A 57,337-nucleotide genomic window follows, 5' to 3' on the forward strand; every position below is an offset into this window, starting at 1 on the left:
TTGTTTAGTTTTCCTGTTGTAAGTTCGTCTAAAATTTTCAGTTTAAAAGGTTCTGAATACCGTCTGATTACTTTGTCATTTTTGTACATAATGTTTGAAATTATGTAGCCTTTATTCAGGACGGGTCATCATTAATAGTTACGGTTGATTGTAGTGAGATAAGCGGTGAAACCCGTGAGGATTTATTCATGAATAGTCGAGATAGACTTGTAGATTCAAGTGAGTTAAGAAATGAAATTGAAAAACAATTAGAAAAAATATTAAAAGAGCATCCTGGATTAAGAGATTTAAAACATAAGAGACATAAAGAGGAGATTGAAAATAAATTAGACGATTCAAAGCCTTTAGTTGATATAGTTGAAAATATAATGAAACGCTCTCCTTCATTATCTACTCTATTTTCAAGTGGTTTTAGAATTAAAAACCCTTTTAAACTTAAAGAAACCGAAACAGAGAAGAAGTTTATTGGAAAGAAGTTTCCAACTTTTTTCAAGATAGATAAAGAATCAAGTGAGGAAAAGCCAAAGGAATGCCCTTTAAATCAAACTTCTTTTAGAGTTCAATTTAGTACAGACGTAAGTAATGATTATTTTGATAGAGAAATTGATAAAGGTGAACACAAGCTTTTAATTAATGGTGTTGAATTTGAAGGGACAAAAGCCTTAAACCTTTGGAATGGTCATGCAACACTCAATATCAATACAAATGATTTATTTCTTAATGGAAATGTTTATGAATTTACCTCAATTGTTTCTGATATTAATCATATAGAGCCATTCATTAATAAGTTCTACGTTAAGATGGTAACTCCATCAAAACCGAAAAGAGGTAAAAATGGAGGTAGAAAAAAACCTTCGAGTAATAAAAGTGGTAAAGGTGATAAAAGTTCTGACGACCTTGCATTACCAAATGTAATTGAAGTTAGTCGTGATGACAGAAATTGGAATAGTAAAGGATTTGATGAATACACAGCTCTTTATACAGAAAATAATGGTGAAGATTTGGGATGGGCTTTTTATATAAACACCGATAATATTCATTTGCTTAATGAACAAAAAAGCAATAAAAAAGTAGATGTAAATATTTTAAAAGCACAATATAAATACTCATTAGTAATTATGGGAATGTCAATGATTAAAGCATCTGAAGATAAGGTTTTAGTTGAAAGTGAAGATTTTGAGTTATCTAAAATGATATCAATGTTTACGTCCAGTATTTCACCAGTTATTCTTCCATTATTAGCAAGTTTAGGTGAGCTTGTTGAAATGGAATCTGAAACATTAATTATTTAATTATTGTATATATGAAATTTTCACAAATAATATTCAACAAAGACTTATATGATTTAACTTATAATGACATAGTAGATTTCTTTAATACAGAAAAGGAAGAAACTTTGAATTTAGAATTTAAGTCTTATCCTGTTCAGGGTAATCATAATGATAAAGAAAAAGCTGTTATTAAAGCAATTTGCGGTCTTTCTAATGCAGAAGGAGGTATTGTTATTTGGGGAGCACCAATTGAAACAACAAACCCTCAAGGCAATACGATTGCTCAAGGTGATTTAACTCCTTTTGAAACGAATTTAGATAGAGATAGAATTATTAATAAAATTTCTAACTTAATAATTCCACTAATCGTTGGAGTGAGAGTTCAAAAATTGGATGCTCCAAATGGAAATTCTATTTTCATAATAGAAGTAGAAAAAAGCAAGCATAAACCACATCAATATAAAGACAAATATTATATCCGATTGGATGGGCAAACAAAAATTGCTCCTCATTATTTAATAGAAGCAATGATGAAGAGTATTGATTTTCCTGTAATTCGAGGTCATATCAGACTTAAAAATATTGAACTTGTTGGAGGCAATGTTGTTTTAAGCTTTGTTAAAGTATTATTTAATACTTCGGAGTTTAATAATGATATAAATTTCTTTTACAGAATAGTTGCCATACCTGGAATAATTCGCATAGGACAAAATACTTTTCCAGGAGATTATACTAATGAATCGTTGAAAATAATGAGTCATGGCAGACCAAGTAGGTCTACTTTTCAATTGATTATTCCTTCAGCAGAATTAATTGCCAGAGGTCAAGAAGTTGATGTAGTTCTAAATTTTGGAGGCGAAAAGTCTCCGTCAAAGGTATCTAGATATAAGTATCTTTTAAACAATATTGTAGAAGGAGATGTGCCTAATAATGAACTACCATATTTAGTCGAGAAAAATGAAAATGAACTACCTTCTGATGTTACAAATAATAGTATAGATGAGAATATTAATAATTTATTAGATAATTAAATATTTAAAGTCATTCCACACACATTACACTTCCCTCCTACGTCGTCGTGTAAAAAGTGTTCCATTAACTTTGTAAAAGAAGCTTTGGAGAAGAAAACTTTTAAAAGAAAAATCAGCAAACGTAACTATGGCTTTTACCAAAGCAAAGTAACATAATGCTGACCATTATAGTACACTTTTTATTATGGATTATTCAGGACGGGTAAAGTGGTAAAACAACGTTTTGTTATAGAATTGATACAGGTTACCATGTATCTATAAACATCTATCAAAAGAATAAACTCTGCTTCATAAATTACTAAAAGACCGTGCTGATAAAATCTCTAGGACAAAAACACGATTCGAAATAAAGCTATTATGTTAACTTTTTCGTTTTCTTTCTTGTCTTATTAAGAGAAATACAATGAAAACCTCCGCCTTCTTTATTAATATCAGCACAATTTTGCATAATAATTTTTTTTGAAGGAAATAATGTTTTAAACTGAGCGTGTACCAAAATATCCCTTTCTTTGGCTTCAGGTGTATTAAGATACTCGCCGTATGACGGTACAACTACTTTTTTGCTTCCAATGACAAAGTTTAAATAACTCGTAGGAAATAGTATAGGGTGCTGAGTATATTCAAAATTGTTTTCTACTAAAAATGGAGCAATAGGAACCCTAACAATATGTAAAGGGTTGTTATCTTGATCCAGAGAATTTTTTAAAATTTCATAGCTTTTTTCCAAACGATCAGAAGTTGTTTGTAATATGGGATGAAGATATCGGTCTTCAAATGGTACTTGAGCAAGTAATATGGTATCTGGCGAAATAAATCGACAAAAATTATCTATATGACCAGCTCCAAAAGAATACAGTTGATTTGGTATAAGTTCAGTGCCTTCGTATTCATCTTGAGGCAGCACATCTTTAAGCCATATAACTTTTTTAATCCCCATTTTTCTTTTAAGCTCTTTCTCTATATCTTTTAAGGATAACTCTGGGTTATACATGCGTTCATGAGATTCTATTAATATGGCCAATCCATCACCATTAACTTCTCTTGCTCCTCCCACGTTAAGAATGCGTGAAGCATAAATGCGCTTGCCAATAAGCTTTTGATATTCATAAGGGAAACTACTTTTTCTTTCTTGGTAGTACTTAAAACAAAATACCCTAGAACTCCCGTATTTATTTTCTAAAAAAACGGGGCCGAAATCACGAATCCAAATTCGTTCGTTTTGAATGGGAATAAGTGTTAATTTATTAAGGTTAACGTTTGCCTTGAGTAATTTATTCTTTACAGTATCCAAAGGCGTTTTCTTTGGCACATATAAAGTTACAGAATCATCTTCTGACAGAGTTTTTATAAACTCTACATAGGTCTTTTCATGCGATGGAGACCAAATCATTAGATGAGATTCTAAATTATCGAAATCGGTTGAAGGCTGGAAATTTTGATATTCAAAATAAAAAAAAGTACAACCTACAACAGCTATGATTGAGGCAATGTACAAGCATTTTTTAAGTTTTTTCATTTTTCATTATGCGTGATAACATACTCTAAAAAAACGTTTAAACAAACTAAAAATAATTAATTTTCAACCACTTGAATCAATGCTCTTTGCAGTGATAAAATTAGAGTTGAAAAATAGCAAAATAATCTGAAAAAATTCTATTGCACCCACTATTTTTAATAATTTTAAATATAAGCTCCCTGTCTTGAAACACAAAAAACCAAAATTCAGACTACAAATGATTTTGGAAACATGTAACTGTTTAACAGAACTTTCAAATCCAAAATATAAACGGAATAATTGAAGAACATATATGACTTAACCTCTGTTTCTCCTAAAGTTTAGACCAAAACTCTATGAGTTCAAGTAAAAGTTAAAAAACATTTAGTAACTTGATTTAGAAAGTCATTAAGAACAAAAAACCTATCATGTTAATAATGATAGGTTTTTTGTTTTATTAAACAACGCAGGATAGATCAAAAATAATTAATACTCTGCATTTTCTTTACCTAAAACAATATCTTTTGTAGTTACAAAAAGCCCCTCTTTTTTGTCTAATTTTAGGATTCGCTGCGGATTGGTGGCTTCTACTTTGGTACGACACTTTTCAGTTAACATAGGGTCATTATCAAAAAGAAAACTCTCTAATTTATACTCAGGTTTGTTAGGCTCTTTTATAACAGGCAAAATTTGCTTGGGCTCACTTCCGTAAATATAACTACCAGGCACAAAGGTATATAGCGTGTATTTACCATCTGAGTCTGTTTTTACCCAGCCTCTATGATGTACATAGCGCTTTTTATTATGACGCTTTAAAACAAAATTACCTTCTTCATCGGATTGCTCTATAAAAAGTAACACATTCTTAGCTGGTGTTACACCATCACTTTCGTAAATAGTACCCGTAATTTTTAGCTTATTTTTCTTGGTTAGATAATCTGGAATAGTATCAACATTGTTTAGTTGCTTTTCTGAATAGTCATAAACAGGACTTCTCTTTTTATAATTTTCAGGTTTTTCAAGTTCTGATTCTGAGTTGGCCACATCTTGCGCAAAAGACATATTACAAGAAGCAACAAAACACACAATGCTAAATAGTAGGGCAATATTTTTCATGTTGAATTTGTTTGATTAACACGACTAAAATACCACCTGACTCCTATGGTTAAAAAAAATAATCGACTGAATAATAAAAATTTACGATGAATAGGTGAACTGCAATATCATATTTTTCATTAAAAGTGCAAATATACCTTTCTTAAAATCACCCCTACTGAAGACAGCTTACTTCTCCGCTTTTTCTTCCTTGAGCGGTAATATTTTACCCGAATAACTTATAGTTTGCCTATTATTACCAGTTAATGACATATCAGCATTCATATTGGGAAACACTTTAATAATAACTCTAAAATTTTCAGAATTACTCAAAGCGTCAAAAGAAATGATATAACTGTTATTCTTCCCTTCCGATACTTTGTAATCTTTAGTTTCGCCATCAAATTGAATTGCACTATCACCACCACCATAGGCTCCTCCCATTTGGCGCTCTCCAAAATATGGCAAATACGATTTTACCGTGTTACCTGAAACATTTAGAAAATTACTGTTTCCAATTAAATTTATAGAGCCAGCATTACTACCGGGCTGAAGCAAACCTGCTACTCGCTGCATAGAAGCCGTAGCCATGGGATACGCCCATTCTGAATCTATAGTAAACTTTTTACTCTGTACCAGATTGGTTAAGGCATCAATCTCTGCTTGCGTTACCTGATTTTTTGATGAACCACAAGACATTAATACAAAAAAAACTAATATAGCATACAAATAAGAACCCTTCATAGTGTAATAAATTAAACATTGTTCTACAAAGTTACAAAGCAATTATTGTAACTAATGGTGTACCGTTTTAAATTTAAGAATAATTTATTAATCTATTCTAAGATATTTCGGATAGCAGAAATCCAATCCTCCATTTGTGTTTTATTGGTATGAAGCGCCACACTACCATTACCATAGGGTTGATAAATTTCTGGATTAGTTACAGAAAAGAAACCAACTGTAGTCGTTAAACTGGCACTTGACAAATGCATAACACCATTATCAGCAGCTATAAAAATACTTGTGTTTTTTATAATAGCGCCCATTTCTCTAATATCCTGGCTGTAAAAATTAGGTGATTTAAAATTAATTTTTGAAATGTTTTCAATGGGAAGCATTTCAATGATATTATACGCTGGAAACTCTTGTAATAGTCTTTCATAAAAGGTTGTCCACCATGTTTCAGAATAACATTTATCTCCAGTAGCATTGGTGTAAATACAAATGGTCTTTTTGTCATTTTTCACCACATCTTTCAATATCGCTTTACCTTTTGAAAGTTCTTCCTGATCTAATTTTATATCAAGTAACGGCATTTCAGTATGATATAATACCACCCCCAAATTCTTTAAATAATCCCGAAGTAGATAAATAGGAAATTTGGATATATGCTTAAAATCAGAATGTTTTGACACAGCAGCTTCGTCTTCATTTCCAAAAATCTTAAACTTGGCTTTTGCCATAGAGGTTAAAAGTTTGCCAGAAGATGAATTTCTATCACCATTAATTACCAAATCATAGTGTTTTTGCTTTATTGAACTCCAACTTTTTATATATTGAAATACATTACTCCATGGCTTTTTAGGCAATTTTATGATGGTATTAACCGCTTCATAATTTTGAAACACAGGATGTGCCACACCACCTTTTACAAATAAATCTATAGTACAATTGGGAAACGTTTTGATAACTTCCTGAACTAATGGCGTTAAAAGTAGTTGATTACCTAGTCTGTGATTAGGCCTTATAATAAGAACTTTTTTTATGTGTTCAGGAACAAGTGATCCGTATTCTGGCTTTACATAATTACTACCTACACGTTTGGTAATATTATGCATAATGGTTCTTCTATAATGATTGACGCGTGTCTTGAAACTCATGAGCGGTTTAATTCAAAAAATAAGCGCTGCAAAATTACAAATTCTAAAAGGTTAATTTCTCAAGATGCTTAAGAATTTATAAAAGTACGATTGACAAATATAAGTTTGACAATAACATGGTTATCTCATAATTAACAAATACTATCAAAATAGCCTATGCAACGTAATTACCTAACTTATTTTTTCTTTGTAAAAGCATTTAAAATCAATGCTACTATAATCATACTAATCCCTAAAAGACTCCATAATGTATAGATTTCGGTAAATATGAATATACCTAAAAGTACAGAAAAAACAACTTCTAAATATTTAAGGGGCGCTACTTGATTTGTTGATGCTATCTGAAACGCTTTGGTCATGTATAATTGTCCGAAATATCCAAATACACCGAGTAACAGTAATAATATCCACTCTATTCCTAAGGGTGTTTTCCAATAGAATATAGAAACAACACCACCAACCAAAAAGGAGATCATCATAAAATAATGTACCACTACTACGGGGTGTTCTGTTTTTCCTATTTTACTCAATATAACATACACTAAGCCGCTAAAAATGGCCGAAATTATAATTAAAATCAACCCTAACGTATTTAGCGTTGTATCAAATCCTTTTAATACCAACACGCCTAAAAAGGCTATAAAAAAGTATAGCCACTGAACCGGTTTAATATATTCCTTTAAAAACAGTACAGCGAAAATACCAGAAAATATAGGCGCTAAATACCGTAATGAAACCGCCGTTCCAATAGGCAAATATTTTGTTGACATGAAAAATAACGACATGGACGTCACCCCAACCAAACCTCTTAAAATCAATATCTTTTTATTGTTCCCAAACATGGGAATGTTATTCTTCAACAACAGGCCAAACGTAAAGCATAGCGACCCTATTGATCTGAAAAAAACTATTTGAAAAGTATTGAATCCTGATAGATATTTCACGGTGCCATTCATACAAGCAAAAGCGAGCGCACTTATGATCATATATTTAATGGCTTGTTTAACGTCCATAAGGTCGTGGTTTAAATTTGCGTCTTGTATTAATAAAATAAACACCTGTTAAAAGAATGACCGCAGCAATTATAGATTGTAAAGAAATATACTCATCAAGCACCCACCAACCTAAAATAAGAGCTATGATAGGGTTTACATAGGTTGAAGTAGCCACTTGTTCTGGAGAAACCGTTTTTAACAGATAATTAAATGCTGTAAATGCCACAATACTTCCAAATACTATTAAACCTAGCATTGACCACTGTACCTCAACTGACCATTGCGTGGGTAAAGACCATGATTCTCCTAAACCTAAACTCACCACGGTAAGTATTATACCTCCTGTGAACATTTGGTATCCTGTATTCACAAAATGATTTTTAGGTAAATCGGCCGTTCCTACAAAAATACTGGCATAAGCCCAACTTATCATACAAGCAAAAATAGTTATCATACCCAGTACTTGCCCCTCTTGGCTTATCAATTCTTTCTGACTCACTAATAAAAAAATACCTGTAAAACCTAGGACAACACCTATGTAAGACATCAAAGCGATTTTTTTTCCTTGAAGTATGCGCATTAAAATAAGAACCACCAAAGGTTGTGCTGATATTTCTAAAGCGGTAAAACCACTATCTACATATTTCAAAGCCCAAACCACAACGCCATTGCCAAAGGTTAAAAACAAAAAACCAGCAATGGTTGCATTTTTGAGCTGCCTCAAACTAATTTTTAAACTAATACCTGAAAACTTAGCAATTAGAAAAATGAGCACACTTGCGGTAAGAAATCGCATAGACGCCAGAAAAAAAGGAGGCAACTCTGTTACTGCTATTTTATTAAGCATATAGGTAGACCCCCAAATTACATACGTTGCAAAAAAAGATAAAATGATGAGAACCGTTTTTCTAGATACACTCATATAAATATCACTATTAATCTAACCTAAATGCTTAGTTATTTTTTGAATCTCATGACATTTAAGTCATGTGTATACCATAATCTAAATTTTAATCTTCAGGAGGGTAACCAAAAATCTCTTCAAACACCTCATCAAAATTTGTACGTAAATAAGAATTTAATTTCTTTCTGTATTCACCTTTTAGCCATTCCACAAAATTATAAGTGCTTTTACTAATGCATTTGGTATAGCGCTGAATTCTGAAATCAATATCATCACCGAGCATTTTTGCTAATGCCAAAGCATCATAAACATCTTCACTGTTTTCAATACAAATTTTGGCATGATGCTCAATAGAACGTTCTAAAACCACTTTTGAAGATTCTCCAGAGCGAATAGAGTCTACATAGCATTTTTGTACATCAAAATACACATCTTTGGAGTTTTCAAACTCTTTACGCAATTCATCGGGCATCTCATATCTAAAATTACTTTCAAGTTCTTCATCACTTAAAATTGAATCCAGATAATAGGTAGGTGATTTGAAAATACGTTGCCAGTCTAAATCGTCCCCCCAAGGCCCAAACCTGTGAAAGTTATTTCCTAAATCGATAACGGTAAACGCTTTTTTATCTTTATAAATACGAGACCCACGACCAATCATTTGATAATACAAGGTAAGTGATTTGGTGGCTCTGTTGAGAATAATACTTTCCACGGAAGGCTCATCAAACCCGGTAGTTAATATACTTACTGAGGTTAAAATAGCGTCAGGCGTATTTTTAAACCATTTTAAAATCATAGCACGTTCCTTTTTGGTATTAGTATTATCTAAATGCGCTACTTTATATCCTGCTCTTCTAAATGTGTCATAAACATGTAAAGAGGTATTAATACCATTATTAAATATTAAGGTTTTCTTACCTTTTGAACGTTCTTCATAAGCATGCAGAAGTTTAGATAACATATCGTTATCTGTATATAAATCTTCTGATGATTTTACAGTATAATCGCCATTTGCTCCAACCACTAATGAGGTTAGCCCTACGTTATAAGTAAACATCTCAGCTCTGGCTAAGAAGCCATTTTCAATCAACGATTCAATGCTTTCTCCTACAATAAGCTCATCATAGTTATCCGTCATCGGTAATTCAATACTTGAACTCAATGGTGTAGCCGTTACACCTAGTATAAAACTTTGACTAAAAAACTTAAACAGCTTTGTAAACGAATTATAGTGTGCTTCATCAATAATAACCAAACCAATATCTGAAATGTCAAGTTTATCATCATTTAGTCTATTATTAAGCGTTTCAACCATAGCTACAAAACAGCTATATTCTTTTTGATCGCTCAAATCGGCTTTACTATCTACAACCTTATTGTGTACGCCAAATTCTGTAAGCATATTTGACGTTTGCTTACACAACTCAATTCGGTGGGTCATCACAAGTACTTTTTTCTTATGATGTTTTAAATACTGTCTTACTATTTCAGAAAAAATTACTGTTTTCCCCCCTCCTGTTGGTAATTGATATAATAAATGATAATCATCTGGAGATTCCTCAAAAGCTTTAAAAATCTTATTGATGGCTCCCTTTTGATAACTATATAAATTCTTACCTTCTTTCCGTTCTTCTAATTCTAGCTCGGCTTTTGCTGTAGACATACTTTAAAATTTGCGACGTGCAAAAATAACATCTTTGTAGAGTTTATTGGCTATGATATTCATAAAATTATCCAGAAATACTACAGATATATCAAAAAGAACTAAATGCTAGATCGTTTTATTATAAATGGTCAAATGTCTTGCCAACATGTGTTGATTGGTGTTTATTTTTAATTTTAAGCCCCCTTTTTATACTGGGGAATCCATTAAATTATAGCTACTTTTGTGAAGTAAACTATATATTATGCATATTAATGATAAGTCTGGTGTACAGTCATACACCGCGAATCCTTCACGATACGAATCTATGATCTACAGAAGATCTGGAAAAAGTGGAGTGCTTCTTCCTGCTATGTCAATTGGGTTATGGCATAACTTTGGATTTGTTGATGCTTTACAGAATGGTAGAGACATTTTAAGAACGGCCTTTGACTTAGGTATTACTCATTTTGATTTGGCTAATAATTACGGCCCTCCTTATGGCTCTGCTGAGGAAACCTTCGGAACTATTTTTAAAAAAGATTTTAAGCCTTACCGCGATGAATTATTTATCGCTTCAAAAGCGGGATATGATATGTGGCCTGGCCCCTATGGTAATTTTGGCTCAAGAAAGTATTTAATAGCGAGTATTGACCAAAGTTTAAAACGTATGGGATTAGATTATGTTGATATTTTTTATCACCACAGACCAGACCCCGATACGCCTCTTGAAGAAACAATGGGCGCTTTAGCCGATATTGTAAGACAAGGCAAAGCCCTCTATGTGGGTATTTCAAACTATAAACCTAAAGAAACAGCACTTGCTGCCAGCATTTTAAAGCAGCTAAATGTCCCTTTTATTTTGCATCAGGCAAGATATTCCATGTTTGATAGATGGGTTGAAGATGGTTTGTTACATACTTTAAATGAAAACGGTGTAGGTTGCATTGCTTTTTCACCATTAGCTCAAGGGTTATTAACCGATAAATATTTGAATGGAATTCCTGAAGGCTCAAGGGCAGCAAAAAATTTAACTTATTTAGACACTCAAACCGTTTCAACAAACCTTAATAAAATTAGAAAGTTAAACGAAATAGCTCAAAAAAGAGGTCAGAAATTATCTCAAATGGCTATTGCTTGGATTTTAAGACAGACTCAAGTAGCATCTGTACTTGTTGGTGCTAGTTCTTCTAAGCAATTGAAAGAAAATATTAAAACCCTTGATAATTTAAACTTTACCGAAGAGGAATTAGAACGTATTAATACAATTATTTCTTAATTTACTCTTTTACAACAATAACCGTAGCCTTAACACCGGTGGCAAGATTCCATCGGTTTTGAGTTACCACCATACCTTTGTCATCAATGACCCTAAACTCGGCGGTATTAGGCCCTGATTCTCCTTGATTTAATGCAACAAAATCTATTTTATTAAAACCAGGTTTTAAATCTAGTTTAAAACCTTTAAAGCCTCCTGATAAAAAAACTCGGGCATGCACAATATCATCATTGACTCTTACCTGCACAATATCACCATCAACATAACCATGATCTCGATAAGCTACATTCACAAATTCTGATTGACTTTTAAAATCTCCAAAATATTGATCGGTAGTACTCCCGTTGCGGCGCTCCACTTCCTCCTTACTTAATTTAACATCACGTAATTCGTCATTCAATTCTTTTTGATACAATTCTCCCGGATTACCAAATTTCTCATTGGCAAACATGGAAAATTCCTTTTTAGGCAACTCTAATTTTGCTGGAGTTTTAGGAAAATTGCTCGTTGCAGAATTGTTGGTAGCTGGAAGATTGGGTTTTGGTTTCTCAGGCTCTTTAGCCACTTCAACAGCCGGTATACTCATAGAATTACTTTTGCTATCTAGTTGAGCAAAAGCAGATATTGAAAAGAATACTAATAGATAAAAAAAAGACTTCATCAATCTTCAATATGTTTTTTAGAGCAAAATATATAGCAAAGATATTTTTTTCTTGTAAAATGCTAGTATGATGCTCCGTATTTTAATATGTGTTTAACAATAATCGTACCTAAAATACTGAAATTGACTCCTCTTCTATTTCTAAACTCAAAAATGTTAAAATTTGTTAATTAAGTACTTTGTTTTACATAGTACTGTAACAAAATATATTTTGCGTCGTCTTTCTTATATATCAATCGAAAAATAACAGTATTATTAATCAAAAAATGAACATCATGAGAACTTTAAACAACAATCAAATTTCTGGAACTTTACACGGAACAAAAAGTCACCAATGGAACACCAAAAGACGTTACAGATAGTAACGTCTTTACAAACTCGTCTTTCATCAATCAAAATTATACGGTATGAAATCTTATATTAAAATATCGAGACAATTGAATACGATAACACAAGAAAACTTAACTATCATTAAAAGAGTTATAGATTTCAAACACACCAATACCAACCTATGGCAAGGTTGTAAAAGATACGGGCACTAGATTGAATGTCATTTCGTTGTGGTATTGTTTTTGTGTACCACATTACACAAACATCAAAAACTATACTTTATGAGACTTTCTAAACGCACACCACAACTAAATGCTGGTTCCATGGCCGACATTGCTTTTTTATTGCTAATCTTCTTTTTGGTTACGGCCACAATTTCGTCAGATGAGGGCATCAATAGAAAACTTGCAACTCCTTGCCCTCCCAATGAAGATTGTAATTTGGCTTCAAATAATCGGAATATTCTTAGAATAATTATTAATAATGATGATAACATAATGCTTGGTGAAGATGTTGTTTTACTTGAAAATATTAAATACGAGATTAAAACTTTTATAGACAATAACGGGGATAATACGTGTTCTTACTGCAACGGAAAACAAGCCCCTCATGCATCCGATAACCCCAGAGAAGCTATTATTGCTTTACAACATGGAAAACAGACAAGCTACAAACGCTATATTGCAGTGCAAAATGAACTTACCAAAGCATATCATGAACTTCGCTTACAGTACTGTATGAAGGTTTTAGATAAAACGTACAACCAACTAAACGAAACAGACTTAAAGCAGATTAAAGAAGCGTATCCTTTTAGAGTCTCTGAGGCTGAAACAAAGTAGGTATTTAGGGCCTTGGTATCCCGTAATCAATGCAAACACGTCGTCTCCCCCATTGTCGTGCCTGTTTTACGTCAATACCCATATAAATATCAATACGGTTTTTCCATCGGGAATGCATTTTATCTTTTACCCAATACACACCTTCAAGGCCTTCAATCTTGACAGGTGTGTTGTGTTTTAAGCCTAATTTGAGCAAGTCTCTTGATACGGCTATGTATCTAAATCCAGGCTTTAAACTATCTCCAAAAGCGGTAATATTAGGGGTGTCACTGGTTTGATATGCTAATGAATTATAGGCTGTTGCAGTCACTATTCTTGAATTCCAATCGTAATTATCTTCAATATTTTTTTTAGATTTAGCACATCCTAGTACAGTCCAAAAAACCAAAATAAAAACACACCCCTTAAAACATTTATTTAACTGATTTAAAGCCATTTATATTTAGTAATTTAAAACGTCTATTAAAATCTTTTTAAAACGCTTTTTAGGTAGATAATTTTCCTCTAGCGGATTGGAAAATGGAATTGGCGTATCTAAACTAGCAACCCGTTTTACAGGTGCGTCTAAATATTCAAAACAATGTTCCATAATTAACGCAGAAATATCACTAGCCACTCCACCAAAAAGAGAATCTTCCTGAAAAATTATAACTTTTCCTGTTTTCTTCGCTGAATTAAATACTGTCTGAGTGTCCAATGGCTGGAGGGTTCTTAAATCAATTAAATCAACAGAGATATTTTGCAAATCATCTAACACTTCAACTGCCCAGTGAACTGCTGCGCCGTAACTCACAACAGTAACATCATTTCCTTGTCTTAAAAGCATTGCCTTTCCAAAAGGAATAGTATAATAATCTTCTGGAACATCCTGACTTACCGTTCGATACAATCCTTTATGTTCAAAAAACATAACCGGATTGGGGTCATTAATTGCAGTGTTTAACAAGCCTTTAGCATCAAAAGGAAAGGCTGGATAAACGACTTTCAGACCTGGCGTTTTAGTAAACCAGGCTTCATTTGTTTGTGAATGAAACGGACCAGCCCCCACCCCTCCTCCGCAAGGCATTCTTATAACCACATCGGCATTTTGTCCCCAACGGTAATGAGATTTTGCTAAATAATTAACAACTGGGTTAAATCCTGACGAAACAAAATCAGCGAATTGCATTTCAACCACACTCTTCATCCCTGCAATAGATAGTCCCATGGCCGTTTCTACTATTGCCGATTCACAAATGGGTGTGTTTCTAACACGTTCATATCCAAAATCTTTAATAAAACCTTCTGTGACCTTAAAAACACCGCCATAATCTGCAATATCTTGTCCCATTAAAATTAGGTGGTCATGTTTCTGCATGCTTTGATACAGTGCGCTGGAAATAGCATCAACAAATCGTATGTTTTTGATTTTTTTATCAATTATAATTCTTTCATAATCAAACATTTGAAACACATCATTTAACTCATAAGTTTCATTTGATTCAATTTCTGATTCTTCAAAAGCAACCTTTAAGTGTTCTTCTATTTCGTTAGAAACAACCTCTTTAAATTGCATTTCAAGACTTTTATTTAAAATACCTTGTTCTTTTAAAGCTTCAGAAAAACAATGAATAGGATCTTTTTTTTGCCAAAGTTCTAACAATTCTTTAGGAACATATTTTGTACCACTAGCTTCTTCATGTCCTCGCATCCTAAAGGTCTTGAATTCTAACAAAACTGGTCTGGGATTTTGCCTTACACTATGCGCTATGTCATTAACTTTAGTATACACTTCCAGAATATTATTACCATCAATAATATGCGATTCCATACCATAACCTACACCCCGATCTGCAATATCTCTACACTGATATTGTTCGGCGGTTGGTGTTGACAAACCATAACCATTGTTTTCAATACAAAAAAGTACAGGCAAACGCCATACAGAAGCCACGTTGAGAGCTTCATGAAAATCCCCTTCACTGGTGCCACCTTCACCTGAAAAAACAGCCACAACCTCCTTTTTGTTTTTTAATTTTGCAGCCAAGGCGATACCATCGGCTACCCCCATTTGAGGTCCTAAATGAGAAATCATCCCAACAATTTTATACTGCTGTGTGCCAAAATGAAAGGATCTATCCCTTCCTTTTGTAAAACCTGACGCCTTACCCTGCCATTGTGCAAAAAGTCTATACAAAGGAATACCTCGGACAGTAAAAACACCAAGGTTTCTGTGCATAGGCAAAATGTACTCATAGCTTTGCATTGCCATAGTAATTCCAACCGATATAGCCTCTTGACCAATTCCAGAAAACCATTTACTAACTTTTCCCTGACGTAGAAGAATTAGCATTTTTTCCTCAATCATTCTTGGCTTCAACATATTCTTGTATAACTGTAACAAGAGTTGATTATCTATATTTTCAAAATTAAAATCCATAAAACATTTGAGAATTAACTTTTACTCGATATGTGCGTAAATTCAAATATAGCATAAAAAGACCACAAGCTTAATCTTCGTCCTAAGTAAAACCTTGTCATGTTTTTGTACATTTGTAGATACTATCGTTTTAAATATCACCCAATGAATACTATACCCAGTGTAAATTTAAAAGACTTCTTGTCTAACAATCCTCAAACGAAACAACATTTTGTTGATGCCATAGGGAAAGCTTATGAAGATATTGGTTTTGTTGCTTTAAAAGGTCATTTCCTAGACGATCAACTGGTAACAAATTTATATAAGGAGGTAAAAAACTTTTTTGATTTACCACTTGAAACAAAGCAGAAATATGAAATCCCTGGTATTGGCGGACAAAGAGGATATGTGTCTTTTGGAAAAGAAAGCGCAAAAGGAAAGAAAGAAGGTGATTTAAAAGAGTTTTGGCATTTTGGTCAATATGTGGAGAATGATGACAAACTGAAAGCACTGTACCCTGACAATGTTATTGTTGAAGAATTACCAGAGTTCAATACCACAGGGAAACAAGCGTATAAAATGCTAGAAAAAACAGCCAAATATGTATTAAGAGCTTTGGCACTGCATTTGGGCCTAGATGAAACCTATTTTGATGATTACATACACAACGGCAACTCTATATTGCGTCCAATACACTACCCGCCTATTACAGAAGAACCTAATGATGCTGTTAGGGCTGCTGCTCATGGCGACATCAATTTAATTACTTTGTTAATGGGCGCCCAAGGTAGAGGCCTTCAGGTACAAAATCATAAAGGAGAATGGATTGATGCTATTGCCCAACCAGATGAACTTATGATTAACGTTGGAGATATGCTATCACGTCATACAAACAACAAACTTAAATCAACCATTCATCGTGTGGTAAATCCGCCTAAAGAACTTTGGGGCACCTCGCGGTATTCCATTCCGTTTTTCATGCATCCTATAAGCGACATGAAATTAGATGTTCTAAATGTTTGTGTTAATGAACAACACCCCAAACAATTTGAAGATATCACGGCGGGCGAATTTTTAAATGAACGTTTAATTGAACTAGGATTGATAAAAAAATAAATATGGATTTACAAGATCAACTCAAAAATCTCTTTCCTGATCATGTTCAAGAAGAAACCCCACCCCCCCCTTCAAATGAGTCTGGTATTTGGATTCAAGATGACCCTATAATTTGTAAATATGAAAAGCGTAAAGGCAAACCTATTACTATTCTTGAGGGATATACTGGAGCAAACGAAGATTTTAAAATTTTAGCAAAGGATATAAAAACCAAACTCAGTGTGGGCGGAAGCTTTAAAGATGATAAAATTATTATTCAGGGCGACTATAGAGATAACATCATGAAAATACTAAAAGAAAAAGGCTTTAAAGTAAAACGCGTTGGCGGATAAATCATGAATAAACAAACACTTCACATTACCAACGGAGGTAATTTAACTACTTACTTAAATGATTTAAAAATAGAGGGAGAAAAGTTGACTTGGCAGGAAATTCTTTGCGAAGGCCCCACTCAAGAAATTATTCATTGTAACGATTTCATTCAAGCTAGAAGTCAATTTTTACTAGAGTTTTATAATGTTGAACTTGATTTTAACAAAGTGGAGTTTGCATTAAAACAGTTAAGTGCCATAGATGATTATTCTGAAATTGTATTATGGTTTGAGTATGATTTATTTTGTCATATAAATATGCTTGCCGTGATAAATTTATTGCTTCAAAAAAAAATTAACCTCCCACTCTATCTGGTTTGTAGTGGCCGTGTACATGGTAGTAAAAACTTAAAAGGATTAAACGAACTAAACACAAAACAGCTTCTTGATCATTATAAAAACAAAATCAAACTAAATCAAGAGGACATAGATTTAGCAGCAACCATTTGGGGTATATATTGTGGCAAAGACCACAACCTACTCAAACCATTTATTGTAAAATCATCTTCTTTCCAATATTTAAGTAATTGCTTAAAAGCCCACTTAGAGCGCTTTCCTGATTCCATAACAGGTTTAAATGTGTTAGAAACCAATATTCTTAAAATTATTAAGGAAAATGAGGTGAAATCAAAACACCACTTGTTAGGTTATGCTCTCAATTACCAAGGTTACTATGGATTTGGTGATATGCAAATCAATAGAATCATTGAAAAACTTAATTATTTTTTTGACGAAAATGAATCTGGTTTAAAGCTAAACAGAGCTGGACATGAAGCGCTTTTAAACCAAAAGAATTTTTCAAAAATAATCCAGACTCATATGGTATACGGAGGGGTTAGCACACAAAATTTCTCATTTAGTAAGGAACAAAATAAACTTATTAAAAATATAACCAATGCCTATTAAAGAATCTGAACTTATCCTAAATCCAGATAATAGTATTTACCATCTTAATTTGAAACCAGAACACGTTGCCAAAACCATTATTTTGGTTGGCGATCAAGATAGGGTTGAAAAGGTTTCTAAATATTTTGATAGAATTGAGTTTAAAATTCAAAAACGTGAATTTAAAACCCATACAGGATATTATAAAAAAAAACGAATAACGGTAATTTCAACAGGCATTGGTCCCGATAATATTGATATTGTTTTAAACGAATTAGATGCTCTAGTGAATATAGACTTTGGTACAAGGCAAATTAAAGAAACCTTAACCAAACTCCATATTATTAGAATTGGCACTTCAGGATCTTTACAAGCGCATATACCCGTAGATACCTTTGTTTTAAGCACACACGGCTTAGACATAAACGGTATGTTACATGCCTATCAACTCAACAATATTAATACCCCTGATTTTGAACAAGCCTTTATTACTCATACTAATTGGAGTCCGAATAAAGCACGCCCCATAATTATTGAAGGAAGTCAAATATTAAGAGACCAATTGAAAAGTGAACAAACATACGAAGGCTTGACCGCTACCGCTGGAGGTTTTTATGGTCCGCAAGGGCGCGTTTTAAGACTCCCTGTTCAAGACGCACAACTCAACAGCAAAATGGATAATTTTGAATACAATAATATTAGAATCAGTAATTTTGAAATGGAAACATCAGCTATTTTTGGTCTAGCTAAATTACTGGGTCATGAAGCCCTATCGTTAAATGCTATAATAGCCAATAGAGCCACTGGGAATTTTACCAAAAAACCTGCTCTAACTATTGACAAGCTTATAAAATACACCCTAGATAAATTAGTAGAATAAATGTTTAACATATGATCAATGTAAATATTGGTGGCGTCCCAGAGCATTTCAACCTCCCTTGGTATCTTACTTTAAAAGAAGGCATCTATAAACAAGAAAATATCAATTTAAGATGGCACGACTATCATGAAGGCACCGGTGCTATGTGCAGCGCTTTACGCCATGGGGATATTGATATGGCAGTGATTTTGACAGAGGGTATTATTAAAGATATTATTGCAGGAAACCCAAGTAAAATTGTTCAAACATTTGTTCAATCCCCCTTAGTATGGGGTGTTCATGTAGCGCATCACTCTAAATATAAACATATAAATGATTTAAAAAAGAGTAAGGCAGCCATAAGTCGCTATGGATCAGGATCACATTTGATGGCTTATATAAATGCCGAAAATCATCATTGGAATTTAGAAACCGACCTTAATTTTAAGGTTATTAATAATTTAAACGGTGCTATTGAAGGCTTAACCTCTGGTGATGCTGATTATTTTTTATGGGAAAAATTCACTACAAAACCACTTGTAGATCGCGGTGTTTTTAGGCGCATAGGTAACTGTCCGTCACCTTGGCCCTGTTTCGTTATTGCAGTGAGAGAAGATTTTATATCAAAACACGACCTTGTATTAAAACGTATTCTTCATATTATTAATACTAATACTGTCGGCTTTAAAAACATACCACATATTGCAGAAACTATTTCAGAGCGCTATGAGCAACAATTAAATGATGTTAAATCTTGGTTAGATATTACCGAATGGTCTCAAAATCAAATTGATGAGGCAGCTGTTTTTAATGTTCAAAAAAAGTTGCATGCTCTAAATATTATTCCCAAAATAATACCCTATTCAGAGTTAACACACCCGATGTAATATGCTTTTAAGCATCAAAAATGTTAAGAAATTAACATTTAAATTCTAAAAACTTTTCATTTGTTTATTTTTGAAAAAATCTTAAAAATTTACAATGAAAAAGTTACTCTTATTAGCGGTTTCAATTTCCATTCTAGCATGTAAGAATGAACCCAAAATTGGATATGCCGTAATTTCTGGGAAGATCACTAACAAAGCAGTTGGTGATGTTACCATAAACAGTTTTGACAGAAGTTATAAAGAAAATCTTGAAATAGCAAGTGATGGCACTTTTAATGACACCATCGTGCCTAACACAAATGCTTATGTGCTATATGATGGTAAAAACCCCGTATTTCTTCATTTAGAACCTGGCTATAATTTAAATATTAGTTATGATGCTCAAGATTTTACCAATTCTTTAAAAATAGAAGGATCAGGGTCTGAAGTGAACAATTATTTAATCGCCAAAAGAAAAAATGAACAGACCTTGATGGGTAATAATGCAGAATTATATACCCTAGATGAAGAAGCGTTTAAAAAGAAGTTTCAGGATATAAAAGCGTCTAACGAAAAATTACTTAATGATTTTAAAGGCATTTCAAGTGATTTTATAGATAAAGAGAAACGTAATTTACATTATTTCTATTTAGCCCGAATTAATGAGTATGAAATGGCTCACAGATATTTTACTAAAGACCAAACATTTAAAGTTTCTGAAGGGTTTTTAAAAGATTTTGATGGTTTTGATTATAATAATGAAGCTGATTTTAACTTCTCTAATAATTATAAGGAGCTTGTAACGAATCACTATGTAAAACAAGCCAATGAACGTGCTACAACAGAATCTATAGAAAGGGATTTAGCATTTGTTAAAACTGTTCAAGAAGTACAATCTGCAACCATAAAAAACACCCTTCTTTTTGAATTTGCTAATCAAAATATGGGATATTCTAAGGATGTTGATACGTTCTATAATGCCTATATGGAACAGTCTACTGACGAAAAAAACAATACCTTAATTACTGAAAAATATAATAAGCTAACCGCTTTAGCAGTAGGTAAACCGTCTCCTAAATTTGTAGATTACGAAAACTACAAAGGTGGCACCACATCGCTTGATGATTTAAAAGGCAAATATGTTTACATTGATGTTTGGGCTACGTGGTGCGGACCATGTAAAAGAGAAATTCCATTTTTAAAGGAAGTTGAAAAGAAATTTCATGGTAAAAATATTGAATTTGTAAGTGTTTCAATAGACCGATTGACTGACCACGACAAATGGAAAGCAATGGTACAGGAAAAAGAACTTGGTGGTATGCAGTTATTTGCTGATAATGATTGGAATTCAAAGTTTGTTCAAGACTATCAAATTCAAGGTATTCCAAGGTTTATTTTAATTGATGATCAGGGTAATATTGTTGATGCAAACGCACCACGACCTTCAAACCCTGAATTAGAAACACTGCTAAATTCAAAGAGCATATAACCACAACTTACTCTCCGTTTTAAATCAATGTAAAAGCCGTTTCAGATGAAGCGGCTTTTTTAATTATCCGCTGCTTTAGATGGTGTTTCACTCTTATTACTTGGTTCAGGTTGTTGAAATAAATCTAAAAAGGCCGCTCCTAAATACTCAATAATATGGCTTGCTATTAAACTTTCATAACCAAAATCAGGAACCGCAATATCAGCCGATGCGCCATGTAAATAAACACCAAAAATAGCGGCAACAACTGGATGATACCCTTGCGCTATTAAACCTGTAATCACGCCAGTTAACACATCACCGCTGCCTGCTGTAGCCAAGCCTGGATTTCCAGTGGTATTAATATATAATTTGTCATCAAAAACAGTTATGGTATGAGCGCCTTTTATAACAACAATAACGTGGTGTTTTTTTGAAAACGCTTTCACTTTATTCAGTTTATCAAAATCATCACTCCAAACCCCGATTAATCGTTCTAATTCTTTTGGGTGTGGGGTTAAAACTGTTGGGATTTTCTTAGGGAGTAATTTTAACAAATGCTTATGCTCTGCTAATAAATTAAGTCCGTCTGCATCAATAACCAATGGCGTACTATTTGTTCTTAAAAAATCTTCAAAGGCATAAGTTGTAAGGTCATGGGTTCCTGCTCCAACACCAAAGGCAATAACATTAGGTTTTATATCAAAACTTATGGCTGTAAGCAAATGTTCATGTTTATCGGTAAGAACCATGGCTTCAGGAAATGATGATTGCAAAGGTATATAGCCGCATTTAGGCACAAAAGCCGTAACCAAACCCGAACCTGCCGAAAGCGTGGCTTTACTACACAAAGTTACTGCACCAATTTTTCCGTAACTTCCACCAATAATTAAAGCATGACCTAACTTCCCTTTGTGCACAAATGTATCACGGGGCATATAATTAGGTATCACCTCATGTTTGCTAATCAACTCAACATCTGTTTGGGTAGCAAGTAAAAATTCTTGATCTAATCCAATATCTAACACCTCCCATTGAGCAGTATACTTAGCTGTTTCAGGTAAGAAAAAAACTAATTTAGGTGAAGCTAAACTAAGTGTAAATCCAGCCATAACAACAGCTTCTTCATCTTCTACTGGTTTATCCATATAAAGTCCTGACGGAATGTCAACCGATAATGTAAAAGCCTTACTTAACCTAAAATGTACAAATAATGCTTTAACCCAATCATTAATGGGTCGATTTAAACCAATTCCAAAAACGGCATCAACAATAATATCTTTAGGATTGATATCAGGAAAATCTTCACTACAATTTAATAATACAGGCCATTTTTTAGTGACATTTTTTATGCGATCATAATTAACTAAAAAACCCTTTGAACGTTTATCACTGCAATTCACTATAAACGTATTTACATTATAACCATGGGTAATTAAATGACGTGCAAGTACTAAACCATCACCCCCATTATTACCAATACCACAAAATATATGAATAGGTACTTGAGATCCCTGCATCTTACTATGTATCCAATTAAAAATTTGAGTTCCCGCCCGTTCCATAAGATCGGTTGAGGATATATTTTGGCGTTCTATTGTAAGCTTATCACCTTGGTAAACCTGTTCCTTTGAGAATATTTTCATCTAGATTATTATTGTGAATTTTTCAATTCTTATATATGGTTTGTCGTTATATTTTTATCAAAATACAATCAACATAAGAATACCATAAAAAAAATATTAAAGTTTTTTTATTAACCTAAAAGTAATACTTTTGAGCTGTATTATTATAACAATAATGAATCATTTAAGCCTAAATATTAATGCATGTCATTCTTTCTTAATAGAAAGCATGCCTTCTATTTTTGGTACAACTACAAATATCACAACCCCTTGGGGTTGCTAGATATATATTCCTCGGGCTATTTTTGTGATTTTTACAATCACAGTATTTCAAGTATTTTTTTAATTATTCAACGCATTAAAACATGAAAGTTTTAAAATTTGGAGGAACTTCTGTAGGTTCTTCAAAAAACATAAATAACGTTATAAATATTCTAGAAAACTATAGCAAAACAGGGCCATTAGCCTGTGTTGTTTCTGCCGTAGGTGGTATAACAGACAAATTACTCTTAGCAGGGAAACAAGCTCAAAATAAAGACCAACAGTTTCTAGAAACCTTTCAGCTTATTAAAGACAAGCATTTTAGTATCATTCAGGAATTAAATCCTGTAAATAATCAAGAGATTTTAGGATATGTTGAACGCCAATTAGAAGCTTTAAAAAGTTTACTAGAAGGTATTTATTTGATTAATGAATTATCTCCTAAAACTTCAGATAAATTAGTGAGTTATGGCGAGTTATTGTCTTCGTTCCTTATTGCTGAAACCATAAAAAACAGAGGACTTTCTGCTGATAGAAAAAATGCTCAAGAACTAGTGGTCACAAACTCAAATTTCACAAAAGCAGAGGTTGATTATCAAATAACTAATAAGAATATTCAGGATTATTTTAGTTCGGCCAAACAAACTATAACTATTTTACCTGGGTTTATAGCCCGCTCAAAATCGGGTGAGCAAACCACATTAGGCAGAGGTGGTTCAGATTTTACCGCTGCTATAATAGCTGCCGCATTGAAAGTTGATCAGTTAGAAATATGGACAGATGTTAGTGGGATGTACACAACCAATCCTAAATTGGTTAAGCAGGCCTATCCTATTGAAAAAATATCCTATCAAGAAGCGATGGAATTATCGCATTTTGGAGCTAAAGTATTGTATCCGCCAACCGTGCAGCCTGTATTGAATTTAAATATTCCTATTCATATTAAAAACACTTTGGCCCCGAATGAAGCTGGAACTGTGATTTCAAATGAAGATAGCGATGCTAACGGTCCTGTAAAAGGAATTAGTAACATCAATAACATAGCGCTTCTTACACTTGAAGGTAGTGGAATGGTGGGTATTCCTGGTTTTTCTAAGCGTTTGTTTGAAACACTTTCTCAAGAAAAAATAAATGTTATTATGATTACTCAAGCGTCTTCTGAACATTCTATATGCTTAGGTATTGAAGAAAAAGATGCTGAAAATGCCAAAGTAGCCATTGATGCTATTTTTGAAAACGAAATTGCTTTAAATAAAATTGAGCCTCTTATCGTTGAAACAGGGTTATCTATGATTGCACTCGTTGGAGACAACATGAAAAACCATCAAGGTATTAGTGGTAAAATGTTCAGTAGCCTAGGAAAAAACAATGTTAATGTAAGAGCTATTGCGCAGGGTGCTTCTGAAAAAAATATCACGGCAGTAATTACTGAAAGTGATGTTAAAAAAGCTTTAAATACTCTTCATGAGCAATTCTTTGAATCAAAAACGAAACAGTTAAATGTTTTTATCACTGGGGTTGGTAATGTGGGTGAACGTTTAGTTGAACAAATTAAACAGCAAAAAAAATACTTGAAAGATAACCTGAAAATTAAATTACGGGTGATAGGGTTGTCTAACTCAAGAAAAATGATTTTTGGGGAGCATGGCTTAGACTTATCCAATTGGAAAGAACAACTAGAGTCAGGAGAAACAGCCAGCCTACAAGGCTTTTTTGAAAAGGCTAAAGCTTTGAATTTACGCAACAGTATATTTGTTGATGTAACTGCAAATAAGAATGTAGCCGATTTATATGCCCAATATTTACGAGAAAGCATTGCTATTGTGGCTTGTAATAAAATAGCTTGCTCTAGTGACTATGAAAATTACAAATTATTAAAACGTTTGTCTTTAAAATATAACGCTCCGTTTTTATTTGAAACAAATGTAGGAGCTGGTTTACCCGTTATAGACACGCTGAGAAATCTTGTGGCTTCTGGTGACAAAATTAAGTCTATCCAAGCCGTGTTATCAGGAAGTTTAAACTTTGTTTTCAATAATTTTAATGATACAACTAAATTTTATGACATTGTAAAACAGGCTGGTGCCGAAGGGTATACAGAGCCTGATCCCAGAATTGACTTAAGTGGTGTTGATGTTGCTAGAAAGATATTAATTTTAGCAAGAGAAAGTGGTGTGAAAATAAATTTAGAAGATATTGAGAATACCTCTTTTCTTTCTGAAGCAGGATTAAAAAGTGATTCCGTTGATGATTTTTATAACACATTAATTGCTGATGAAGCCCATTATCAAAAATTATATGCGTCTGCCAAGTCTAATCATTGTCAATTAAAATACGTAGCTAAATTTGAAGACGGAAAAGCAAGTGTTAGTCTGCAAGAAATTCCAGAAGGACATCCGTTTTATAACTTAGAAGGTAGTGATAATATTGTGATGTTTTACACAGAACGCTACCCTACCAACCCTATGATTATTAAGGGCGCTGGTGCGGGGGCAGATGTTACTGCATCTGGATTATTTGCAGATATCATTAGGTTAGGAAATGACTAATGCATTATAATTAATTAGAAAGAACAATATAATGTTACATGAAAGAAGTTCAAGTTATTGCTCTAGTGCAGCCGAAAACTATTTAATAGATAAAATGAACGAGATTAAAATATTTTCTCCAGCTACTGTAGCAAATGTAGCATGTGGTTTTGACGTTCTAGGGTTTTGCTTAGATAGTGTTGGTGACCACATGGTGATAAGAAAAGTTGAAAAGAAAGGCATTCATATTAGCCATATTGAAGGCTTTGATTTGCCTTATGAGACCGAATTAAATGTGGCTGGCGTTTCGGCACTAGCCATGTACAATACTTTAGATCTTGATTTTGGTTTTGAAATTGAAATTTACAAGAAAATAAAACCTGGAAGCGGTATTGGCAGTAGTGCTGCGAGTGCTGTTGGCAGCGTATTTGGTATGAATGAACTACTTGGAAGACCCTTTAATAAAACCCAGCTTACAGCATTTGCTATACAAGGAGAAGCCTTAGCAAGCAAATGTGAACATGCAGACAACTTAGCCCCTGCTCTGTTTGGTGGCTTTACCTTAGTGAAAAGCATATCTCCTTTAAAAATTTTAGATTTACCAAGTCCAGACGGATTATATGCTACTATTATTCACCCGCAAATAGAAATAAAAACATCAGAGTCTAGAGCTATTTTACCCACCGAAGTGCCTTTAAACAAAGCCATTGAACAATGGGCTAATTTAGGGAGTTTAGTTCATGCGTTACATACTAATGACTTTGAACTCATCGGTGACGCTCTCAATGATGTGATTATTGAACCTTATAGAAGTCAATTAATCCCAGAATTTAAATTGGTAAAAGAAGCAGCTTTACAAGCTGGAGCCTTAGGGGTTGGTATCTCTGGTTCTGGCCCATCTATATTTTCATTAAGCCAAGGGCTAGACACAGCCAATACTGTTAAAGAAGCCATCGCATCAGTTTATAAAAATACAGAGATAGTCTTTGAAATTCATGTTTCAAAAATAAACACTCAAGGTGTTAAAATTTTAAAATAATAAAAAATGAATTATTATTCACTTAATCATAAAGCTCCAAACTCATCATTTAAAAATGCCGTAATAAAAGGTTTAGCACCAGATAAAGGGCTCTACTTTCCTGAAAGTATTACCCCTTTACCCAAGTATTTTTTTGAGCAAATAGATGATTTATCATACACAGAGATAGCTTTTGAAGCCATAAAACAGTTTGTTTCTCCTGAAATTCCAGAAGCTGTTTTAAAAACTATAGTTGAAGAAACATTGTCATTTGATTTTCCTGTGGTAAAACTCAATGACACTATTTCTACTTTAGAACTCTTTCACGGACCTACTATGGCCTTTAAAGATGTTGGAGCACGATTTATGGCTCGTTGTTTAGGGTATTTTAATAGCGATAATAGTGAAGAAGTAACGGTGTTAGTAGCAACATCAGGTGATACAGGTGGAGCTGTGGCTAATGGTTTTTTAGGGGTAAAAGGGGTAAATGTTGTTATACTATACCCCAGCGGAAAAGTAAGTGACATTCAAGAAAAGCAATTAACTACCTTAGGACAAAACATTAAAGCGCTTGAAGTTGATGGCACGTTTGATGACTGCCAGGCTATGGTAAAAACCGCCTTTCTTGATAAGTCTATAACCTCACAAATGCAGTTGACCTCTGCAAACTCTATAAATGTGGCGCGTTGGTTGCCTCAATTATTCTACTTTATGTTTGCTTATAAACAACTGCATAACACGCATAAAGACATTGTATTTTCTGTGCCTAGTGGTAACTTCGGCAATATTTGCGCTGGAATGATGGCGCAGCAGTTAGGTTTACCAATCAATAACTTTATTGCATCAAACAATGCAAATAATGTGGTAACACGATATTTAATTTCTCAACTGTATGAACCTAAACCTTCGGTACAAACTATAAGTAATGCTATGGATGTTGGTGCGCCCAGTAACTTTATAAGAATTCAAGAGATTTACAAAAATCAGTTTAATACCCTGAAAGAAAATTTATCTTCTTACAGCTTTACTGATGAAGAAACCAAAGACGCTATGCTTGAGATTTATAATAATTATAATTATGTTGCTGATCCACATGGTGCAGTAGGATATTTAGGGTGTAAATCGTATTTAAAAGAACACCCCAATGCGCATTGTGTATTTTTAGAAACAGCGCATCCTACTAAATTTTTAGATGTGGTTGAAGATGTTGTTAAAATTGACCAACCTTTACCCAAACAAATTCAAGAAGTCATGGGTAAAAAGAAAGAGTCTACGTCCATTTCTTCTTATGATGAATTAAAATCATTTTTATTACGATAAATAGAAAGTTTTACAAAAAAAGGCTTGCAACACATTTTGGCAGGCCTTTTTTTTGTATCCAATGTTTTATTTATACCTACAAGAAAAACCTTGCGAACAACCTATACGATTGTGTATGCACCCCTTTATTGGCCAAATGTCTGGTAAATGTGCCTATTTGCAATTTATTAGGTATTATCATATAATTGAGTTCAACCTCCCCTCCTACCAGATCCTCAAAGTCATTTTGAAAATCATTAATAATAAACATTGGCGAAGCTAAAAGATAAATTCGGTCAGAAAAAGATACACTATTAAGTAACTGTAAACTTCCGCCATGTTTAATAACATTAACTTCTTGTGAAGCTCCAATTTGGTATCTATACGATACAATTGGCCAAAGCGAATAAGAGTCACTAAGCATTAATCCCATTATAACACCTGGAGAAACACTCCATGAGCCTGAACCTAATCCCTTGTTTATGTCACCTGTTGGAATAAATATATCCATAGACACGCCTAAACCACCAAATAATTTATCATAGTCTGTATAAGGCACATAAAATGCTCGTAATCTTAAATCACTAACTCCAAAGTTATTATTATCAACACTATATAAAAACGGTACTTCAAGAGTAGCTTGAATACCCAATTCATTGGCATAACTATAATTAAATCTATAGCCAAATTCTTGTTTACCACTTCTATCAGTAAACTCTAAATTATTATTAACTCTATCATAAATATTAGTTGGCTTTGAAGGGTCTACTTGTTGGTTTTCCTCATTTTGAGCTATAGCCATTATACTGTATACAAACAATAAAGCAATAGTTAGTAAGTTTTTTGTCATTGCAAATTCTATTAAGGTGTTACATGGATATAAGGGCCAAATGGTAACAAAAACCCTATTTTTGTATTAACTTTTAAAATTTTATTAAAACCTAAGTACTTAATATAGCAGTTTGAAATGATAAAAGGAACAAAGAATATATACTAAGCATTTAGTTAAGACTTATGTGTGATTGCATTCGAAATAGAATACCAAGGGTAAAAATTTCAAAATTCATTGTCAAATAAATCAAGCCTTCCTTTCTCCTAAGCAACACAATACCTTATTTTTTATTTGATTTTTTAAAGCTTTCTATAAAATAGTATATTCGGCTTGTTTTTTTGTATTTGTATGATTTTTGTCATGCGCTTTTAATAGCTTTACTATTAATTTTATCACAACTAATTAACTTTAGACTAAATGTTATCAAAACAAACCTTGATTTATGTATTATTGACGTGCATAATTTTTCCTTTACTCGTTAACAGTCAAGAATCTTCAACAAATAAATTAAAGTTTAATGCCGATTTTAGATTTAGAGTTGAAGAGGATTGGAATTCAAAAAAATCAGATGGTACTTTTAGAGACAACCGCACACGACTTAGATATAGATTGAGAGCTGGGTTTACTTATAAACTAAACCATTGGTCAGACTTTGGATCTCGTATAAGAACAGGATTACCAAATAAACAGCAAGACCCGCAAATTACTATTGGCGATGGGTTTGGAGAGTTTAATGTTATACCGTTGGGCTTTGAAAAACTATACTTTCAAGCAGAGCAAAAAGGTTATAAATTTTGGCTAGGCAAAAATACATTTCCATTTTACAAGCAACATGAGCTGTTTTGGAGTGATAACGTTTATCCCGAAGGTTTATTTTTTAAAAAGAAAGTGCATTTTGATTCCAACGTATTTGATAAATTAGACATAAATGCAGGACATTTTATAGTTAGAGCATCGGGAACATCATTAGATAAGGATAGATATTTTCAAGGTTTACAAGCATCAACTACGGTATTGAAACAAAAAATAGCCTTATTCTCCTCGTTGTATTATTTCAAAAACATGCCTAACATTCCTGATGGAAGCGAGACGTTTACATTTGATTATGCCATTTTCAACTTAGGCACCACTTTACGAATTTCACAACCACACCAAATCTTTTTTGAAGTAGATTATTATCATAATTTTCAAGACTATAATCAAAACGAAAACATCGATTCGCTCTTTAAAAACCAAAAAAATGGCTTTATTACAGCAATAAGCTACGGTAGTTTAAAGCAAAAAAAAGATTGGAAGTTCAAAGCTACATACACCTATTTAGAGCGCTATGCCGCCGTTGACTTTTTGGCTCAAAATGATTGGGCAAGATGGGATTATTCTAGTTTTGATTCTCCCGACGGAAGACTAACAAACTTTAAAGGTATTGAGTTGGTCGCTAGCTATTTATTGGCTAAAAACATGAAACTTACTTTAAAATACTATAAAGTAGAACAGCTTGTACCTTTTGGTTTAACTAAAGAAACCGGAGATAGAATTCGTTTGGACTTAGACGTTAAGATTTAAAGATCTTCAACATATCGCTCACCTGTTTTAATTATTAAAACAATCCCCCTATAAACTATTCAAAATTAAAATCTTAAGGTTATTAAGTTACAGGTTACTATACAACTTTCTAAACACTTTGTCTAAAATAGAGCCCAATGGGCATGTGATACCAATATCTAAACTATTAAAAAATAATATCAATTAATCTTTTTTTTAATTTATTACTTTTACTAAGTGTCATAAAAAAGTCAAAACCAAAAGAATCTCTTTATTCCAAATGGTTAAAATAAGGCATCTATATCACTCCGACAACCAATCTACTATTACTATTTTCTAAAATTGAATTTATATAGAGAGGTGAACACTTGTAGTTTAGTCTTTTAATTGAAACTAAACGATTCTTTAATTTTATATAAACTCTAAATCCATGTTAATATAAAACGTACATGAATTAGAAACGCAGAAATTTATATACATTTGTTCAAGTCAAAATAAACAATATAGTAGATGAAAAACACAGCCTTAACAGTAACTCACAAAGCACTTGGAGCTAAAATGATACCTTTTGCAGGTTTTAATATGCCTGTACAATATGAAGGTGTAAACATAGAACATGAAACGGTAAGAAAGGCTGTAGGTGTTTTTGATGTGTCTCATATGGGAGAGTTTTTAATTGAAGGTGAACATGCTTTGGCATTAATTCAAAAAGTATCAAGCAATGATGGGTCAAAATTAACCATTGGTAAAGCGCAATACAGCTGTTTGCCTAATGATGATGGCGGTATTGTGGATGATTTAATAATATATAAGCTTAAGGAAGACCAATATTTATTAGTTGTTAATGCAAGTAATATTGAAAAAGATTGGAATTGGATACAATCAAAAAACGATGTTGGAGCTACCATGCGAAATTTAAGTGATGATTATTCCTTATTAGCTATTCAAGGTCCAAAAGCTATTGAAGCTATGCAGTCTCTAACAAGTCATGATTTGTCTGCTATTAAATTCTATAATTTTGTGGTTGGCGATTTTGCAGGTATTGAACATGTGATTATTTCGGCAACTGGCTATACTGGCAGTGGTGGATTTGAAATTTACTGTAAGAATTCCGAAGTACAACAGGTTTGGGACAAGGTATTTGAAGCTGGTGCAGATTTTGGTATTAAACCAGTAGGTCTAGCAGCAAGAGATACCTTACGATTAGAAATGGGCTACTGCCTTTATGGTAATGATATTGATGATACTACCTCGCCTATTGAAGCAGGTTTGGGATGGATTACCAAATTCACTAAAACGTTTACAAATTCTGAAGCCTTAAAGCTAGAAAAAGAAAATGGTCCTAAACGGAAACTCATAGCATTTGAATTAAACGAACGCGGTATACCACGTCAAGACTATGAGATTGTTGATGATCATGGTGTTAAAATAGGTATTGTAACTTCTGGCACCATGTCGCCTTCATTAGGAAAAGGTATTGGTTTAGGTTATGTACAAACGGCGTTAGCTGGTTTAGGGGGTAAAATTTACATTCAGATACGTAAAAAAACAATCCCTGCAACCATCGTAAAACTACCCTTTTATAAAGGTTAAAAGAATGAGTTATGCTATAAATGAAGGGGAAGCGAGTAATAATAGGCAGCAAACACAGGGTTTTAATTTTAGGGGGCAGTGGCTTTTTAGGAAAAGCTATCTACAAAGAGCTTTGCCCTTATTTTAAAACGTTTGCTACATATAACATTAGCAATAAAGCATACGAAAAGAATAAACATTTTTTTCAATACAATTTAGAAGAAGATGATATTTTTGAAATTCTAGATATCGTTAAACCAACCATTATTATTTCAGCATTACGTGGTAACTTTTCAAAACAAGTAATACTCCATCAGCATCTAGTAGAATATGTTTTTCATGAACAGGTAAAACTCATATTTTTGTCGTCAGCCAATGTTTTTGATGCTTATAGCAAATATCCTAGCTATGAGCTTGATAAAACCTATAGCAATAGTATTTATGGGCATTTTAAAATAAAGATTGAAAACATGTTACTCCGTTTACCTAAAAAAAAGGTAGCTATTTTAAGATTGCCAATGGTATTTGGGCCACAATCTCCTAGAATTCAAGAAATTGAACAACTCATTAAAGCCCATGAACCTGTTGAAGTATTTCCTAACTTAATTATGAATGTTACGAGCGACAGCAAACTTACCCAACAAATTCACTACATCATCAATAGAAATAAATATGGTGTTTTCCATCTAGGAAGTAAAGATTTAGTACATCATGATGATTTTATCAAAGAATTGGTAACATATCATCAATTTTCAGAGCATGTTATCTATAAACATGTATACACGACAAACGAAGAACGCTATTTGGCTGTTTTGCCCAAGTACAATCTGCTTCCTAAACATTTACAACTAAAAAGTCATGACATACTAAGCGAAGTAAAAAAATGAGTTGATTTTCATTAATCAAATGATTACATTGTAACATAGATTAAAACCTTTAACTATGAGTAAACTTACAGAACAAGACATAGAAAAAAAATTGCTTCATCTTCCTGAGTGGGAATATTATGATGATGCTATTCATGCTGAATTTGAATTTGAAAATTTCAAAGATTGCTTTAGCGCTATGAGTCGTATCGCTTTTGAATGCGAAGCGCTTAATCACCACCCTAGCTGGTCCAATGAATACAACGTGTTAACAATCTCATTATCTACGCATGATGCTGGTGGCGTAACCAATAAAGACTTTCAGTTGGCAAAAGCCATTGAATATATTGTAGAACCTGAGGAATAATTTGCAAATAACCCCAAGGTTTTTAACTTTGTGAGGCAAAATATAACACATAAACCATTCTCTTAAACCAAGGAGAAAATCAAATAAAACATATATTATGGGAAGAGCTTTTGAGTTTAGAAAAGCAAGAAAGATGAAACGTTGGTCTGCCATGAGTAAAGCCTTTACTCGCATTGGGAAAGACATTGTTATGGCTGTAAAAGAAGGTGGTCCAGATCCTGACAGCAATTCCCGATTAAGAGCAGTCATACAAAATGCTAAGGCTGTAAACATGCCAAAAGATAATATTGAGCGCGCTATAAAACGAGCGTCTGATAAAAATCAGGGCGACTATAAAGAAGTTATTTTTGAAGGGTATGCACCACATGGCATTGCTGTACTGGTAGAAACAGCCACTGATAATAACACCAGAACCGTTGCCAATGTAAGAAGTTATTTTAACAAATGTAATGGGAGTTTAGGCACATCGGGTTCTGTTGTATTTATGTTTGATCACACCTGTAATTTTAGAATCAATGCTGAAGGATTAGATCCTGAAGAAATAGAATTAGAGTTTATTGACTTTGGTGCTGAAGAGGTTTTTGCTGATGAGGATGGTATACTCATTTATGCACCTTTTGAGAGTTTTGGTGCCATTCAATCTGAATTAGAAAACAGAGGTATTGAAATATTATCTTCAGGTTTTGAGCGCATTCCTCAAGTCACAAAATCTATTTCCCCTGAACAGGCTGAAGATGTTGAAAAGTTGTTAGAAAAGCTAGAAGAAGACGATGATGTGCAAAATGTATATCACACCATGGAAGAAACGACTGAATAATAAAAAGAGGGCTTCAAGCTCTCTTTTAGTTTTTGTTTTAAATACTGTGCATCTATAATGAATCATAAAACAATTCGTTGGGGTATTATTGGATGTGGCAACGTCACAGAACTAAAAAGTGGCCCTGCTTATCAACTTACTGAAGGTTTTAAATTGCATGCTGTTATGCGGCGTGATGCTGAGAAACTTCTGGATTATGCTAAAAGACATCAAATACCAACCACCTACACTAATGCTGATGATCTTATTAATAGTCCAGAAATAGATGCGGTTTATATCGCTACACCTCCAGATTCACATAAACACTATGCTCTAAAAGTAGCTGAAGCTAATAAACCTTGTTGTATTGAAAAGCCATTGGCTCCTTGCTATTCTGATAGTTTAGATATTTATAATGCGTTTAAAAATAAAAACTTACCCCTATTTGTGGCTTACTACCGCCGCTCACTCCCTAGATTTTTAAAGGTGAAAGAATGGCTTGATAAAAATTACATTGGTGCAGTAAGACATATTTCTGCGTATTTAAGCAAACCCGCCAGTGAGTTAGACCAATCAAAAGCTTACAATTGGCGAACCGATGCAAAGATTGCACCTGGTGGTTATTTTGATGATCTGGCGAGCCATGGAATTGATTTATTTGTATTTCTTTTAGGAACCATTGAAAAAGCTAAAGGTATCAGCTTAAATCAGCAAAACCTATACTCTGCAAAAGATGCCGTTAGTGCCACTTGGTTACACACATCTGGTATTTCAGGCAGTGGTGTTTGGAATTTTGGCTGTGATGACCATCAAGACACTGTTACTATTTATGGAAATAGAGGTACCATTACATTTTCTGTTTTTCACGAAAACCCTATTGTTTTAAAAAGTACCGATGTAAATGAAACCTTATTTATTGACAACCCTAAGCATATTCAAGAGTTTCATGTAAAAAACATGAAAGATTATTTATTTCACTTAAAAACATCGCACCCATCAACTGGAGCATCTGCCCTTCATACCAGCTGGGTCATGAACCAAATTTTAGAGCTTTAAATCTTATTTATTTTTTTATCTTTCGTTTTCAAATAAAAAACTCATATGTTATTTCGAATTATTTTACTCGTAATTTTAACCACCACTTTTTTTTGTTGTAAATCGCAAACAGATTCTAGGCTTGCTCTAAATAGTCCTACTCTAGAAAAAAAGATAAAGGTACTTATTGTTGACGGTGAGAATAACCATGGTATTTGGCCCAAAACAACCTTTATGATGAAAGATTATTTAGAACAAACAGGTTTGTTTGAGGTAGATATTAATAGAAAAAAATATACCTGGATGGGGCCGCATTTCAACCCCGTTAAAAATGTTAGTGACATTCATGAGCTTTTAAAACTATATCCGTTACAGGATGGTGTATCAAGAATTGAGGTAGACAGTACAAAATATGATCCTGATTTTAATCCTAATTTCAAAAATTACGATGTGGTCATTTCTAATTTTGGTTGGAAATCCTCTCAATGGCCTGAAGCCACCAAGGCAAATTTTGAAACGTTTGTAAAAAATGGCGGTGGATTTGTTTTAATTCATGCGGCAAACAACGCTTGGGGCGATTGGGATCAGTTTAATAAAATGATTGGCCTAGGAGGTTGGGGTGGTCGTGATATTCACACGGGACCTTATGTATATTATAATGATGACGATGAACTTGTACGCGATCCGTCTGATGGTAAATGTGCTTCTCATGGTCCGCAACACAATTACGTATTAAAAACACGGGCTAAAGACCACCCTATTATGAAAGGACTGCCAGAAACCTGGCTTCACACCAAAGATGAACTATACGCTGAAATGCGAGGACCTGCCGAAAATATGACCATATTGGCCACGGCTTATTCTGACAAAAAATATAAGGGAACGCAGCGTCATGAACCCATGCTTATGACTATTGATTATGGAAAAGGCAGGATATTCCATTCAGCCATGGGACATATGGATTATTCTTTTGAATGTGTTGGATTTATTACCACCTTTCAACGTGGTGTAGAATGGGCGGCAACAGGTAAAGTCACGCAAAAAGTTCCTGAAGATTTCCCTACTGAGCAATCTGTTAGTATCAGGAAATGGAATAAATAAGTTAGTTAAGTCTTATTCTTTACAAAAATAAGTTTAAATCGTGCATTGGGTTGGTCTCTTGTTTCCAACTCAAACTGCTTTAATGATTTGAACAAAGGCGTTAACTTTTCAAAACCAAAATTTCTTGAATCAAAATTTGGTTGTTTTTTTAATATTAAAGATCCCACATCTCCTAAAAAAGCCCAACCATCATCATCTGCGGCATCTTCAACAGAATTTTGCAATAAACGAATGATTTTGGGAGTGAGGTTGTATAAATTCTTTTTCTTTACGTCTTTCCCTCCTACCGCTTCTTCTGTATCTTTTTTAAGAATTTCCAAATAAATAAACTTATCACAAGCTACAATAAAAGGATCTGGGGTTTTCTTTTCTCCCATGCCATAAACAACGATTCCTGCTTCTCTTAAACGTGTGGCTAATTTTGTAAAATCGCTATCAGAAGACACTAAACAAAAACCATTAACCTTTTCGGAATATAAAATATCCATCGCATCAATAATCATAGCTGAATCTGTGGCATTTTTTCCTTGTGTATATCCATATTGCTGAATGGGTGTGATGGCATGTTCTAACAAGACTTTTTTCCATTTAGAAAGGTAGGGGTTAGTCCAATCTCCATAAATTCTTTTAATGGTTGGTGTGCCATACTTTGTTATTTCCTCCATCATTTCAGAGATGTATTTTGAAGGAATATTATCACCATCTATCAATACTGCAATTTTAGTGTCTTTTATCATAGAATCTACTTGTAAAGCGAAAAGATACAACGTTCCTATTAATTTAAATAGCTTATTGCTATTTTAACGTTTTTTTTAACCACATCCTTAAAAATGTACTTAGTTTAGTGTGCTGTAATTAAAAACATTAAACGTTTCTGTATTATAGTATTATGCAAAAAAAAAAATCAATAAAAGCTTTAAGTATTCTCTTATTGGGTTGCATGATTTTCATGAATAACACTATTGAGGCCCAACAAAACAGATTTACAAAAGGTTTACGCTCAGATAAAAACTATTACACGGAGATTCATTTTGATTTTATTTCTGAAAAAATAATTATTCCTGTAACTATTGAAAACAGAACCTATAAATTCATGCTAGACACAGGGGCGCCAAATGTAATTTCTAAAGAACTTAGTGTTAAAATTGAAAGCAAGTCTATTTCGCAAATCAACGTATCTGATGCTACAAACAAGCGCAACCAGTTAGAACTTGTTTCCATTCCAGAATTGCAACTTGGTTCTATTAGATTTATAAATTGTCCAACGCTTGTTGATAATACCTCACATAATTTAATTTTTGATTGTTTTGATATAGATGGTATTATAGGAAGTAATATGTTGTACAAATCTATCATTCAAATTAACCTTGATAATAAATTACTTGTAGTTACTGATACGCCTAAGCGCCTGCATTTAAATAAGGATGAAGCCTTTAAAATGGACTTAATCAATGCTCAAAAGAGTCCGTATATATGGATTGAATTTAAAGGAGATAAAACCGTAAAAGAGCATGTTCTCATTGATACAGGTATGAAAGGTTTTTATGATTTAACCTTAAATCATATGAATAAATTAAGTGATTATGGTATCTATACCAAAGTTTCTGAAGCTACAGGAAGTGCTTCTATGAGTTTATTTGGTACGGCTAAACAGAATACACAATACCGACTGATAATAGATCAACTAAAGTTTGTAAATACTGTTTTTAATAATACTTTAGTAAAAACAACGAATGATACTAATTCTAGAATAGGCGCCGAAATGTTAAAATATGGCACTATGACTTTTAATTTTAAGCAAAAAAGATTTTACTTTAATCCGCATAATCGTGTTGTGGATATGAAGCAGAAGCACTTGGGGTTTTCTCCAAGTATTTTAGGCAATAAGATTATTGTTGGCATAGTGTGGAGTGCTGATTTAAAAGAGCAATTAGAGTATGGTGATGAAATTATAACTGTAGATGATTTAGATGTTCAATCAACACCTTTATGTGACTTTATTAATGGCTCTGCACAAGTGATGCATAATGATACGTTCAGCATGGTTGTAAAGAAAGCCAATGGAGCTTTAAAAACGGTTCTAATAAAAAAAAGCTACTTCAAAGGTGAGTAGCTTTGTTAGTCATGTTTCTTTTTAGGGACAATATCTTGTTTACTTTATGTTTCATGAACTTATCATATTAATAACAATTTTCATGCCAAATTAACGGCATTTCTCTAAGAATATTTTGCAATTTTGCCTTCTACGCCAATGAAGAACTGATGCATATATTCAAAATCAGCTTCTATATTATCTGATGGATAAAATGGTTCTGAAACTTTGTTTTGTTTTTTACCAAAATCTAGAGTAAACATAATGATAGGAACCTTGGCCTTTTTAGCAATGTAATAAAAACCTGTGCGCCATTGTTTAACCTTTTTTCGGGTGCCCTCTGGAGCTAGTGCAATTCTAAACTCCTCATGTTCTTGAAAGAGTTTAGCAATCATATCTACCTTATTTTCATTCGATTGTCTATTTATAGGAGCACCCCCAAGCGCTCTAAAAAAAATCCCGAATGGGAAAATAAAAAGTTCTTTTTTTCCAATAAAATTGGTTTTTACTCCTACTACTGCTCTTAACAGAATACCAATGTAGAAATCATGCCAACTTGTATGAGGTACAGCAATAATAACCGCTTTTTTTACAGAATCTTTTGAAAATGAAGTATTACCAACAAGTTGCCAACCTAACAATTTAAAATATATAAGTTTAGCCAACCATTGCATATTACATTCTTTGATAAAGTGATTTTAATTTCTCTCTGGTAATCGTTTTTTTCCAATCTATACCAATAGCATTTTCCCATAGTGGTTCTAGCCCTAGCGCAACATCTATCATAATGTCAAACTCGCTATCACTTAAATGAGCACAAACACCTTGTGGTAAACTAATATGATGTTTAGCTAACATCTCTTTAAAAATTTTAACGCCTTCAGGATAAAATTCCTCTAAATGATTAAAAACGATACAGTTTCCTATACCATGTTTGGTTCCTAATAAGTAGGATAACCCATAACTCAAGGCATGTGCTACGCCAACCTGAGAGTAAACAATACTCATACCTCCATGCCACGAAGCCATCATTAATTTTTCTTGAGCTTCTTCTTCAGAAAGCTTATCATCAAGAAAAATCTCTTTACACAACTCAAGCGCCATGTTACCATAAGACTGGCTAAAAGCATTTAAATAGGTGCCTGTAAGCGATTCTACACAATGAATATAACAGTCCATTCCTGTATAAAACCATTGCTCTTTAGAGACTCCCCTGGTCAATTTTGAATCCAAAATAACCTGATCAAAAGGTGTAAAATCTGAATTAATTCCCAGTTTTTTTTCTGGTCCTGTTAATACAGCTGTTCTAGATACTTCAGCACCTGTACCAGACAGCGTTGGTACACCGACGTGATATATGGCGGGGTTCTTTACTAGATCCCATCCTTGATAATCTTCAGCCAGACCGTCGTTTGTTAACATAATAGAAACAGCCTTGGTCAAGTCTAAAATACTTCCACCTCCAATTCCTATAATACCCGATGGACGTTCTTTTCCTTTTAAAATGATATCTTCTACCAAATCATCTACCTGAGCGGTTTTCGGTTCTTCTTTAGTTGAAACAAATATAATCCTATCATCATAAGCTAAAGATATTCTTGACGTTAACCATGAATTACCTTTAAACACATCATCAATTAAAAATATAAAAGGAGAATGAATGCCTAAACGTTTTGGAGCTAAAACATCATTTACTTGATTAAAACTACCTCTGCCAAAAATCACCTTTGACACCATGGGAAAGTTCTTATAATTCATTTATATGTCTATTTTTAGAACAAGTAAAAATACTATTATTTAAAATCTATTTGTCAAGGTTTTCTTGAAATTTTTCAAAAAAAAGTCCTACATGATAGCCATCAACTAGTGCATGATTTACCTGAATACCTACACGCATCATCATGTCATGATCATTTTTTACCACCTTACCAAAGCTTAACTTGGGTATAGACTCTTGTTTTCCTGATACAGGCTCTTTATGTCCTGTAAAATTTATCCATGGCAACGCTGAACAATGAATACAATCTAAACCATTGTTTGAAGGAAACAATTCATCACTTTGATGTATGCGCTTCTTTTCACTTTCAAAATTCTTTTTAAATTTTGAAAAACTCTCGTCATAATCAATAAATGAAAACCCAAACGTATTATCTTTTCTTGAAATAGTGGCAGAAGCATTTATAACATCAAACATAACCACTTGCCCATCTTGAATTCTTAATTTTAAGTTATCAATTGTATTAATGGCTTTCATACAATCATGTAAATACCTAGCAAAAAAACTGATTTTGTTCTTTTTTGAAAACAAATACGCCCTAGATACATTGACCTGCGCTGTTATTCCAAAATAAGGATCTTTAAACGTAGAAAAGTGATGATACAATGCTTTTCTGTTCCAAGTATTCAAATCTATTAGTTTCAAGGCCTAAAAGTATTTTAATAGCGATTTTAAGGTATTAATGGTTTTATATGTTTTTCCGTTGGTATCTTCATCAGTAACCTCTTCATGCGCCCACGTGGTATGAAATGGTACATGAATGGCTTGTGCCCCAATATTTATTAATGGCAAAACATCAGATTTAAGAGAATTACCAATCATTAAAAATTCGGACGGATGAATATCTAAGTGTTTTAAAAGTTTAGCATAATTATCTTCTTTTTTATCGCTTAGTACTTCAATATGATGAAAATAATCGGTTAAACCAGACTTCTCCAGTTTGCGTTCCTGATCAAGTAAATCGCCTTTAGTAGCTAAAATAAGTCTATACTTTTTTGATAAGGTTTTTAAAACAACATCTACCCCATCAAGTAATTCTACAGGTTTTTTAAGCATATCCTTACCTATATTAAGGATAGCTTCAAGTGTTTTATTTGGAATATCATAATTTGATAGCTCAAGTGCCGACTCTACCATAGACAAAACAAATGCTTTAACGCCATATCCATACATAGGCAGGTTACTAATCTCCTTTTTAAAAAGCTCTTGATCAATCTTGTTTGGTGTTTCGTATTTAGAAAGCAACCTACAAAATTCAGCTTCAGCATCTCTAAAATAAGTTTCATTAACCCATAAGGTGTCATCAGCATCAAAACCTATAACCTTGATATTTTTATAGTCTATCTCCATAATTTCTTTGCGCGCTCTAAGTCTTCTTTCGTATCAATTTCAACACCTTGAATATCTGTTTCAACCATTTTAATACGTTTTCCGTATTCTAAATAGCGGATACATTCTATTTTTTCGGAAGCTTCAAGTGGAAGCATGGGTAATCTGTAAAAATCAAGTATGGCCTCCTTTCTAAAAGCATAAACCCCTTTGTGCTTATAATATTTTGCACCTGATTTTTTTTCTCTAGGATATGGAATAGGACTTCTAGAAAAGTATAAAGCAAATTTAGATTGATCTACAATAACCTTTACCGTATTCGGGTTATTAATTTCCGCTTCTTCTGTAATGTGAACCATTAAAGACGCCAAATCAACTTCCTTGTTTTTGTCTTCCTTAAACACCTGAATAAGTTTACTTAGTGACTTCTCATCCGTAAAAGGTTCATCACCCTGAACATTGATAACAATGTCAATATCTAAGTTTTCAACAGCCTCGGCAATCCTATCAGATCCACAATCATGCTCCTTTATACTCATCATGGCCTTACCTCCATTACTGACAATTTCATTGTAAATAATGTCACTATCAGTAACTACAATAACATCATCAAAAAGGTTTGTAGCCACCGTGGCTTCATAAGTTCTTAAAATCACCGTTTTACCATGAAGGTCTTGCATGAGTTTACCAGGGAAACGTGAGGCCGCATAGCGCGCTGGAATCATTGAAATTATTTTCAAGGGCTATAAATTTTATGTTGAAAAAGACTTAAAAACTAAATATCAAAAGTAATAAAATTTATATGGTCTTAGGGCGTTGAAGATTTAAACTTTCTAAAGAATTTATAAATAAATATTAGCAATAGTAACACAAAAACGCCTCCTAGTAATGGCAAAAAAATTGAAATTAGTGCCATAATGATAGAACATCCTGTTTCAAAAATGGAGACCAAGGGGTTACCAAAACCCGCTGTTGAAACAGTAGATGTAAATCGAGCCGAACTTGATGCGCCTGAAATAGCCGCGGCCGTTCCTCCTCCCGCAATGATAGCCAATGCCCAAGTTACCAACGGACTTAACTCTGAAACTGTTGATAACATCACAAGGGTACCTCCCAAAGTGGCTAGTGGTACAGCTATAGTATCTAATAGATTATCAATATAAGGTATAAAATAAGCTATAATTTCAACAATAGTAGCTACACCTAGCGTTATTAAAGCGGCTGTACTGCCTAACCATTCCCATGATTCATTGAGATGCCAAACATCAAAATAAGCAACCAGACTTAAGGCAAACAAGGGCAAAAACACTCTAAAACCTACAGAGGCAGCTAAACCAATACCTAGACAAATGCTCATTATTGTTTCTACAGTCATACTTTTTTAACATTAACAACTATTCCTCAAAAAAGGTTTCCTTAAAACCTATAAGATACAATTTTTCTTTTGCTCTTGTAACAGCAGTATAAAGCCAACGTAAATAGTCTTTATCTATACCATTTGGCAAATAAGGCTGTTCAACAAAAACAGTATCCCATTGGCCGCCCTGAGATTTATGACAGGTCATAGCATATGAAAATTTCACCTGAAGCGCATTAAAATATTTATTGCTTTTTACCTTTAAAAACTTTTTATATTGACTTGATTCATTTTCAAAATCTTTCATCACTTCTTGATACAGTCTATTAGAGTCTTCATAAGATAACGAAGGGCTTTCGGCATCAATGGTATCTAAGATTAAAACCGTTTCAAACGGCTTCATCCTTGGATAATCAACCATTCTAATTTTTACTTCAGCAAACCTAAAACCATATAACTCAATAATACTAAATATTTCAAGTACTTCAATGATATCGCCGTTTGCAATAAAACCAGCTTCTGTTGTTGGTTTTATCCAGAAATAATTGTTTTTAACAACCATTAAATAATCACCAGCAGACAATTCGTTTTCGTTAAATAAAATCCGACTCCTAATCTGCTGATTGTATAAATTAGCACGTTTATTACTCCTAACAATGATGGCAGTTTCTTCCTTGCCTAATTCACTATATGCCTCATTAATAGCATCCATAATTTCATAGCCATCAATAAGCCTAACAATGTCTTTAAAGCCGTTTAAATCAAATTTAAAAGTGTCAAAATTCATATTCATTAAGGCTTCTCGAAGCACAGTTGCATTTGCTAAAATACCAGAATTTTGTTCTTGACGCACTACTTCATCAAGTTCCATTCTAGTGACTTCTTTATTGTAATTTAAACTCAATAAATTTTCATCAAGTGCTGGGCTAAGTTCTAATTTTACAGGTGGTAACTGTGCTGTATCCCCTATTAAAAGCAACTTACATTGATGACCAGAATACACATACTGCATTAAATCATCAAGTAACGAGCCATTTTCAAAAAACTTCGATTCTCCAGGAGTGTCAGGGATCATAGAAGCCTCATCAACAATGAATACCGTATTTTTATGTTTATTAGGTTGCAAAACAAACTTGACACCTCCGCTTTTATTTTTTTTAGGAAAATAAATTTTTTTATGAATAGTAAAAGCTTCTTTGTTAGAATAATTAGATATCACTTTGGCTGCCCTACCTGTTGGTGCCAATAACACCGCACTCTTCTTTGCTTTCCATAAATTAGTTACTATAGTGCCAATTATGGTGGTTTTTCCAGTTCCCGCATAACCTTTTAAAACATATAAGGCTTTTGGATATTTCCCAAAAATAAATTCAGATAATTGTTGCAATACAATATCTTGTTTTAGCGTTGGCTGAAACGGAAACTGCTGTTTTATAAGGGAATAAAATTCTGAGGCTTGCATTTAACAAAGAAGGCTAATAATTTATTGTTCAAAGATAGAAATGATTTTTACGCTCTTTGTTTTTACCATTAAAAAAAAATTGTAGATTTGCTAAATTCCTTTAACAAAATTAAAATTAAATAACATACTATGTTGACATTTATTCTTATTGCAGTTGCAGTGATTTTAGTTACAATTGGCTTAGTTAAGTTAATTGACAAATTTATTCCTTCAAAATTAAAACCTGTTTTAAACATAGTACTTTGGGTTATAATTGGATATTTAGGTTACCAAACGTATCAATCTATTTATGAACCCATTCAATTTAATAAAACAAAAAACAAGCGTTACGCTAAAGTTATTGAAAGCTTAAGAGATATTAGAAATGCGCAATTAGCACACAGACAGGTTACAGGTAAATTTGCTGATAAATTTGAAAATTTAATTAAGTTTATTGATACAGCAGAATACACGATTACCCAACGAAGAGACTCAAGTATTATTGACAAAGAACTTACTAAACTATATCAAGTAGATACTTATAAGGATATTGTTATCATTGACACCTTAGGTTTTGTGTCTGTAAAGGACTCACTATTTAAGAAGTCTGATCGTTATAAAACTATGATGAATGTGCCTGTTGGAAAGCCTGATGCAAAATTTGAATTGAAAGCTGGCTTTATTGAGCAAAATAAATTAAAAATACCTGTTTTTGAAGCCAAAGTAAAAAAAGATGTTATTTTGTTTGATCAAAATAAAGATTTACTAATTCAGGAAAATCAAGTAGTATCTGTTGATGGTGTTAATGGTAATGCCCTTAAAGTAGGATCAATGGACGAGGTTAAAACCAATGGTAACTGGCCTAAAACATATGGCTCAAACGAGTAACATTACTAACAACAAACTAACTAAACTAAGCTTGTCCATTCAAATCAGTTTGAGTGGACTTTCTTTTTGTATTCTAGATACGCAATCTAACACCATACTTCATTTAAAAGAAAAGCATTTTGGGAAAAAGTTGAATCCGTTAGATATTTTAAATGAACTTACAGATCTTTTTAATACGGATACTTATTTAGCTAACAATTTTTACAGGGTTACCGTTATTCATGATAGTGACCTATCCGTACAAGTACCCAAAACCTTATTTAATGAAGCGAACTTAGCAGATTATTTAAAGTTTAATTCTAAAATCTTAAAAACTGATTTTGTTACTTTTGATGCGCTTAACGAACAAGATATCATTAACGTTTATGTGCCTTATGTTAACGTTAACAACTTTATATATGACCAATTTGGTGATTTCACCTTTAAACACATATCAACGGTTTTAATAGAAGAACTGCTTCATTTCGAAAAACATGCAACATCTTTAAAGTTTTATGTACATGTTAGTAAAGACAATTTTCAAATTATTGTTATTGAAAAAGGAAAACTAAAACTTTACAACAGTTTCAACTACCAAACCGACCAAGACTTTATCTATTATATCCTGTTTACAGCAGAACAATTAGGTTTAAACCCTGAAACATTTGAGCTTCTCTTTTTAGGTGATGTTAATAAGGAGGATGCATTGTATCAAATAGCCTATAAATATATAAGAACTATTGCCTTTGGCAATATAATGGATAATTACAAATTTGAAAATAGCCATACAGCTTCAAATTATTCAAATTTTGTGCTTATAAAAAGTATATCATGCGTATAATATCAGGCATTTATAAAAGACGAAAAATAAACGCACCTAAAAACCTTCCAGTTCGGCCAACAACGGATATGGCCAAGGAATCTTTGTTCAACATAATCAACAATCTTTATTATTTTGATGACATATCTGTAATTGATTTGTTTGCAGGCACGGGCAATATTAGTTATGAATTCGCTTCAAGAGGTACAGAAACCATCACTGCCGTAGATCAAGATCACCGATGTATTAATTTTATAAATCAAACAGCCCATAGCTTTGGCATGCCTATACAAACCTTAAAAGCTGATGTTTTTAAATTTTTAGATAAAACAAATATAATGGCTGACTTCATTTTTGCTGATCCGCCTTATAACTTCACTCAAGATCAGTTTTCTAAAATACCTGAGTTGATTTTTAATAATAATATTTTATCTAAAAACGGCACTTTGGTTGTTGAGCATTCTAAGCATACAGATTTATCAGAGATTGAAAATTACGCATACTCAAAAGCTTATGGAGGTAATGTTTTTAGTTTTTTTGAACACGCCTAATTGAATCCATTTTTTTTATTCCTTTTTTTTCTGTAAATTAGAAACTCTCTAAGAGTCCCAGACTCATAATTTACTATCCATTGGTAATAAATTACCACTTATGTTGTATGGTTAAGGCGTCATTAACATCAATATAACTATGAAAAGTATTTTCTTGATTCATTCAAAATTTCATTTTTGCAAGCCACGTTATTCCCTAATCCAATATTTCACATCTGTTATACTTAATCCTTATGTAGCTATCAAATACATAAAACCATTTAGAAATAGAGCAATTCGTTTCTACGCTTTAGTATTCACTAACCTTCCAAAATATCAATTATGAAAACAATTAAAAATGCCATTGTATTAACGCTATTATTCTGTTTAGTAGTAAATTTTTCCTTCGCTCAACAAATGTTTAGAGTTCATCAAGACAACGTAAGGCCTTCTAGCTTTATGGAGTATGAAAAAGTAGCCAAAAAATTTAGAGACGCCTGTATAAAATACAATGTAGACGTAACGTGGTTTGCAGCTTCAACAAACGATTTTAAATACATCTATGTATCGCCCATTGAGAACTTTGCAGAATTGGACGAACGTCCTTTTGCTGAAATGGCTGAAGCCATGGGAGATGATTTTAGTGATATGTTTAAAGAATTTGATAAACACTATGATTCGCATGGGACTTATATTCTTGTAAAAGATTCTGAGCTATCTTATATGCCTGAAGGTGTAGAAAATGCACCTAGTAATGAAAATTATAGAACCTGGATTTATATGTATTACAAACCCGAACACGCAAAAGACATCCGAGAAGGCATGAAAGCTGTAAAACAAATGTTTAAAGATAAGGGCTCTACACGTTATTATCGTGTGTATCGTGATGGCTTAGGTCAAACAGAATCATATTACTTAGTTTCTTTATCAGCAGAAAATGAAATAGATTCTGCTAAAAAGGATACGGCTAACCGAGAAACCCTTGGCCCTGATAGATGGGATACCTTTAATAAAGTTATGAAATACGTAACCAGAACAGAAGAATATACAGGAAGAATGCGTCCTGATATGGACTATGCGCCAAAAACAGAATAGAGTTAGTCACTTTAATAACCGATAAACCCTTCTTTAAATAACTTAAAGAAGGGTTTATTATACTTAAGCAAATCTATAAGCCGAATTCTGTACTTTTTCTTAAAAAAGAAAAAGCCCTTATCATTTATCTGAATGTACTATTACTAATACACTTTAGCTGCCTACCCTCCAGCATCAAACGTGCCGCTTTCAAACGCTGGTATACATGACATTGCACCATATAGAGTTTACCTGATTTCACTACAGCATTACCCGTACATTCTTTCTGTTGCACTTTTCCTAACCTCTCGGCTGGTGGCCATTAACCACTATATTGCACTATGGTGTTCGGACTTTCCTCCATTCAATTTTGAACAGCGATAAGGCGATTTACTTATAAGCAAAAGTACATAAATTGTTAATAACTCCTATCAAATTATAAGCTCTCAATTCTTATTTTTCAATTGAATTTTTAACTTTGTTATCTCAAGAAATTTCAATGGAGCATTTTATTGTATCAGCTAGAAAATATCGCCCTCAAACATTTAAAGATGTTGTGGGCCAGCAAGCTATTACAAACACCCTTTTAAATGCCATTGAGAATAATCATTTAGCACAAGCCTTGTTGTTTACAGGGCCCCGAGGGGTTGGGAAAACCACCTGTGCCAGAATTTTAGCAAAAATGATTAATAGTGATGGATCTGAATCTGAATCTGAAGATTTTGCTTTTAATATTTTTGAACTTGACGCTGCTTCAAACAATTCTGTTGATGATATACGAAGCCTAACCGATCAGGTTAGAATTCCGCCTCAAGTTGGGAAATATAAAGTTTATATCATTGATGAGGTGCACATGCTATCGCAAGCGGCTTTTAATGCCTTTTTAAAAACCTTAGAAGAACCGCCCAAGCACTGTATTTTTATTTTAGCGACTACTGAAAAATATAAAATTATTCCAACCATCTTATCGCGCTGTCAAATATTTGATTTTAAAAGGATTACAGTAAAAGATGCCAAAGATTATTTAAAATATATTGCTAAAGAACAGAGTGTTCAAGCGGAAGATGATGCTTTGCATATTATTGCTCAAAAAGCAGATGGAGCTATGCGTGATGCCTTATCTATTTTTGATAGAGTGGTGAGTTTTTCGGGCAAAAACCTAACTAGGCAAGCTGTAACCGAAAACTTAAATGTGCTTGATTATGAAACCTATTTTAAAAGTACTGACTTAATTCTTGAGAATAACATTCCGGAGTTACTCCTTCAGTTTAATGAAACTCTTGCCAAAGGTTTTGACGGGCATCATTACATAGCTGGTTTGGCATCGCATTTTAGAGATTTGTTGGTTTCAAAAACCGAAGAAACCATACCTCTATTGGAAGTTGGTGAACAAACACAATTAAAATACCTTGAGCAATCAAGAAAAGCATCACAGTCCTTTTTACTATCAGCAATTGATTTAGCAAATGCATGTGATTTAAAATACAAGACCAGTAAAAATCAACGGTTACTCGTTGAGCTATGCTTAATGCAACTTGCCTCTATCACTTTTGATGGAGAAAAAAAAAATAGCAAACATTACATAATTCCCGCTTCTTACTTCAGAAAAAAAGGAATTACGCCTGTTTCTGTTACACGACCTAACACGGCCTCGCCTAATCAAACGGATGATACTCAAGTAAAAAATGAAGCTGTTAATCCAGAACCAAAAGTGCTTGAAAAGTTTCAAGTAAAAACTCCCCCAAAGGTTATTTTAAAAAAAGAAAATAAACGCACCTCTGGTCTGTCCTTAAGCAGTATAAGAACTAAAAAAGCGCACGAAATAAAACAAATGGATGTGGTGGTTGATGAAGAACAATTACCCAAAGATCCATTTACAGAGAAAGAATTTATTACTGTTTGGAATGCTTATATTGATAAGTTACAAAATGAAGGTAAACATATCATAGCCTCAATTCTTTCTATTGATACACCAAAATTAAAAGGCTCAGTAGCGCATTTAGAGTTTCCAACGGAGACTAATAAAGTTGAGCTTGAGCGGCATCAATATGAGCTTCTAGGCTATATTAGAAAAGCCCTGAATAACTTTGAAATTAGTATAGATGTAACAGTTAATGAAATAAAACAAAAACAATACGCCTTTACAACTATAGAAAAGTTTGAAAAACTAAAAGAGAAAAATCCAACGATTGATCTTTTAAGAAAAACCTTTGATCTAGATGTTTAATGCTGTAAAACATATGGTTACTAAACTATACTTCACTATAATTATTGCTATTTTGGCTTTAAGCTGTGATGGTAGGTATAGAAAATTTAAGTCCAAAGCTGAAGTATTAACCGAACTGAATCTAAAAGAAGCATTTTCAAAAGAAATTCATATCATCCCTGAAAATCCAGTTCAAATAGTCACAGACACAGTACTGAATAATGGTTTTAAAATAAAGATTCATTACTATTCACAAAAAGATAGTGTTTTTGTTGGCTCCAAAATTAATAACACAGAAGATGAAACCTATTTTAAAAACTTTGAAGCTACTATAAATATTCAAAACGGAGAACATAAAAAACATAGCGTAACGCTTAATAAAGCCTCTTTTAAGGATTTTGAAACAGCTGCCTTTTGGAATCGTGCTGTCATGCAATTTGTTTGGATTGATTTTGAAGCCTCCAACGAAGAGTTTGTATACCTAAATACAGCCTTTAACATTGTTAACACCTCTGTATTTAAAGATTTTAGGATCTCTATAAATAAATACGGCATAGTTAATATTCAGCAAGTGAATACTTTACCCAACACCATTTAAATCATGCTAGGATTAAAATTACCAACCGACCCGCGCTGGGTTAATATCGTTGAAAAAAACATTGAAGAAATACTCACAGATCACGCTTTCTGTGAACAAAAAGCAACCAGTACGGCCATTTCGCTTATTGTAAGTTTCCCTGAATATACAGAATTAGTGCAAGAAATGGTAGCGCTGGTTAAAGAAGAGATTAGCCATTTTAAAATGGTACATGATAAAATTTTAGAACGCGGATGGACTTTAGGCAGAGATAGAAAGGATGACTATGTTATTGAATTATTAAAATTCTTTCCTAAAGGCGGTAGTAGAACCGACCAATTGGTGCATAGATTATTATATGCGGCACTTATTGAAGCCAGAAGTTGTGAACGTTTTAGGCTTTTATCTGAAGAGTTAGCCGATAAAGAATTGGCTACTTTTTATAGAAATCTTATGGTAAGTGAAGCAAACCACTACACTATGTTTTTAGGATTTGCAAGACAGTACGGAAACAAAAAAGAAGTTGACACCAAATGGCAGCAACTTCTTGAATATGAAGCTAAAATTATGAGTAACTTAGGAACTTCAGAAAAGGTGCATGGTTAAAACCTATACCCTATACCTATTTGAACATTTCTGTTTTTTGCTGAAAGTCCTACATTTTCATTAAATACATTTCTAAAACCATAAGTATATCTGGCATCAACAAAAAGAGCGTAGTTGATTTTATATTCAAGACCGCCAACACCAGAGTAAGCAAAGTTGTTTACTTTGTCATCTTCTTTATGCACCTTAAGCCCTACTTGCGGCCCCAAAGACAAGTGAAATTTTTCACTTAATCTTAATCTGAGTAAAACAGGAGCTTGAATATAGTCTAAATGTAAGGGTTCTGATTTAGCACCTTCTGCCGAAAACTGCAATTCAGGAACTAAAGATATGGCTCTAGAAAATCCTATATTAGCAAAAAAACCAATATAAATACTATTACGGTGTTTATTTTCAAAGTTAGGAACCTCCTCAAAATCTAAATTAGAAATATTGTAACCTCCCCTTACGCCGTAGTTAACTCCTTGAAATGAACTACCTTTAGGTTTCGGAATAATAGAGTCATTTGCGTTTTGTAGTTTTAAATCTTGTGCAAAACCAAAGTATGAAAAACACAAGCCGACTGTAATGAGAAATAATTTTTTCATCTGTTAATCATTTAAGAAATCTATCAGATGTAATTAGGTCAGAAAACGGTTACAAAAATTCGACTTAATTCATTATTAATAGATTTGGGATGTAACTAATAATGAGACCAATATATGCTATAAACGCAAAAGCAAACAATTTTAAAAGGTAAAATGCAATAATTTACTGTGTATTGCTTGAAACCGTATCATAGTATATACTTTTTATAATACCATCGGCTAATCCGATTTTTGGAACGTAGATATTTTTTGCTCCACTCCATTTCATGGCAGACAAATAAATTCGCATAGCAGGAATGATAACATCGGCTCTGTCTTGGTTTAAATCTAATTCTGTAATACGCTCTTCATAAGAATAGCTTTGTAAGGTGTTATAGTATGATGTCATATAAAAGTATGAAAGAGGCTTACCCAAAGCTTTTCCAGAAATTTTGAATATTTTATTGATATTCCCTCCAGAGCCCATAACAGAAATATTATCATACCCCTGAGCATTATGAGCAATCCAATGCCTTAAATCCTGCCAATCTTCATTTTTCACCATGTCATTCAGTAATCTTACAGTACCTATTTTAAACGACCTTGAGACTACTTGTTTGCCTTGATCAATAACTGTAAACTCTGTACTTCCCCCACCTACATCAACATACAAATACGTTTTATTAGGGTCTACAAATTTATTTAAATCTGTAGCAGCAATAATGGCAGCTTCTTCCTCTCCTCCAATAATATCAATATTGATTCCCGCTGTTTCTGAAACCATATCAACAATCATTTGTCCGTTTGCAGATTCCCTCATTGCAGATGTGGCACAAGCTTTATATTTAACTACTCTGTGAGATTTCATTAACAGCTTAAACGCTAACATAGTATCAAGCATACGCTGTGTATTCTCTTTTGATATTCTATTTTTAAGAAATACATCTGCCCCTAAACGAATTGGAACCCTAACTAATGAGTTTTTTTTAAATTGAACAGGTTTACCCTTTTGCTCAATAATGTTAGAGATGAGTAATCTAACAGCATTTGATCCAATATCTATAGCAGCGTATTTCTTTATTGAGAGCATATTAATTGTTTAAATTTTGTAAATAATAATCATAAATGGCGTATTGTGATCTTACTTTTTCGTTATCATTCTTTCTATATCTATTTTCTTGTGTGTCGTCTAAAATTCTTGCCTTTACATTGTCATTCCAAGAAATATTGAAGGTATCAATGATTTCCTTTTTAATGTCTTCATCATAAATAGGGCAACTCACTTCTACCCTATTATAAATATTTCGCGTCATCCAATCAGCACTTGAAATATACAATTTAGAGTTACCATTATTTCCAAAAATATAAATTCTGGAGTGTTCTAAAAATTTATCTACCACACTGATTACCTCAATGTTTTCACTCATACCTTTTACACCAGGAATTAAACAACAGAGTCCGCGAACTATCATTTGTATTTTTACACCTGCCCTACTCGCTTCATATAATTTATCAATCATAGGATAGCAAGAGATACTATTCATTTTTAATCTGATAATACCTTCCTTACCGTTTTTAACTTGTTCAATTTCGTTATCTATAAGTTTAAAGATGGTCTTTTCTGTATAATGCGGGGAAACAATTAAATGTTTATATGTATGTATCTTATAATTAGCCTCAAAGAATTCAAATATCTTACTGACATCTTTTAAAATCTTTTGATTGGATGTAAAAAGCGTATGATCTGTATATATCTTGGCTGTTGATTCGTTAAAGTTCCCTGTACTTATAAAACCATAGCGTTTTAGTTTTTTACCCTGTTCTCTTTCAATAACACACATTTTACTATGTACTTTAAGGCCAGCAACTCCAAATATTAAATTAACGCCTTCTTCCTCCATTTGCTGTGCATAATCAATATTAGCCTGTTCATCAAACCGAGCTCTGAGTTCTATAGAAACCGTAACAGACTTTCCATTTATGGCTGCGTTTATTAAAGAGCTGGCTATATGAGATATTTCGGCTAAGCGGTAGATGGTGATTTTTATGGTTCTTACTTTAGGATCTAAGGCTGCTTCACGCAAAAACTTAACTACATATGAAAATGTTTGGTAAGGTGCATAAAGTAAATAATCTTTCTTTGCTATAGCTTTAAAGATACTATCCTGTAAACTTAATCCTTTTACGGGTAAGGCTTCAATTTTCTTATACATTAAATCGGTTCTTCCTAAACTAGGAAACCCCATATAATCTCGTCTATTATGGTATCGTCCGCCAGGAATGACACTATCTGTATCATCAATTCCCATTTTAGACATTAAATACTGTAGGGTATCATCATGAATAGTTTTGTCATATACAAACCGAACGGGTTCTCCTACTTCCCTATGTTTTACACTGTCGGATATTTTCTCAATAAAACTTTTACTTAAATCACTTTCAAAATCTAACTCGCCATCACGCGTAATTTTGATCATATGTGCTGAAATGGCTGTGTAATCAAAAATATTAAAGATATCACCTAAACAATATCGTAATAAATCGTCTATGATTATAATGTAATCCTTTGAGTTTTGCTTGGGTAATACAACAAATCGATTTATGGACTTAGGAATTTCAATTAATGCAAACTGTTTTTTGTTATGAGGCATCAGCATTTTAACCGCCAAATATGCTGCACTATCTTTTAAGTTTGGTAATACAACATCATCATTTAAAATAATGGTCACTAACGCAGGACTTACCTTTTTAAAAAAATATTCTTTTATGAAATCATGTTGTTGGTGATTAATCTGTGTTTCATCAATAATATTGATGTTTTCCTGACACAACTCGTCCTTTATGTCATTTAAAATCTCAGAGCTTTCGCTCTGTTGATCAATAACTATTTGTGTTATAATCTCTAATAATTCTTTTGCTCCAATACCTCCTAGCTGATTTTTCCCGGCTCGGCCAGCCTCTACTATACGCTTTACAGTGGCATAACGCACCTTAAAAAACTCATCAAGATTATTTGAAAATATGCCTAAAAAACGTAATCTTTCGATTAATGGAACACTCTCATCCTGTGCCTCTTGTAAAACTCGAGCATTAAATTGAAGCCAGCTTATTTCTCTATTTATATAACTATTATTTGTTGCAATATCAGGTTTGGTCATTTAATGACTATTAACGTTAATAACTAAACAAATATATTCTATTTGAGATAAATATTTAGGCTTAAACAATATGAAATTATTATCAATTTAAAATACAATCTAAAATCAAAGGGCTTATCATAAACCACACAACTCTGGTTTAATTATCTTAAATAGATTCTGTATTTGTATACCTATTGCGTTCAAATAATCATAGCTTTTTTATTTTAAATCTTTAGGAAATAAGGTTTTTATTGTTTTACCCAGTTTTAATGTGTTCCAAGTTTCAATATCAAACTGAAAAATAACCACACCACATGTAGGCACATTTTCTATATAAATACTACCATAAGTATTTGCAAAATGCGTTATAGCGTGATTATGACCAAATACCATAAGTTCATCAACAGAATCATCTGTTTCCTGAATAACTTTTACTAAACTCTCTCCTGAAAAATCATATAAATCATAATCATAGCTTACAATGTTTTTATTAACAGGGAGATTCTCAATAAAAAACTCTGCTGTTGTTTTAGCCCTTACAGCATCACTTGATATAAGCTTATCTACCTTTAATTTACTCATTTTTAAAACCTTTGAAACCAGATCAGCATCATTAAAACCTCGATTATTTAAAGGTCTTTCATGGTCAATCACATCAAATTCCCATGATGATTTAGCGTGTCTTACTAAAATTAATGTTTTCATAAATATCGATTAAACGCATTTTTTATCGACAAAAAGTTGTTTTATTCGATAAAAATGAAGTTATTTGTTGAATAAATTTAGTTAGAAAACCAATACTATAGTCAATGAATAACCAAAAATTAACATTTGTGCAAAGCAGAACAGGATAATATTTTAACGCTTTTTAAAAGAGAGAACTCTAATAACCTGACTCTTAATCGAGTTTATAAGCTATTTAACATTTTTTTTTGAAGAAAAATAACCTTATGAGTTCATTTGTTATACCTACAATTTAAAAAGTTTAAAATTATGACCCCAAATCTAATGACATCTTTCAATGGTCCGTTGGCTCCCAACGGAATAAAGTTTTCAGTTTTTCCCTTACAAACTATTACTTATTGTTAATAACATTAGAGGCTACTAAGTGACTAATATTAGTTCTTAGTGTCAACTATATTATAAAGTTTCTAACCTTTAGGCTTATGAAAACAATTACCCTAAATCTAACTCCGAAAGCAACTATACAAATAAAACAAGTTTTGTTTGTAATTGTTTTTCTTTTTTTGAGTATTTCTCAAGCACATGCTGATTGTACTGTAAACTCATCAACAGATTTAAATAATGATGGAGAAATAACAGGACAAGAACTCGTTACTTGGATTGGAAATACTGGTTGTACAGGTACTATAACTATCCCTAATGGAATAGATATAATTTTATATTCTACTACCATAATACCTAATACTATTAACCGTATAATTATTCAAGATGGGGCTCATATTTTATGGGATCAAAATAACGTTGACTTAATTTTAGCCGAGAATACTGCCATAGTCATTGAAGATACTGCTGATACAGATGACCAAACAGGCGCTATTGGTTCTACGGGAAACAATTGTAGTAACACCAAAAGATTAATTATTGGTGCTATTGAATACTCTGCTTGTAGTGGAGTCGGAAATGTATGTGTTACTTTTTCTGAAGTTATTGAACAAGGAGGAACTATTCAATTAGATCCTGATTTTGATGTAATTAGTGGTACAGGAAATGAAGTTTGTAATGAACCCTTAGATATTGAAATTGAACTGAATGGTTTTGTTGATGGCATCCCAACCTATAGTTGGGAACAAATTTCTGGTCCTGGAACTATAACATTTTCGCCCGATGACTCAGCTATTACAACGATTACTGCTAGTGTACCTGGGGACTATATTTTAAGAATCAATGTAAGAGTACCTTTAAGTCAAGATTGCTTAAACACCTATGTTGATGTTTATTCTGATATCCCTATTACTTTTAGAGATGGTGTTACAGCATCCACGTTATCAACCTCACCTGGAGCTGGTGGTTCGTGTAATCTACTGGTAGATTTTACCAGTAATACTAGTAACGGAGGACCTAACACTACATATTTGTGGGATTTTGGCGATGGTGGTAATACCAGTACAGAAGCAAACCCAAGCCATTTGTACGCAACAGGAGGAACTTACACAGTAACCTTGACTGTTACAGACCCAGACGGGATTTCACCCTGCAATATTAGTTCCGCATCAGAACAATTAGTTATAAGTGATACCCCTCCTTCAATAACAGGCTCTGTAATCACAACTATTGAAGGCTGTTCTGCTAGTGATGCTCCAATAGCAGAAACAACTGTTGCAGCTTTAGAAGCTTTAGGCTTTATAATTAGTGATGACGCAACTAACAACGTTAATTTAATTGTTAGTAGTTCAGATAATGTATCTGGAACATGCCCAATTGTAATATCTAGAACATACACTATAGAAGACGATTGTGGTAACCAGTCACAAGCCACACAAATTATAAATGTAGATGATGATACCCCGCCTACCATATCGGGAACTATTGCTGAGTCTACCGTGGAAGGATGTCTAGCTACTGATGCCACAGCACCAGTTAACACCGTAGCCGCTCTTGAAGCCCTCGGACTTTCTATTGCGGATGCCTGTACCAATGATACTGATTTAATAGTAACTAGCTCTGATAGTGCCTCTGGTACCTGTCCTATTGTCGTTAC

The 57,337-nt window shown here is 33.1% G+C and carries 53 protein-coding genes and 1 other RNA gene; 29 read left to right on the forward strand and 25 right to left on the reverse strand.

What is annotated here, in order from left to right; genetic code table 11:
- The first annotated feature begins 188 nt into the window (after nt 1-188).
- Both FGF67_RS15435 and FGF67_RS15440 read left to right on the forward strand, forming a co-directional pair.
- Entirely contained in the window at nt 189-1,292 is a 1,104-nt protein-coding gene (locus tag FGF67_RS15435) for a hypothetical protein (protein ID WP_139698662.1), read from the forward strand.
- An 11-nt stretch (nt 1,293-1,303) separates the two neighbouring features.
- A complete protein-coding gene (locus tag FGF67_RS15440; RefSeq protein WP_139698663.1) occupies nt 1,304-2,302 on the forward strand; it encodes an AlbA family DNA-binding domain-containing protein in 999 nt (332 codons plus the stop codon).
- Between the two features lie 355 nt (nt 2,303-2,657).
- Here the strand turns inward: FGF67_RS15440 and FGF67_RS15445 are convergent, their stop codons facing one another.
- The 7 genes from FGF67_RS15445 to FGF67_RS15475 all read right to left on the reverse strand — a co-directional run bounded on the left by FGF67_RS15445 (nt 2,658) and on the right by FGF67_RS15475 (nt 10,340).
- Complete coding sequence (locus tag FGF67_RS15445; RefSeq protein WP_139698664.1) at nt 2,658-3,818, reverse strand: agmatine deiminase family protein; 1,161 nt, start codon at nt 3,816-3,818, stop codon at nt 2,658-2,660.
- Nucleotides 3,819-4,283: 465 nt separating this feature from the next.
- Nucleotides 4,284-4,913, reverse strand: coding sequence for a peptidase associated/transthyretin-like domain-containing protein (locus FGF67_RS15450; protein ID WP_139698665.1), 630 nt, complete (start codon nt 4,911-4,913; stop codon nt 4,284-4,286).
- Between the two features lie 168 nt (nt 4,914-5,081).
- Nucleotides 5,082-5,636, reverse strand: a complete 555-nt coding sequence (locus tag FGF67_RS15455) for a DUF4251 domain-containing protein (RefSeq protein WP_139698666.1) — start codon at nt 5,634-5,636, stop codon at nt 5,082-5,084.
- Between the two features lie 92 nt (nt 5,637-5,728).
- Nucleotides 5,729-6,775, reverse strand: a complete 1,047-nt coding sequence (locus FGF67_RS15460; RefSeq protein WP_139698667.1) for a glycosyltransferase family 9 protein — start codon at nt 6,773-6,775, stop codon at nt 5,729-5,731.
- Between the two features lie 176 nt (nt 6,776-6,951).
- Nucleotides 6,952-7,788, reverse strand: a complete 837-nt coding sequence (locus FGF67_RS15465; protein ID WP_139698668.1) for a DMT family transporter — start codon at nt 7,786-7,788, stop codon at nt 6,952-6,954.
- Nucleotides 7,778-8,692, reverse strand: coding sequence for an EamA family transporter (locus tag FGF67_RS15470; RefSeq protein WP_139698669.1), 915 nt, complete (start codon nt 8,690-8,692; stop codon nt 7,778-7,780). Before FGF67_RS15470 ends, FGF67_RS15465 begins: the two co-directional genes overlap by 11 nt.
- A gap of 88 nt (nt 8,693-8,780) precedes the next feature.
- Complete coding sequence (locus tag FGF67_RS15475; RefSeq protein ID WP_139698670.1) at nt 8,781-10,340, reverse strand: DEAD/DEAH box helicase; 1,560 nt, start codon at nt 10,338-10,340, stop codon at nt 8,781-8,783.
- Nucleotides 10,341-10,584: 244 nt separating this feature from the next.
- Here FGF67_RS15475 and mgrA point away from each other — a divergent pair, with 244 nt between their 5' ends.
- Nucleotides 10,585-11,598, forward strand: coding sequence for an L-glyceraldehyde 3-phosphate reductase (mgrA, locus tag FGF67_RS15480; RefSeq protein ID WP_139698671.1), 1,014 nt, complete (start codon nt 10,585-10,587; stop codon nt 11,596-11,598).
- A 1-nt stretch (nt 11,599) separates the two neighbouring features.
- Here the strand turns inward: mgrA and FGF67_RS15485 are convergent, their stop codons facing one another.
- A complete protein-coding gene (locus FGF67_RS15485; RefSeq protein ID WP_139698672.1) occupies nt 11,600-12,259 on the reverse strand; it encodes a hypothetical protein in 660 nt (219 codons plus the stop codon).
- 611 nt (nt 12,260-12,870) lie between these two features.
- Between FGF67_RS15485 and FGF67_RS15490 the strand changes: the two genes are divergently transcribed.
- A complete protein-coding gene (locus tag FGF67_RS15490; protein ID WP_139698673.1) occupies nt 12,871-13,428 on the forward strand; it encodes an ExbD/TolR family protein in 558 nt (185 codons plus the stop codon).
- A gap of 4 nt (nt 13,429-13,432) precedes the next feature.
- On the opposite strand, the gene FGF67_RS15495 is transcribed toward FGF67_RS15490, so the two are convergent.
- Nucleotides 13,433-13,864, reverse strand: a complete 432-nt coding sequence (locus tag FGF67_RS15495; protein ID WP_233244103.1) for a 3D domain-containing protein — start codon at nt 13,862-13,864, stop codon at nt 13,433-13,435.
- A 6-nt stretch (nt 13,865-13,870) separates the two neighbouring features.
- Nucleotides 13,871-15,847, reverse strand: a complete 1,977-nt coding sequence (locus tag FGF67_RS15500; protein WP_139698674.1) for an alpha-ketoacid dehydrogenase subunit alpha/beta — start codon at nt 15,845-15,847, stop codon at nt 13,871-13,873.
- Between the two features lie 144 nt (nt 15,848-15,991).
- Here FGF67_RS15500 and FGF67_RS15505 point away from each other — a divergent pair, with 144 nt between their 5' ends.
- The 6 genes from FGF67_RS15505 to FGF67_RS15530 all read left to right on the forward strand — a co-directional run bounded on the left by FGF67_RS15505 (nt 15,992) and on the right by FGF67_RS15530 (nt 21,412).
- Entirely contained in the window at nt 15,992-16,942 is a 951-nt protein-coding gene (locus FGF67_RS15505; RefSeq protein ID WP_139698675.1) for an isopenicillin N synthase family dioxygenase, read from the forward strand.
- Nucleotides 16,943-16,944: 2 nt separating this feature from the next.
- Nucleotides 16,945-17,274, forward strand: coding sequence for a translation initiation factor (locus FGF67_RS15510; RefSeq protein ID WP_139698676.1), 330 nt, complete (start codon nt 16,945-16,947; stop codon nt 17,272-17,274).
- 3 nt (nt 17,275-17,277) lie between these two features.
- On the forward strand, nt 17,278-18,219 hold the full coding sequence (locus tag FGF67_RS15515) for a DUF1835 domain-containing protein (RefSeq protein WP_139698677.1): 942 nt from the start codon (nt 17,278-17,280) through the stop codon (nt 18,217-18,219).
- Entirely contained in the window at nt 18,209-19,078 is an 870-nt protein-coding gene (locus FGF67_RS15520) for a nucleoside phosphorylase (RefSeq protein WP_139698678.1), read from the forward strand. The genes FGF67_RS15515 and FGF67_RS15520 overlap by 11 nt, the downstream gene beginning before the upstream one ends.
- Before the next feature lie 11 nt (nt 19,079-19,089).
- Nucleotides 19,090-19,944: a substrate-binding domain-containing protein gene (locus FGF67_RS15525; RefSeq protein WP_139698679.1), complete on the forward strand. Its 855-nt coding sequence runs from the start codon at nt 19,090-19,092 to the stop codon at nt 19,942-19,944.
- A 94-nt stretch (nt 19,945-20,038) separates the two neighbouring features.
- Nucleotides 20,039-21,412, forward strand: coding sequence for a TlpA family protein disulfide reductase (locus tag FGF67_RS15530; RefSeq protein ID WP_139698680.1), 1,374 nt, complete (start codon nt 20,039-20,041; stop codon nt 21,410-21,412).
- 59 nt (nt 21,413-21,471) lie between these two features.
- Here FGF67_RS15530 and FGF67_RS15535 read toward each other — a convergent pair whose 3' ends face one another.
- Nucleotides 21,472-23,037 (reverse strand): NAD(P)H-hydrate dehydratase, encoded by a 1,566-nt coding sequence (locus tag FGF67_RS15535; RefSeq protein ID WP_139698681.1) that lies wholly within the window; start codon nt 23,035-23,037, stop codon nt 21,472-21,474.
- 344 nt (nt 23,038-23,381) lie between these two features.
- Here FGF67_RS15535 and thrA point away from each other — a divergent pair, with 344 nt between their 5' ends.
- From thrA to thrC, 3 genes are all read left to right on the forward strand, one after another.
- Entirely contained in the window at nt 23,382-25,826 is a 2,445-nt protein-coding gene (thrA, locus tag FGF67_RS15540; RefSeq protein ID WP_139698682.1) for a bifunctional aspartate kinase/homoserine dehydrogenase I, read from the forward strand.
- 94 nt (nt 25,827-25,920) lie between these two features.
- The gene (locus FGF67_RS15545) at nt 25,921-26,844 is read left to right on the forward strand and encodes a homoserine kinase (protein WP_139698713.1); all 924 of its coding nucleotides are present in this window, start codon (nt 25,921-25,923) and stop codon (nt 26,842-26,844) included.
- Nucleotides 26,845-26,850: 6 nt separating this feature from the next.
- Complete coding sequence (thrC, locus tag FGF67_RS15550) at nt 26,851-28,143, forward strand: threonine synthase (RefSeq protein WP_139698683.1); 1,293 nt, start codon at nt 26,851-26,853, stop codon at nt 28,141-28,143.
- Between the two features lie 76 nt (nt 28,144-28,219).
- Here thrC and FGF67_RS15555 read toward each other — a convergent pair whose 3' ends face one another.
- Entirely contained in the window at nt 28,220-28,972 is a 753-nt protein-coding gene (locus FGF67_RS15555; protein WP_139698684.1) for a transporter, read from the reverse strand.
- Nucleotides 28,973-29,371: 399 nt separating this feature from the next.
- On the opposite strand from FGF67_RS15555, the gene FGF67_RS15560 reads away from it, so the two are divergent.
- From FGF67_RS15560 to FGF67_RS15590, 7 genes are all read left to right on the forward strand, one after another.
- Nucleotides 29,372-30,517: a putative porin gene (locus FGF67_RS15560; protein WP_139698685.1), complete on the forward strand. Its 1,146-nt coding sequence runs from the start codon at nt 29,372-29,374 to the stop codon at nt 30,515-30,517.
- A gap of 489 nt (nt 30,518-31,006) precedes the next feature.
- Nucleotides 31,007-32,089 (forward strand): glycine cleavage system aminomethyltransferase GcvT, encoded by a 1,083-nt coding sequence (gene gcvT / locus FGF67_RS15565; RefSeq protein ID WP_139698686.1) that lies wholly within the window; start codon nt 31,007-31,009, stop codon nt 32,087-32,089.
- A 20-nt stretch (nt 32,090-32,109) separates the two neighbouring features.
- The gene (locus tag FGF67_RS15570; RefSeq protein WP_139698687.1) at nt 32,110-32,955 is read left to right on the forward strand and encodes a sugar nucleotide-binding protein; all 846 of its coding nucleotides are present in this window, start codon (nt 32,110-32,112) and stop codon (nt 32,953-32,955) included.
- A gap of 55 nt (nt 32,956-33,010) precedes the next feature.
- Nucleotides 33,011-33,301: a 4a-hydroxytetrahydrobiopterin dehydratase gene (locus tag FGF67_RS15575; RefSeq protein WP_139698688.1), complete on the forward strand. Its 291-nt coding sequence runs from the start codon at nt 33,011-33,013 to the stop codon at nt 33,299-33,301.
- 97 nt (nt 33,302-33,398) lie between these two features.
- Nucleotides 33,399-34,118, forward strand: a complete 720-nt coding sequence (locus FGF67_RS15580; protein ID WP_139698689.1) for a YebC/PmpR family DNA-binding transcriptional regulator — start codon at nt 33,399-33,401, stop codon at nt 34,116-34,118.
- A gap of 57 nt (nt 34,119-34,175) precedes the next feature.
- Nucleotides 34,176-35,153 (forward strand): Gfo/Idh/MocA family protein, encoded by a 978-nt coding sequence (locus tag FGF67_RS15585; RefSeq protein ID WP_139698690.1) that lies wholly within the window; start codon nt 34,176-34,178, stop codon nt 35,151-35,153.
- A gap of 45 nt (nt 35,154-35,198) precedes the next feature.
- Nucleotides 35,199-36,233, forward strand: a complete 1,035-nt coding sequence (locus tag FGF67_RS15590; RefSeq protein ID WP_139698691.1) for a ThuA domain-containing protein — start codon at nt 35,199-35,201, stop codon at nt 36,231-36,233.
- 5 nt (nt 36,234-36,238) lie between these two features.
- Here the strand turns inward: FGF67_RS15590 and FGF67_RS15595 are convergent, their stop codons facing one another.
- A complete protein-coding gene (locus tag FGF67_RS15595; RefSeq protein ID WP_139698692.1) occupies nt 36,239-36,970 on the reverse strand; it encodes an NYN domain-containing protein in 732 nt (243 codons plus the stop codon).
- A gap of 152 nt (nt 36,971-37,122) precedes the next feature.
- Between FGF67_RS15595 and FGF67_RS15600 the strand changes: the two genes are divergently transcribed.
- Complete coding sequence (locus FGF67_RS15600; RefSeq protein ID WP_139698693.1) at nt 37,123-38,346, forward strand: retropepsin-like aspartic protease; 1,224 nt, start codon at nt 37,123-37,125, stop codon at nt 38,344-38,346.
- A gap of 104 nt (nt 38,347-38,450) precedes the next feature.
- Here FGF67_RS15600 and FGF67_RS15605 read toward each other — a convergent pair whose 3' ends face one another.
- The 7 genes from FGF67_RS15605 to FGF67_RS15635 form a co-directional block, all read right to left on the reverse strand.
- Nucleotides 38,451-38,999, reverse strand: coding sequence for a 1-acyl-sn-glycerol-3-phosphate acyltransferase (locus FGF67_RS15605; protein ID WP_139698694.1), 549 nt, complete (start codon nt 38,997-38,999; stop codon nt 38,451-38,453).
- A 1-nt stretch (nt 39,000) separates the two neighbouring features.
- Nucleotides 39,001-40,083, reverse strand: coding sequence for an iron-containing alcohol dehydrogenase family protein (locus tag FGF67_RS15610; RefSeq protein WP_139698695.1), 1,083 nt, complete (start codon nt 40,081-40,083; stop codon nt 39,001-39,003).
- Nucleotides 40,084-40,129: 46 nt separating this feature from the next.
- Nucleotides 40,130-40,747 carry a CatA-like O-acetyltransferase gene (locus FGF67_RS15615; protein ID WP_139698696.1) on the reverse strand — a complete coding sequence of 206 codons (618 nt, stop codon included), beginning with the start codon at nt 40,745-40,747 and terminating at the stop codon, nt 40,130-40,132.
- A gap of 3 nt (nt 40,748-40,750) precedes the next feature.
- Entirely contained in the window at nt 40,751-41,452 is a 702-nt protein-coding gene (locus FGF67_RS15620) for an HAD family hydrolase (protein ID WP_139698697.1), read from the reverse strand.
- Nucleotides 41,443-42,156, reverse strand: coding sequence for a 3-deoxy-manno-octulosonate cytidylyltransferase (gene kdsB, locus FGF67_RS15625; protein WP_199240702.1), 714 nt, complete (start codon nt 42,154-42,156; stop codon nt 41,443-41,445). Before kdsB ends, FGF67_RS15620 begins: the two co-directional genes overlap by 10 nt.
- Nucleotides 42,157-42,239: 83 nt before the next feature.
- Complete coding sequence (locus FGF67_RS15630) at nt 42,240-42,806, reverse strand: DUF4126 domain-containing protein (protein WP_139698699.1); 567 nt, start codon at nt 42,804-42,806, stop codon at nt 42,240-42,242.
- Nucleotides 42,807-42,825: 19 nt separating this feature from the next.
- Nucleotides 42,826-44,250, reverse strand: coding sequence for an ATP-dependent DNA helicase (locus FGF67_RS15635; protein ID WP_139698700.1), 1,425 nt, complete (start codon nt 44,248-44,250; stop codon nt 42,826-42,828).
- A 129-nt stretch (nt 44,251-44,379) separates the two neighbouring features.
- Here FGF67_RS15635 and FGF67_RS15640 point away from each other — a divergent pair, with 129 nt between their 5' ends.
- The 4 genes from FGF67_RS15640 (at nt 44,380) to FGF67_RS15655 (ending at nt 47,541) form a co-directional block, all read left to right on the forward strand.
- Complete coding sequence (locus tag FGF67_RS15640) at nt 44,380-45,117, forward strand: hypothetical protein (RefSeq protein WP_199240700.1); 738 nt, start codon at nt 44,380-44,382, stop codon at nt 45,115-45,117.
- Complete coding sequence (locus tag FGF67_RS15645; protein WP_233244104.1) at nt 45,080-45,937, forward strand: DUF3822 family protein; 858 nt, start codon at nt 45,080-45,082, stop codon at nt 45,935-45,937. The genes FGF67_RS15640 and FGF67_RS15645 overlap by 38 nt, the downstream gene beginning before the upstream one ends.
- The gene (gene rsmD / locus FGF67_RS15650) at nt 45,928-46,467 is read left to right on the forward strand and encodes a 16S rRNA (guanine(966)-N(2))-methyltransferase RsmD (protein ID WP_139698702.1); all 540 of its coding nucleotides are present in this window, start codon (nt 45,928-45,930) and stop codon (nt 46,465-46,467) included. The genes FGF67_RS15645 and rsmD overlap by 10 nt, the downstream gene beginning before the upstream one ends.
- 321 nt (nt 46,468-46,788) lie before the next feature.
- Nucleotides 46,789-47,541, forward strand: a complete 753-nt coding sequence (locus FGF67_RS15655) for a hypothetical protein (RefSeq protein WP_139698703.1) — start codon at nt 46,789-46,791, stop codon at nt 47,539-47,541.
- A gap of 60 nt (nt 47,542-47,601) precedes the next feature.
- Here FGF67_RS15655 and rnpB read toward each other — a convergent pair.
- Nucleotides 47,602-47,917, reverse strand: an RNA gene (gene rnpB, locus FGF67_RS15660) — RNase P RNA component class A.
- Nucleotides 47,918-48,019: 102 nt separating this feature from the next.
- Between rnpB and dnaX the strand changes: the two genes are divergently transcribed.
- From dnaX to miaE, 3 genes are read left to right on the forward strand one after another with little or no spacing between them, the layout of a single operon-like run.
- Nucleotides 48,020-49,747 carry a DNA polymerase III subunit gamma/tau gene (dnaX, locus tag FGF67_RS15665; RefSeq protein ID WP_139698704.1) on the forward strand — a complete coding sequence of 576 codons (1,728 nt, stop codon included), beginning with the start codon at nt 48,020-48,022 and terminating at the stop codon, nt 49,745-49,747.
- A 13-nt stretch (nt 49,748-49,760) separates the two neighbouring features.
- Nucleotides 49,761-50,324, forward strand: a complete 564-nt coding sequence (locus tag FGF67_RS15670) for a hypothetical protein (protein WP_139698705.1) — start codon at nt 49,761-49,763, stop codon at nt 50,322-50,324.
- A 3-nt stretch (nt 50,325-50,327) separates the two neighbouring features.
- On the forward strand, nt 50,328-50,909 hold the full coding sequence (gene miaE / locus FGF67_RS15675) for a tRNA-(ms[2]io[6]A)-hydroxylase (RefSeq protein ID WP_139698706.1): 582 nt from the start codon (nt 50,328-50,330) through the stop codon (nt 50,907-50,909).
- Here the strand turns inward: miaE and FGF67_RS15680 are convergent.
- From FGF67_RS15680 to FGF67_RS15695, 4 genes are all read right to left on the reverse strand, one after another.
- A complete protein-coding gene (locus FGF67_RS15680) occupies nt 50,906-51,496 on the reverse strand; it encodes a porin family protein (RefSeq protein WP_139698707.1) in 591 nt (196 codons plus the stop codon). The genes miaE and FGF67_RS15680 overlap by 4 nt on opposite strands.
- A 163-nt stretch (nt 51,497-51,659) precedes the next feature.
- Nucleotides 51,660-52,565 (reverse strand): Ppx/GppA phosphatase family protein, encoded by a 906-nt coding sequence (locus tag FGF67_RS15685; protein ID WP_139698708.1) that lies wholly within the window; start codon nt 52,563-52,565, stop codon nt 51,660-51,662.
- 1 nt (nt 52,566) lies between these two features.
- Nucleotides 52,567-54,633 (reverse strand): polyphosphate kinase 1, encoded by a 2,067-nt coding sequence (ppk1, locus tag FGF67_RS15690; RefSeq protein ID WP_139698709.1) that lies wholly within the window; start codon nt 54,631-54,633, stop codon nt 52,567-52,569.
- A 201-nt stretch (nt 54,634-54,834) separates the two neighbouring features.
- Complete coding sequence (locus FGF67_RS15695) at nt 54,835-55,320, reverse strand: SixA phosphatase family protein (RefSeq protein ID WP_139698710.1); 486 nt, start codon at nt 55,318-55,320, stop codon at nt 54,835-54,837.
- Between the two features lie 461 nt (nt 55,321-55,781).
- Here FGF67_RS15695 and FGF67_RS15700 point away from each other — a divergent pair.
- A partial coding sequence (locus FGF67_RS15700) for a PKD domain-containing protein (protein WP_139698711.1) occupies nt 55,782-57,337 on the forward strand: 1,556 nt, incomplete at its 3' end.

Origin of the sequence: Allotamlana fucoidanivorans, from assembly GCF_006265225.1 — a bacterium.
Taxonomy (GTDB): domain Bacteria; phylum Bacteroidota; class Bacteroidia; order Flavobacteriales; family Flavobacteriaceae; genus Allotamlana; species Allotamlana fucoidanivorans.

Bases quoted from the DNA above. Each gene is read 5' to 3' on its own strand.
- FGF67_RS15435 (WP_139698662.1), top strand. From the start codon at position 189: ATGAATAGTCGAGATAGACTTGTAGATTCAAGTGAGTTAAGAAATGAA.
- FGF67_RS15440 (WP_139698663.1), top strand. From the start codon at position 1,304: ATGAAATTTTCACAAATAATATTCAACAAAGACTTATATGATTTAACT.
- FGF67_RS15445 (WP_139698664.1), bottom strand. From the start codon at position 3,818: ATGAAAAAACTTAAAAAATGCTTGTACATTGCCTCAATCATAGCTGTT.
- FGF67_RS15450 (WP_139698665.1), bottom strand. From the start codon at position 4,913: ATGAAAAATATTGCCCTACTATTTAGCATTGTGTGTTTTGTTGCTTCT.
- FGF67_RS15455 (WP_139698666.1), bottom strand. From the start codon at position 5,636: ATGAAGGGTTCTTATTTGTATGCTATATTAGTTTTTTTTGTATTAATG.
- FGF67_RS15460 (WP_139698667.1), bottom strand. From the start codon at position 6,775: ATGAGTTTCAAGACACGCGTCAATCATTATAGAAGAACCATTATGCAT.
- FGF67_RS15465 (WP_139698668.1), bottom strand. From the start codon at position 7,788: ATGGACGTTAAACAAGCCATTAAATATATGATCATAAGTGCGCTCGCT.
- FGF67_RS15470 (WP_139698669.1), bottom strand. From the start codon at position 8,692: ATGAGTGTATCTAGAAAAACGGTTCTCATCATTTTATCTTTTTTTGCA.
- FGF67_RS15475 (WP_139698670.1), bottom strand. From the start codon at position 10,340: ATGTCTACAGCAAAAGCCGAGCTAGAATTAGAAGAACGGAAAGAAGGT.
- mgrA (WP_139698671.1), top strand. From the start codon at position 10,585: ATGCATATTAATGATAAGTCTGGTGTACAGTCATACACCGCGAATCCT.
- FGF67_RS15485 (WP_139698672.1), bottom strand. From the start codon at position 12,259: ATGAAGTCTTTTTTTTATCTATTAGTATTCTTTTCAATATCTGCTTTT.
- FGF67_RS15490 (WP_139698673.1), top strand. From the start codon at position 12,871: ATGAGACTTTCTAAACGCACACCACAACTAAATGCTGGTTCCATGGCC.
- FGF67_RS15495 (WP_233244103.1), bottom strand. From the start codon at position 13,864: ATGGCTTTAAATCAGTTAAATAAATGTTTTAAGGGGTGTGTTTTTATT.
- FGF67_RS15500 (WP_139698674.1), bottom strand. From the start codon at position 15,847: ATGGATTTTAATTTTGAAAATATAGATAATCAACTCTTGTTACAGTTA.
- FGF67_RS15505 (WP_139698675.1), top strand. From the start codon at position 15,992: ATGAATACTATACCCAGTGTAAATTTAAAAGACTTCTTGTCTAACAAT.
- FGF67_RS15510 (WP_139698676.1), top strand. From the start codon at position 16,945: ATGGATTTACAAGATCAACTCAAAAATCTCTTTCCTGATCATGTTCAA.
- FGF67_RS15515 (WP_139698677.1), top strand. From the start codon at position 17,278: ATGAATAAACAAACACTTCACATTACCAACGGAGGTAATTTAACTACT.
- FGF67_RS15520 (WP_139698678.1), top strand. From the start codon at position 18,209: ATGCCTATTAAAGAATCTGAACTTATCCTAAATCCAGATAATAGTATT.
- FGF67_RS15525 (WP_139698679.1), top strand. From the start codon at position 19,090: ATGATCAATGTAAATATTGGTGGCGTCCCAGAGCATTTCAACCTCCCT.
- FGF67_RS15530 (WP_139698680.1), top strand. From the start codon at position 20,039: ATGAAAAAGTTACTCTTATTAGCGGTTTCAATTTCCATTCTAGCATGT.
- FGF67_RS15535 (WP_139698681.1), bottom strand. From the start codon at position 23,037: ATGAAAATATTCTCAAAGGAACAGGTTTACCAAGGTGATAAGCTTACA.
- thrA (WP_139698682.1), top strand. From the start codon at position 23,382: ATGAAAGTTTTAAAATTTGGAGGAACTTCTGTAGGTTCTTCAAAAAAC.
- FGF67_RS15545 (WP_139698713.1), top strand. From the start codon at position 25,921: ATGAACGAGATTAAAATATTTTCTCCAGCTACTGTAGCAAATGTAGCA.
- thrC (WP_139698683.1), top strand. From the start codon at position 26,851: ATGAATTATTATTCACTTAATCATAAAGCTCCAAACTCATCATTTAAA.
- FGF67_RS15555 (WP_139698684.1), bottom strand. From the start codon at position 28,972: ATGACAAAAAACTTACTAACTATTGCTTTATTGTTTGTATACAGTATA.
- FGF67_RS15560 (WP_139698685.1), top strand. From the start codon at position 29,372: ATGTTATCAAAACAAACCTTGATTTATGTATTATTGACGTGCATAATT.
- gcvT (WP_139698686.1), top strand. From the start codon at position 31,007: ATGAAAAACACAGCCTTAACAGTAACTCACAAAGCACTTGGAGCTAAA.
- FGF67_RS15570 (WP_139698687.1), top strand. From the start codon at position 32,110: ATGAAGGGGAAGCGAGTAATAATAGGCAGCAAACACAGGGTTTTAATT.
- FGF67_RS15575 (WP_139698688.1), top strand. From the start codon at position 33,011: ATGAGTAAACTTACAGAACAAGACATAGAAAAAAAATTGCTTCATCTT.
- FGF67_RS15580 (WP_139698689.1), top strand. From the start codon at position 33,399: ATGGGAAGAGCTTTTGAGTTTAGAAAAGCAAGAAAGATGAAACGTTGG.
- FGF67_RS15585 (WP_139698690.1), top strand. From the start codon at position 34,176: ATGAATCATAAAACAATTCGTTGGGGTATTATTGGATGTGGCAACGTC.
- FGF67_RS15590 (WP_139698691.1), top strand. From the start codon at position 35,199: ATGTTATTTCGAATTATTTTACTCGTAATTTTAACCACCACTTTTTTT.
- FGF67_RS15595 (WP_139698692.1), bottom strand. From the start codon at position 36,970: ATGATAAAAGACACTAAAATTGCAGTATTGATAGATGGTGATAATATT.
- FGF67_RS15600 (WP_139698693.1), top strand. From the start codon at position 37,123: ATGCAAAAAAAAAAATCAATAAAAGCTTTAAGTATTCTCTTATTGGGT.
- FGF67_RS15605 (WP_139698694.1), bottom strand. From the start codon at position 38,999: ATGCAATGGTTGGCTAAACTTATATATTTTAAATTGTTAGGTTGGCAA.
- FGF67_RS15610 (WP_139698695.1), bottom strand. From the start codon at position 40,083: ATGAATTATAAGAACTTTCCCATGGTGTCAAAGGTGATTTTTGGCAGA.
- FGF67_RS15620 (WP_139698697.1), bottom strand. From the start codon at position 41,452: ATGGAGATAGACTATAAAAATATCAAGGTTATAGGTTTTGATGCTGAT.
- kdsB (WP_199240702.1), bottom strand. From the start codon at position 42,156: ATGATTCCAGCGCGCTATGCGGCCTCACGTTTCCCTGGTAAACTCATG.
- FGF67_RS15630 (WP_139698699.1), bottom strand. From the start codon at position 42,806: ATGACTGTAGAAACAATAATGAGCATTTGTCTAGGTATTGGTTTAGCT.
- FGF67_RS15635 (WP_139698700.1), bottom strand. From the start codon at position 44,250: ATGCAAGCCTCAGAATTTTATTCCCTTATAAAACAGCAGTTTCCGTTT.
- FGF67_RS15640 (WP_199240700.1), top strand. From the start codon at position 44,380: ATGTTGACATTTATTCTTATTGCAGTTGCAGTGATTTTAGTTACAATT.
- FGF67_RS15645 (WP_233244104.1), top strand. From the start codon at position 45,080: ATGGTAACTGGCCTAAAACATATGGCTCAAACGAGTAACATTACTAAC.
- rsmD (WP_139698702.1), top strand. From the start codon at position 45,928: ATGCGTATAATATCAGGCATTTATAAAAGACGAAAAATAAACGCACCT.
- FGF67_RS15655 (WP_139698703.1), top strand. From the start codon at position 46,789: ATGAAAACAATTAAAAATGCCATTGTATTAACGCTATTATTCTGTTTA.
- dnaX (WP_139698704.1), top strand. From the start codon at position 48,020: ATGGAGCATTTTATTGTATCAGCTAGAAAATATCGCCCTCAAACATTT.
- FGF67_RS15670 (WP_139698705.1), top strand. From the start codon at position 49,761: ATGGTTACTAAACTATACTTCACTATAATTATTGCTATTTTGGCTTTA.
- miaE (WP_139698706.1), top strand. From the start codon at position 50,328: ATGCTAGGATTAAAATTACCAACCGACCCGCGCTGGGTTAATATCGTT.
- FGF67_RS15680 (WP_139698707.1), bottom strand. From the start codon at position 51,496: ATGAAAAAATTATTTCTCATTACAGTCGGCTTGTGTTTTTCATACTTT.
- FGF67_RS15685 (WP_139698708.1), bottom strand. From the start codon at position 52,565: ATGCTCTCAATAAAGAAATACGCTGCTATAGATATTGGATCAAATGCT.
- ppk1 (WP_139698709.1), bottom strand. From the start codon at position 54,633: ATGACCAAACCTGATATTGCAACAAATAATAGTTATATAAATAGAGAA.
- FGF67_RS15695 (WP_139698710.1), bottom strand. From the start codon at position 55,320: ATGAAAACATTAATTTTAGTAAGACACGCTAAATCATCATGGGAATTT.